This is a genomic window from Thermoleptolyngbya sp. C42_A2020_037, from assembly GCF_015272455.1.
Taxonomy (GTDB): Bacteria; Cyanobacteriota; Cyanobacteriia; order Elainellales; family Elainellaceae; genus Thermoleptolyngbya.
Genome location: NZ_JACYLP010000045.1, coordinates 57,672 through 114,439, shown reverse-complemented (window position 1 = coordinate 114,439; position 56,768 = coordinate 57,672). Strand labels below are relative to the sequence as shown.

Here is a 56,768-nt window from a genome sequence, read left to right as displayed (position 1 = left end):
TTCTGAGGAATCTGCTGCTGGAGCGCCTGGAGTTGTTGCTCTAAACGCTGCATGTCTCGCTGCTGGGTTTGTTTCATGTCTTGGATTGCTGCATCCAATCGTGACTCCAGATTAGTGATTCGTTGATCCACATAGGCAGGAGGGGCAAGGGTAGGCGTTTGCGTGTCAGAACTGGGCACTGAAGGCAGAGACGGATGCAGCGCTCTAGATTGTTCAAATTGTTCAACCGCAGCGTCTGACATACCCTCTGGAACCACAAACGCATTAACCATCTCGGCTTCTCGAGGGTTGATTTCTCGTGCCCGAACAGCGGCATAATACTCGCGATCGCCCGCTAGCACTTCATAGCTTTCTGCCCCGGTTTGCTTCAGCAGAATGGGAGACAGCAACCCCCCCGCCGCCAAAATGCTCTTAGCCAGCGCTTCGATTTCATCCACAGCAAACTGAGAGCGGGGCACCTTCGAGATAATACTTTTGACATCCACCAGATAGTATTCGCTCATCCCTTAGGCCCCAATTTTTTGCATCACTTCGTAGGAAAGGTTCCTGAACTCCTTCACCGACTCGGAATCCGCATCAAATTCAAAAATAGACTTGGGATCTGGAATCTCCAAGTTTCCCATCGTCAAGGTGTTGTTTACACAGTTAGACAAGGCGATCCGCTCATAGATGACAGTATCCAGCAGCGGAAGCCCATACCGCTGAACCACCGCTTCCCGCTGCCGGGGAAAGACATGCTCCAGGTAACGGTTATTCGTTAACACTTTAGAAGGCAAAACCCCTAAGACATTGAGTGGCTGCTTGCCGATGCTAGACCGTGTTTCATTTACCTCACTGACGAAGTTCTTGACATTGCTCAAGCCTTGGTTTGCAAAGGGCTTCAAATCCGAAGGAATGATCAAATAATCAGCCGCAATTAGCGCAATTTCTGCATAGAGGTCACGGGAGGGTGGCGCATCAATAATCACAAGGTCGTAGTCGTCTTCTACTTGCTGGAGTTTCATGTTCAGGCGCAGGCGACTGGCGGCAATGCGAGTAAGGCGCTGTTGTTCATCGATTAGCGTAATGTGCGAAGGGATGACATCAATTTCTGGCGTGTTGAACCCTTTGGAGCGACGGACAATTTCTGGGATGAAGTTGAAATCTCCGGCACTGATGATGTGAAAAATATTGCGGTCTTTGAGGTCGTCCTCTTCTTCAAACTGAAACTTGATCAGGCCCGTCGCAAAGGTGGAGTTGGCCTGGGCATCAATATCCACCAGCAATACCTTCTTGCCCTTATTGGTAAAGGCAGCAGCCAGGTTAACAGCCGTAGTGGTTTTTCCGACTCCACCTTTGTTGTGGTATATAGCGATCGCTTGCATCAGGACTACATTCCGCTAAAAAATCTCTCGTTTATTCAAGCACAAGTATTCAAGCACAAGTATTACCATCAGGATTCTAAACAAATCATCCAGATCCACAGGAATCTAGTAAAGATTTAAGTCTTGTTCTACGGGGCACTTGCTTGATGCAGACAGATAAACTATCAGATACCTGCTTGCTGTTTCACCAATCGGGCTGATGTCCAGGGTGCTGCTGTAGGGAGGCGCTCATGCTTCTTCCGGATGCGCGATCGCCCTGGTGGAATTGGACGAATGTCTGAGTTCAACTTTCTCAACGTTTCCTGGATGAGCGTGATATGAAAAAAGCAATCTATTCCCTGACGATGATGGCTCCGGCGCTGGCCGTGGGGGCGCTGGGCGAGGCGGCAGAGGCGGCACAGTCGCCGGTCAACCTGCGGGCTGAGGAACTGTATCGCAATCTGCAACTGTCGGTGTGCAGCAACGACTGGAACGGGGCACTCAGGGCGATCGCCCCCCTCATTGCCTCGGCGGGCATTACGCCAGAGTCGCGTCAGCAGTTGGTCGAATATCGCCGCCAGCTTGAAGACTTGCGGGCCGTGCGGGCGGTCTACGCCAACCTGCCCAGTTGCCAGAGCAGCGCCCAGCCCATCTGGTCGGATCAGCCTGCTGAGCGCACCATCGTCTTTGCGCCCGAAGCCCAAGACATTAGCTTTGAGCAGCTCTATGCCGCGTTTCAGGGGTCGATTTGCAGCAACGACTGGGCCGAGGCACTGCGAGTGATTGGCCCGATGATTGGCTCTCCCAGCATTTCGCCAGAATATCGCGCCCAGTTGGTGCAATATCGCCGTCAGCTTGAGACATGGCGGGCTTCGCAGGCGGTGTTTTCCGGGATGCAGGGATGTGGTGGGGGCGGGGTGGTTTGGAGCTAAGGGGAAGAGGGAAGAAGGAAGAGGGAAGAACGAAGAACGAAGAGGGAAGAACGAAGAGGGAAGAGGGAAGAGGGAAGAAGGAAGGGGGAAGAAGGAAGGGGGATGATGCGATGATGGGAAGGGGAGGGTGAATTATTGCTGCCTCCGGTTGTTGTTTGCTTGTGCTTGAGTGTTCATGAATCAGTCTGCGCTGAACCTGATTGCGGTTACGGTCTTTGCGTTTACGATGCTGAGCCTGCTGGGGCCGGTGATTCATGTGTCGCCGCTGGTGACGGCGATCGCCGCTGGAGGGCTGCTGGGCGCGGCGACGCTGGATACGCTGAGCTGGCAGGGGCGCGGCGGGGCGCTGCTGCTGGACTGGGTGGCGGGCTTTTCGCCAGAACATCGGGCGCGGGTGCTACGGCACGAGGCGGGGCATTTTCTGGTAGCACACCACCTCGACATTCCCATCACGGGCTACACGCTGAGCGCCTGGGAAGCGTTGCGGCAGGGGCAATCTGGCGCGGGCGGCGTGAGCTTCGACACGACCCAGTTAGACGCAGAACTCTTGCAGGGTAAACTGTCGGCTCAGCAAATCGATCGCTACTGTACTGTCTGGATGGCGGGGATTGCGGCGGAAACGCTGGTCTATGGCAATGCCGAGGGCGGCGGCAACGATCGCCAGACGCTTTATGCGCTGTGGAATGCGTTGCGGCGATCGCCCGCCGAAGCTGCCCTCAAGGAACGTTGGGCTACGCTCCAGGCAAAGACGATTCTGGAAGCCAATCGTGCTGCTTACGATCGACTGGTGGCAGCAATGGAGCGCCGAGATAGCGTAGAAGCCTGTCGCGCCGTTTTAGATAGCCCACTCGATGCCACCTCGCCCTCCGCTGCATGAACTCACGGTGTCGCTGGTGGTCAGCGACTGGTCGGGGGGCGGGGCTGTGCGGGCGTTGTTGCTGGCGCAGGTGTTGCAAACCCTAGGCTGTGGCGTGCAGTTGGTTGGCTTCCAGTTTGGCGAGGCGCTGTATACGGAGCCACCTGGGGAGATGGAGGTGCTGGCGTTTCCGGGTGCAAGCTATCCCGCGATCTTGGGCACGGCGCGGCGGGTTTTGTCCCACCTGACGGGCGATGTCCTTTATGCCGTGAAGCCCAAGCCCACTAGCTTTGGACTGGGGCTGCTGCGACGGCTGCAAGTGCGGCGGCCGCTGCTGCTGGACATGGACGATTGGGAGCTAAGCTGGCACGGTGGCGACGACTGGCGCTATCGACCTGGCCCCCGGCAACTGGCGCGAGATCTGCTGAAACCAGGCGGAGCGTTGCGATCGCCCGATCATCCCCTTTACCTTCGCTGGCTAGAGCAGGCCGTGCCCTGGGCCGACGGACTGACGGTGGACACCACCTTTTTGCAGCGGCGGTTTGGCGGCACGTATCTGCCCAACGGCAAAGATACGTCGCTATTTGACCCAGCGCGGCAGGATGCAGCCGCCAGCCGCCAGCGGCTCGGACTGTCGGACGTTTGGGTGCTGATGTTTCCCGGTGCGCCGCGTCCACACAAAGGGCTAGAAGACCTGCTCTTGGCGCTGGATCATTTGAAACACCCTTCAGCGCGGCTGGTAATCGTGGGCGGCAACCCTTATGACGACTATGACGAGCAGTTGCGATCGCGCTGGGGTCGGTGGATTATCTCGCTACCCAAAACGCCTTTAGCAGAAATGCCCGCTGTGCTGGCGGCCGCCGATGTGGTCGTCGTGCCCCAGCGCGACACGGCGATCGCCCGCGCCCAGTTTCCGCTAAAGCTGACCGACGGCATGGCGATGGGCAAACCCGTCCTCGCGACCCGCGTTGGCGATATTCCTGCAATCCTGGACGACACCGGCTATCTAGCAGATCCGGACTCGCCCCCCCAGCTTGCTATTCAGCTTCGGCACATTCTTGACCATCCTGATGAGGCGCAACACAAAGGACGGCAGGCCCGCGAGCGCTGCGTGGCGCTGTATAGCCTTGACCGAATGGCGATCGCGCTGCGGGCAGTGCTGGAGCAAGTAACCGGGTGACAAGGCCTTGGGGTTAAAGTCCCTCTCCCGCTCTGGGAGAGGGGTTCAGGGTGAGGGCTACAAACGAGGGTGAGGGCTACAAACGAAGGATGCACGCCGTCCTCCAATCCTCGTTTAACCTACGGGCATCGCACGAAGTTGATCCCAATGCCACCTGTTCCGGTTTCAGCAACCCAGCCGAGGTTCGTCGTGCCGCGATAATAGACGCGCTGCCAGATGCGGCCATCAGCCGTCGTTTGACGCTGGACGGGATTGGTGCCGTAAATGCGCTCGCCACTCAATACGCTAGACAGAATCGTGCCGTAGGGAGCCGAGCGCACAATCAGTTCGGGCTGCGTCACCTGATAGCACTGGCCCACAGGGTCAACGGGGGGCCGCGCGTCGCAGTTGGTCAACAGCGTCGCCGAACGCACCCAGCCTACCGCAGGTTCACGAATCTGTGCGACCCCATCCCCCAGCACGCCCGTCAGCGTAATTCGGGTGTAGGGCTGAAGCTGTCGGACAACGGTGCTTTGGGCAGTGCTGGTATAAACGGCTAGCGTACTCGCGCCGCTGTTGCGACAGGTGTTGACGTAGCTCGGCCGCTCAAACACCTGGACATCGGTTGCCTGGGCGATCGGGGCTTGGGCTAGCAAATCTGCCGACTCGCGCAGACCAGAGGCATCGGCAGAGTCAGTTGATGGGGCGATCGCCCGAGCCGTCAGCGGAGACAGCACGCTTGCGCCCAACAGACCCGCGACCCCCGCCACCCATCCCCCATAGCTAAGAAACTTGTGAGTCCAGGTTGTTTGTTGCGTCATACCGTTCAACTCCTCAGATGCAAGAGGTTCCTTTCGCTGAGGAATTTAGCACATGGGACAAGGCTGAAAACTCGCTGTACACAATGTTTTCAGGTTTCCGTAATGCTTGCACACACGCGCCCCCAATTTGCCCAGGACTAGCCCCATCGGGGGAAGTTTCAGCTTGAGCATCCAGAAGAGAATGCAGCATTTCAGGTTGTTATCCGCCCACGAACCGCCAACCATGAACCGCGAAACGCAGAATGTAGCCTTGCTGGCGCTGTGTCAAGCCCTCGCCATGACCAGCATGACCGTGCTATTTACCGTAGCGGCACTGGTAGGTAAGGCGCTGGTGTCCGATGCCTCACTGGCAACCGTGCCACTGGCGGTGATGCAGGTGGCAGTGATGCTGGCGACAATTCCCGCATCGATGCTGATGCAGCGGCGGGGCAGGCGCTTTGGCTTTGCAATTGGCACGCTAATTGGCATCGTCGGGATTGGGTTGGCGGTGTCGGCAGTGCTGATCCGGAGCTTTCCGCTGTTTTGCGCGGGAACTGTCTTGATGGGCGTGTTTAGCGGGTTTTCGGGGTTCTACCGATTTGCGGCAGCAGAGGCCGCCAACGACTCGTTTCGGGCGCAGGCGATTTCGCTGGTGGTGGCAGGCGGCGTGGTTGCAGCGCTGCTGGGGCCCAACCTGGCCAGCATGGCAAAGGATGCGATCGCCCAGGCAGAATTCGCCGGATCGCTGCTGTCGATCGTGGGTCTGCAAGTCTTGATTTTGCTGCTGCTGATCGGCATCCGGCTGCCTGTCGTGCAGCGTTCTGTAATGCAAAAGGGCATTGCAGCAGCAGGGCGATCGCCCTCAAAGCCCGAATGCAGAAGCCTTTCACAGATTTTGCGACAGCCTGTGTTTATCGTTGCAGCCCTGGGCAGCAGCGTCGGCTATGGCGTGATGGCGCTGCTGATGACCGCCACACCGCTCGCCATGACGGGGATGAACCATCCGTTCCATTCAGCGGCCTCCGTCATTCGGTGGCACGTCCTGGGCATGTTCGCACCGTCGTTCTTCACCGGATTCCTAATCGCGAGATTTGGCGTTCTCAATATTATCCTTGCAGGAGTCGTGCTGAATCTCGCTAGCGTGGCGATCGCCCTCTCCGGCGTGACGCTCCCCCATTTCCTAATTGCGCTCACGGTGCTGGGGCTGGGCTGGAATTTCATGTTTGTTGGCTCTACCACGCTGCTCACCGAAACCTACACGCCCGCCGAAAAAGCAAAAACGCAAGCCACCCACGATTTCCTGATGTTTGGCGCGGTGGCAGGCTTTACGTTTCTGTCAGGGCACCTGCTCAATGACTTTGGCTGGACTGTGGTGAATTATGCTGCACTGCCGCTGCTGCTGGTGACGCTGGGTGCGGTGCTGTGGCTAAAGCTGAGGGACAAAGAGGGTGTGGGAAAGCGGGGAATCGTGGGCTGATGGAGCGACCCTCCAGCATTCCGTCACTTCCCAAACCGTGCTACAGCGTTTTTGAAGCTAGTGAGGCACACGGATGGTCAATAAGCCCTTGCCTCGTGAGGACAGCATGTGCCTCACGAGGCAAGAAAATGCTGTAGGAGCGATCGCAGCCTGGGGCCGCGCTGGTGGGGATAGAGCCATCGGGCGGGCAGCAGTCGGCGCAGCGCTACGGCCAGCCGCAAGTCCTGATGGGAGCGGACTGGCAGCATACCGCCCAATAGCCGCAGCGGTTCCTCAATCAGGGCTGCCTGACTTGAAAACTGCACCAGCGGGGCGATCGCCCGAAACAGGTCATATTCTGCCGCCTCCAGGGTTGCATCGAGTAAGAAATGAAGGCTCTGCTGGCAATGGGGGAGTAAATCGGGATGGCGATCGCCCACCCAGCGAAATAGCGCTGCGTAGGACTGCCTTAGTATCCTGGCGTTTTGCGTCAGGTTTGCCCCATGCTGTCGATAAAACGCCGCCACCATCGGCACGTACACCAACCGCACCCCGCCTCGCAGCAGCGCCAGCCCAAAGGCTCTATCCTCGCAGGCCCGCAGGGTTTCGTCAAACGAGAACTGAGCCAGCACCGACCGATGCAGCAGCATGGCCTGTTGCAGCAGCGGAAAGGGGCTGTTGGCCAGGCGATCGGGGCAAATCAGCAATCGCCGCGCTAGGGCTTCTGGAGGCTGTGAGCCAATTTCACAGCGCTGGCGCAGTCCCGATCGCTCCACCCGCTCATAGTCGGAGTAAATTACCAGCCGCTCGGGGTTCCTCCCGGCCACCGCCGCAAGCTGGCGTGATAGCTTATCCGGCGCAAGCCAGTCGTCCCCATCCAAAAACTGCACCCACTCGCCACGGGCACACCGTGCCCCCAGGTTGCGAGCCGCCGACACGCCGCCGTTGGGCTGCGACTGGTAATGAACTCGCCCATCTTGCTGCATCAGCCGTTGGGCGATCGCCTCTGTATCATCAGTCGAGCCGTCGTTGATAATCCAGCACTCGATATTCTCATAATCCTGCCGCAGCACGCTGTTCACGGCATCTTCCAGAAACCGCGCCTGGTCAAAGGCAGTGACGACGACCGAAACCAGCGGAGGCATGAGAAAGAAAAATAAGATAACCTACCGAGTTGAACCGTTGACCCTGAAATGGTTGTCTAGACAAGTTTGGCAAGTTTAAGTTTGATAAGTTTGGTAAGTTTGGGTTTGCCCCGTTTGAGTCTGACCCGTTTGAGTTTGACCCGTTTGATCTGTTCGCGACACGCTCGCGTCTGGCTTGGCGGCTGATAGGCCCTCTGACGGGAAGTTCGCCCGCAGCACCCAGCCCTCGATCGCCATTCGCAGCCAGCCAGGACAGCGGCGATCGCCACACAGCGTCAACAACTGCTCTTCCAAACTCCCCTCCTGCACCGACAGCCGCGCTGGAATCTGCCGATTCTTGATCACCCACCGCCAGATCGACCAAATGCTAGGATCATCCGCCGCCAGTCCCCACTTCCGCACCGCATGGGCAAAGTTTCGCGCCGTGTAGCCCTCGCTCCACTTGAATCGATAAAACGGCAGATCCGTTTTGTCAAACTGGGGCACTAGCTCCGGGTTCAAAAAAATCACGCGGGCAGACGGCTCTAAGATGTGCTTGCCGCCCAGCCCTGCCACCTGAAACGATAAATCTGTGTGACTGGCGAGGCTGTCAAACTGGTCGTCAAGTTGCACCCGTTTCAGGACATCCCAGCGCACCATCAGACAGTGAAACTCGGCCGAGTCTACCGCTTGTCTTCGCAGGTTAGGTTCTGCCTGAGAGAGGGGCACGCCCGCCATGAGCTGCTTTTGCTCAAACCAGCGCTTGCCCTGCCGACGAGTATGAAAGCGGGTGGCAATGCCTGCAACGTGAATCTCTAGCGCCTCGGCATGGGGATCGCCCTGCAAAATCAGCGGCGCAGTAACGGCGGCCTGTTCTGCTTCGGCCGCCAAAACGAGCGATCGCAACCATCCCGGCTGCACCACCACGTCGTTATCCAAAAACACAACGTATTCTGGACGCTCCACCCACGGCAGCGCCAGATTTCGCGCCTCGTTCGACCGCAGATAGCGCTCCTGACGAATCAGCGTCATCCAGGAGTAGGTCGCGGCCTGGCGCTCCAGATAGTGGCGCACCGAGGCAGGCGAGTTACCGTCTACATAAATCAGCCGAAACGGGTAATCGCCATAGCTGGCTATCAGGCTCTCCAGCGACACCTGGCTGGGGCTAAATCGCTCACGCTGCGTCACGATGAGGGTGACTGGTGGCATGGGGACGGATGATGCGTAGGGCACAGCGCCAAAACCCTCGGAATGACGGAAACAATAAACCTACACCCAGAGCTTAGCAGAAGCAACCCGTTGGCCTGCTGCCGATCCGCCACAGGGCGGTCTGGAACGGGGGATAACTTGCGTTGGGCGATCGCCCAATCCAGCCTGTAACTCAATCCTCAATCCAGTCCCCAATCCAGCCCAAAACTCAGTCCCCAATCCAATTCCTATCCAGTCCCTATCCAGATCTGATTTAGCGCCTAATCGACCAGCATCACGCGGCCGGCTTGCAACTCGTCAAACACGCGGCTAATGTGATAGCGCTCCGCTTGGGTCAACCGCTGATCGGACAGGATCGTGGCGGCAAGCTGGAGATGCTCTTTGCGGGTCATTTGCCCCGAAGACAAAATTCGATCGACCAGCGCTTGCGTGGAGACGCTGGCGCGACCAGGAAGCGCCCAAACCATGTAGTGAACCTCTGCTAGTGAACCTTTGTTGCTAAACTCTGACCAGATCCTTATGACAGGAACGGTTTCCCTAGCCTTAGTAAACCCAGGTTCCGCCCCTATAACTCGATCATCTGGCGAAACCAGGAGATCGGGGGCAAAGCTTCTGTAATGGCAGGTGTCAGGACTGTGAAGATTCTGCGTAGCAGCGGAGTTGGGCGCAGCGCTTGGGGGTCAGGAAAGACCGTCGATTTCCGCCAAGATGCGAGTGGCTTCGGCGCAGAGGGCTTCGTGGCAGCAACCGTTGGAGGCCATCAGCCCGCCCCACTGGTTGACATCGCCCGTGTTATACCGCAGGGGTTCGCCGCTGAAGTGGGTGAATTTGCCGCCTGCCTCGGTGAGGATGAGTTCGGGGGCGGCCATGTCCCAATCCTTGGGGGCAGACTTGCCGGAGAGCGAGATGTAGAGGTCGGCCCGGCGATCGACCAGGGCGGCGATTTTGCCACCCACGCTGCCAACGGAGAGCTGGTTTTGGCAGGGCAGCTTTTGCAGCAGGGCATTCAGCCGTCCGTCGCGGTGGGTGCGGCTGACCACCACGACCAGATCGGCAGGGCGATCGCACGCCGACACCTGCAATCGCTCCACCTTGCCAGCGGGCGTTTCCACAAATGCCCCACTGCCTAGCATGGCGAAATATTGCCGCTCTAGTTCTGGGCAGGTGACCACCGATAGCACCGGGCGACCGCGATAGGCCAGCGCCAGGTGAAAGGCATATTCCCCCGTTTTGTCAATGAAATCTCGCGTGCCGTCGAGCGGATCGAGAATCCACACCCAGTCTTGGGGGAACGGCGCGGCGGAAGCTTGGGACTTGTAGGTTTCTTCGCTGAGATAGCCGAACTGCTCATCCCCCAGCAAATCGTGCAGTCTGCCGAGTACGAAGCTGTTCACTGCCAGATCGGCTGCGGTCACCGGGCCGTCTTTTTCGTTCTGGATATCGAGATTGCGGGCCGTGCCATCCTGAAACGGTTCGCCCCGATAATAAGCCCGCAGAATTTTCGCTGCACCCCAGCCCAAAGCACGGGCGATCGCCAATAGGTCTTCCAGGGGATGACCATCTATCGATTCCGCAGGGTTTGCCTGGATCACAACGTCTCCTTTCGCGTTTTTTGGGCATGGGCGAGCGTCTTTGCCGCTACTGCAAGCCGCTACTGCAAGCCGCTACTGCAAGCCGCTACTGCAAATCGCTACGGCATCAGCATAGAACGGCTCGTCAATTATAGGGCACGGGTTTGCCCAATTCTGAACTAAAGCTTAAGCAGGCGTTATCAGACATAAAGCAAGGCTATATATAAAACCTCTTTTCATGAATTGAGTTTATATCTAGTCTGGGAAATAGACGCGATGGCGATCGGTGTTGTCTGCGTCTGCCACTGCTCTTTTGCCACTCTTTTGCTAAAGGTAACTGCAATGAAGAAGCTGCCAGATCAAGTGACAGATGGAGGATGGTCGGTTCAAGTGTACAGTGGCGATCGCCGCCTGCTGTGTTCGCTAGATCCATCTCATATATGGATGCTGATGCTGGGAATCTTTTTGGGTCTGGTAATGGGCATCTCCTGGGTGCGGGTGTCGCCGCCTATTGAAACGAAATGGGAAGAACCCACCGCACCGCCGGTCTTAAATGTGGACTAATCTCAGGCAGCTTTCTCCCCCTATCCTTCGTTAGAAAAACCGGGATTGTCTAGGTGGGGTGGCGCGTCCATCCAGCGGCGCGGGCCAAAGAATTGACAGGCGCGGGCAGCGACTTGGGCTGCCTGGGCGATCGCCGCCTCAAATCCTGTTTGCAAAATGAAGTAGCAAAACGCACCATGAAAGATATCGCCTGCGCCTAGGGTGTCTACTGGGGAAATGGTGGGAACCGCTATTTGCCCTGCTTGTTCGCGATTGAGATATTCCACGGGCTGGGAACCGTGCGTCCGGGCGACTTGGGCAATGCCGAGCGATCGCAGGTAGGGCAGCACATCCGCCGAGTCGCACCCCGGCGGCAAAAAGTTGGCCGAGCAAATGGCATAGTCCGTGTGGGGCAAGACCGCCCCAAAGCCGGGTTTCCAACTGCCGCCATCGACCACCACGGGAATGCCCAGGGCTTTTGCCTGCTGGGCGATCGCCTCGCTCGTGGCCATCTGGTGTCCGTCGAGCAGCACCACGTCAAACCTGCGCTCTTTCAGGGCTTGTATCAGGTCGGCTGGAAGGCGATCGCCCGCCACCTGTGCCCCCACGGCATTCCGCGACACCACCGCGCGATCGCCCGTCGCCGCCGTCACCAAAATGGACGATACCGCTGGCGAGGTCTGCTGCTCTGGGTCAAGGTCGCGGTGCTGCACCCCCCAGGTTGCCAAGTCTGCCCGAATTAGCCCTGCGATTGGGTGCTGTCCCAAACTGCTCAGCAGCAGCGCGTCTCCGCCCAAGTGGGCAAAGGTTACGGCTGCGTTGGTTGCGGGGCCCCCAGCGGCGATCGCCACATCCTGGGCCACCACTTTCTGATTGCTGGTAGGCACTGCCTCGACCTGGTAAATCAGATCGAGGGTTGTCAGGCCAACAAATAGCCCACGCCCTCTTGAAGGCTCTCCCATGTTCATTGCTTTTGGATTTCTGGATTTTGGATTTTCGATTGCCGTTTGGAACCGTGCATTGGGAACGCGCAGGGTTCCGGTCAGATTCAGTGCCCTCTCGCCCTGGGAAGCCCTTCCCACTCGTCCCCTTGTGGTTTATAGTGCTTTACCGGAGCCAGTGTTCAGTCTATCGGGATGCCGCGACTATCCCGCCATTGGCTGATGTATTCTGGGGTAATCCGTTGGCAAATATTGGGCAAGCAATAGAGTGAGATCTATGAAAAAGTGGTATCGAAGCGTCCTCAGTTTGGTGTTGGTGGCGATCGCCGTCCTGTCCATTGGCTGTAGCAGCGCCCCCGTTGCCAAAGGGCCACTTTATTCACCCGAACAACTGGCGCAAATTGAAAAATACGTGAGCGATGTGGACGCACTGCGGGTGCGGATGCAGGAAATTCCGCCGCTGGTGCAAAATAAGCAGTGGGTAGATGTGCAGTCCTTTATCCACGGGCCGCTGGGTGAACTACGGGCTAAGATGACCCGTCTGGCGCGACTGCTAGAACCCAAGAAGGCTCAGCCCGCTGCGCTGGATGCTGCCAAGGCCGTGTTTGGGCATCTAATCGCCATCGACGAGGCGACTCAGACGGGTGATTCTCAAAAAGCCCTGCTGAACTATAACGAGGCCCTGCGCGATTTTCAGGTGTTTCTGGATCTCATGCCGACAACGCAAAACGGTTAGCGTAACGAAGCGCTCAGAGGCGAGTAGAATTGTGCCAACCGACGTCGGTCGTGTGGTGATTGTGGGTTGCGGCGTGGTGGGAGCGGCGATCGCCTACGAGCTAAGCCAGGTGAATGGTCTGGCGATTACTGTTGTCGATCGCCAGCCCTCGGCCCGCGCCTCGACGGGGGCCGCGCTGGGTGTGCTGATGGGCGCGATCAGCCAGAAAACCAGGGGACGCGCCTGGAACCTGCGACAAACAAGCCTCCGCCGTTATCAGCAGTGGCTCCCTGAGCTAGAGGAATTGACCGGGCAGCGAGTGCCCGTGAATCGGCAGGGCATTTTGCTCCTGTCCTACGAAGCCGACTTATCGAAATGGGACGCGCTGATCCGCCTCCGCCAAGAGCAGGGCTGGACGCTGGAGCATTGGGCCCCGGCTCAGGTGGGCGATCGCTGTCCCCAGGTTTCTCTGAATGCAGTCACAGCGGGCATCTACTCGCCACAGGACTGCCAGATTGATCCGACGGCCTTGACCCGTGCGCTGGTGGCAGGGGCCGCACAGCGCGGCGTGCAGTTTGATTTTTCGAGTCCGGTTGCATCGCTAGAATTTGCCGATGCGACGGGGCAGCGCTGCGTGGGCGTGCGAACCGTGCAGGGCGATCGCCTCTTGGCCGATTGGGTAGTGATCGCCTCCGGGCTAGGCACAACGCCGCTGCTAGACGCGCTGCCCCTCCCCAAAATCGACATCCGCCCCGTTTTGGGACAGGCGATGCGGGTGAAACTGGGAGAACCAATGGGCGATCGCACGTTTCAGCCTGTGATTACGGGCAACGATATTCACGTCGTGCCGCTGGGCCAGGGAGAATACTGGATCGGCGCAACGGTCGAGTTTCCAGAATTTGCAGAGGGGGAGTCTGCGTCGAGTTTTAGTCAGGCAAATGGTTTAGGGGCGATCGCCGCCAGCCCTGCCGCGTTAGAAACGGTCTGGGAGGGGGCGATCGCCCTCTGTCCTGCCCTTGCCCAAGCCAAAGTACAACACACCTGGTCGGGTCTGCGCCCCCGCCCCGCAAATCGCCCCGCGCCCCTGCTGGAGCGGCTGAGCGCCTACCCAAACGTCATTCTGGCAACGGGGCACTACCGCAACGGCGTGCTGCTGGCTCCTGCGACCGCTGCGTGGGTGCGGGGAGAGATCGAAGAAGCGGAGGAAGGCTCTAGCTAAAGGCTAAATGCCGGTATTTCCAGATCCGCTGAAGTTAGACAGGTCGCCAGCCAAGTTATTTGGCGTATTCAGGGGCGAGTTATTAAAGATTGAATTATTCACCGCCAAAACGCCACCTGATGCGATGAAAATCCCGCCGCCGCCCATACCAATATTGCTCGCCTGATTGCCAACAAAATTGGCGAAGTTGATATTGGATGTTCCAGCGTTGTACAAGCCGCCGCCCGACGAATTCTGGGCAACATTACCAGAAAATAGAATTCGCTGACTTGCGGTTCCCGTTACATTCAGGGTGCCACCAGAATCGTTGGAAACCCCGCCGCCAATGCTAGCCGCTGTGTTGTTCACAATTTGGCTACTGCCTTGGATGTTAACTATACCGCTCTGGTTGCTGATGCCGCCGCCCGCGCCGCTCGTCCCACTGCCAGCAGTATTATTCCTTACGATTGTGTTCAACAGCGTCGTTGTACCGCCTTGATTAAAGATGCCGCCGCCGAGCTGCGCCTGGTTATTCTCAACAATCAGGTTTTCCAGGTTCAGCGTACCGCCCAAGTTGGCAATCCCCCCCCCATTCGTTGTGCCTGCGCTCCCACCAGAAACCTTTAGTCCTTCAATCGTCGCCGTTATGCCCGCCTGAAGCGTAAAGATTCTAAAGTTGGTTGTCGAGTTTCGCGAAATAGTCAGCGTACCAGCACCAGGGCCGTCGATGGTCATGTTTCGCAATAGGTCAGGCAGCGCTGAGGTAAGCTGAATTGTGCCGCTCACTGATGGCGCAAAAGTGATCGTCGGGTTGGCAATGGAGTTGTTATTGTTCGCGGCAATAATCGCCTGGCGCAGCGACCCTGGCCCAGAGTCGTTCGTGTTAGTGACAATGCCATCATCGTTGAGAATCGTGCTGACCTGCGGGGTGACCGTGCCAGAGGTATAGCCCGGCCCGTTGACCAGCGTCAGGCTAATAGTTTCATTTGGCTCAATCGTGTCCAGATCTGCAACGGGCTTAATCCGCAAAACCGCCGTAGTCGCCCCAGGCGCAAACGTAATCGTACCCGCAGTGGGGTTAAAGCTGGCTGCGCCCTCGACAGTATAGTCATTACCCGCCGCGCCAAATACTGCCGTCCCGCCGACCGTGAAGCTCACCGTCAGTTCACGGCTCGTTGCGCCTACTCGCGTAAAAGTGTAGACAATTTCCTGTCCGCTGTCTTCCAAAACATTGTCGGGCGACACCGTTAGCGTCACGATTGCGTCGTCGTCTTCGATGATGCCGGAGACTGGTGTCGTGCTGACGGGTGTGTAGCCTGTCCCCGGTTGCAGGGTCAGCGTCACCAGTTCATTCGGCTCCAGATTGGAATCTGCAACGGGCTTCACGAGGATGGTCTTGGTCGATTCGCCTGCCGCAAACTGCACCGTTCCCCCCAGCGCCGTGTAGGTAAAGGTCGTGCCGACGGGCGCAGACACCGTGTAGTCGGTGCTGAAGGTGGCTGTGCCGCCCACGCCGAAGTTGACCGTAATCGGGCGATCGAGGAACGCTGTACGGGTGAAGGTAAAGACTAAATCATTGCCGCTATCTTCTAGCACGCTGCTGGGCGATACCGAAAGCTGGACGCTAGAATCATCGTTTTGAATCGTGCCCGTGGCTGTGCCCTGCGCCCCGACGATGTATCCGGTGCCAGCCGCAACCCCAACCACAACGGTTTCATTCGGCTCCACAACGTTGTCGCTGGTGGGGGTGACGGTGATCGTCTTGGTGGTTTCCCCGGCTGCGAAGCTGATGGTGCCTGTGCCGCCCGTGACCGTTGCGCCGGTAATCGTATAGTCCGAATTTGGCCCGCCCAAGGTTGCCGTGCCGCCGACCGTAAAGTTTACGGTGATTGCGTTGCCTGTGAATCCGGTGCGGGTGAAGGTGTAGACCATGCCTGTGCCGCTGTCTTCTAGCACAGTGTTTGGCACAACCGCGACGCTCACAGAACTGTCATCATTTAGGATGGTTCCCACCACGGGAGCCGTTGTGACTGGGGCATAGCCTGCGCCAGTGCGGAGCGTTAGGGCCACGGTTTCGTCAGGTTCCACCACGGTATCTGGATTGGGGCGAATGCGTAGAACCTTAGTGCTTTCCCCTGCCGCAAAGGTGATCGTGCCTGCCGATGCGCCATAGGTAAACGTAGTCCCTGGCGGCGCGTTCACGGTGTAGTCGCTCGTCGTACCGAAGCCCGCGGTGCCGCCCACTCCAAAGCTCACCGTGATGCTGCGGTTCAGGAACCCTGTCCGAGTGAAGGTGTAGACGATCTCGTTACCACTGTTTTCCAAGACGCTGGCAGGAGCGACAGACAGTGTGATTTGGCTTTCATCGTCGATGATGGTGCCCGTGGCGCTGTTGGCAGGAGCCAGACTATAGCCTGCACCAGGAGCCAGCGCCACGATGACCGTTTCGTTTGGCTCAACCAGGTTGTCGGCAATGGGGGTGACTCGGATCGTGGCGGTGCTGGCATTGGGGGCGAAGGTAATTGTGCCCGTATTGCCCGTGATGCTGGCTCCCGCTACGTTATAGTCACTGCCGCGCGTAGCAGTGCCGCCCAGGGTGAAGTTGACGGTCAGGGCGTTGCGGATGTAGGTGGTGCGGGTGAAGGTGTAGACCAAGGTGCCGCCGGTGTCCTCGACTACGTTGGCAGGTGAGACAGCAACGCTGACGGGCACGATGGGAATGGGCACGCTGACATTGAAACTGCCGAGCGTCGCCGGAGGGGCTGCGTTGCCGCTGGTGTCGAAGATTTGTCCGGCTTGCAGCGAAACCTGGTAGGTACCGTTGTCGTTGGCATCCCAAGTGCCGCCGGGGGCGGTGATTTGATAGGTCACGGTGCGGGAGGTGCCATTGCCGACGGGTGTAAAGCCGACCAACTGCGCCCCCTGGACAAAACCGTTGGGGCCCGTGACGAGCAGGTTGCCATTGCGGAAGCTGAGGCTATTGAGCTGAACTGCGTCGGCGTATTGAATGGTGAAGGTCTGGGTAGTTCCCCCCGCAACAGTGATATTGGGATTGGCGATGACTAGGTTGGCAGCGCTGGGCGGCGTGGTGTCGCGGGGGGGCAGCGGGAAGGCGACGACGTTGGTGCGGGTGAGGCGGCTGACGTTCACATTGCGAACAATAGCCAGAAATTCACCCGTCTGACGATTGCGAATGATGACGTTGTTGCGGTTGTTGCCTGTGCCCTGGACGATGCTGAGGTCGTTGAAGCGCAGTCCGCCTGCCAAACCGATGCGGTCTTGATTGGGGTTGAAATCCGTGATGACGTTGGCATTGTTTCGGCGACTACCGCCTGTGCCGCTGGCCAGGACAAACACGTCGCGACCGGCACCACCCGTCATCACATCGCGCCCGCCAGTGCCCGCGACCAGCGTATCGGCTCCTTGTCCACCATTTAGCCGATTGAGGCCGCTGTCGGCATAGATCAGGTCGTCGCCTTCGCCGCCGTTGAGAGTGTCATTGCCGATGCCGCCGGAGAGGGTGTCGTTGCCAGCGCCGCCGTCTATCAGGTCGTTGCCTGCATTGCCCTGGAGCAGGTCGTTACCGTTGCCACCGTTAATTTGGTCGTTGCCAGCAGCGCCAAGGAGGTAATCATCTCCATCCTCGCCAAAAATGAGATCAGCATCGGGAGTGCCAAGCAAAAAGTCCGGGCCGGGGGTTCCAATCAGAGTAGCCATTAACTGTTTTCCTAACGAACTTGAACAGCGGGAGGAAGTACGGAGGGGGAAAAGGGATTCTGTGTTGCCAGATTGGGAATTTCGGAGTTTTTTCGGAGTTCTATTTCATGCTTCTGAGAGCATTTCTGAGAACTCCTGGGAAGGCCGAGAAAGGGAGTCGGGACATGACCTTGCTAGAAGGCTGAACCCGATATCTCCTGATATCTAACGTCTGAAACAAAAGTGATAAAGCAAGGTTGCCCAATCTGGAGCGCTGAAATTAACATCTCAATCGATTAATTCGACCGATTAATTCGACTAACCCAGTGTCCTTTTTGACATAAAACTGAATCCGTAGGCGATCGCCCTATAATTTGCCCTCAGAGAAAGCGTAAAGGCGGCTTTAGAGCCGGAGTTTGGCGTGTGGATAAGTCATCTGAAAAACCGTGCTGTGTCCGCACAAGTCGCGCTGAAGCCTGCTTTTCAGAGCGCTGCAAAAATTGCTCTGAAAAACGGCTTAATGATAGCAACCCCTGTTTCAGTCAGGACAATTTTTTTTGAGCCTGAAGCTGGGATTGGAACTTAATGCGTCTCCCTCTCAAATAGGGGCTTCAAGCTCAAAGGTGGGCTGGGGTGTGGTTTTGCCTTTGAGAAACAAATCACCGATGGGCGTGCAGGGATAGTGGGGGGCGATCGCCCGATACACCGATTCCGTCAGCAAAATTTGTCCACTGCTGGCAAGGGTCATCAGGCGGGCAGCCGTGTTCACGGGGTCCCCCAGGATATTAAACTCGCGGCGGGCACGGGGCGAGCCGATTTCGGCGGCAAACACTGGGCCCTGGTCGAGGCCGATGCGACAGGCGATATCCACAGGCTGACTCGCAGACCGTGGTGGTGCAAGCTGGCGGACGATTTGGCGAACCTCCAGAGCCATATCTGCTGCCCGCAGCGCATCTTCGGGGTGGCTGCCCAGCGCTCCGAAGTAGACCAGCATGTCGGAACCGAGGGAATGATAGGTCACCTTTTGCAAAATGCCGCCGCGCGATCGCACGCTGGCATGGATCAGCGCAAACGCCTGCGAATAGCGGCGCACCAGCAGATCCACTTCGTCAGGCGAGGCTAGGTCTACGGCTTCCGGCAGCCCCATCAGGTTGATAAAGACCACCGTTGGAGTTGGGAAGGCCGGCGGGATCTGACGCTGAGCAGCGCATTCCACCAGCAGGTTCAAAATCGGCGCGGGCAAGTAGCTGACCAGCGGCTCTACCAGACCTACCGACTTCTGAATTTCCTCACTCAGGCCGGAGATGCTGCGATCCATCAGCATTGATGAAGCCATGCGGCGACGGGGCAGCGTGATGTCATATTCTCCCAGTTCCTCCGGGCTGAGCTGGTCAATCACCAGGCTGTGCTGGGCATCCAGCGGCTGGAGCGGAAATTCATTCCCCAGGCGATCGCCCACTTCCCGACTCACGCACACCCGCCCCACAGCGCTAGCCGACTCTGCCCGCTTCGCCTGCTGCACCGTCTTTCCCAGCAGCACCCGCCCCATTCGCTCCGGCGTGCCAATATCCGCCGTCAGAAACCGTCCAGAGTGGATGCCCACCCGCATCTCCAGCGAAAACTGACCCTGGGGCATGTCCAGCGCGGTGAATTGAGCCATCGCCCGCTGCATTCGCAGGCCTGCCCGCACCGCCTGCGCCGCATCGCTGCCATCTCGCCCTGGCAAAAACTGCACCAGCATGGCATCGCCCGTAAACTCCAGCAGGTCGCCCCCCGACTTGCTGATAATTTCAATCATGCTGGAGAAATACTGGTTAATCAGCGTCAACAGCGCCGCCGCGCCCTCCTGACCTGCATCCGCATTTGCCTCTAGCAGGGGCGTGAAGCCCGCCAAATCGGTAAACAGCAGCGTCCCCTCCTGCCAGCCATAGCGCAGTTCTCCGGGCAGGGGCGGCGCTTCGGACACCTGGCGGGGCATGTAGTCATGCAACACCTGCTGCATCGTGCGTAGGTGCTGAAACACCTGCATCAGCGTGTCGGCAGTGGGATCGACCCACAGCGCGGCATAGAGGCTGGCAGGCAGAAGCGGGCGCATTCGCTGCTCTAGGTCAACCAGCGGCTTTGGGAGTGAGTCGGGCGAAGAAGGAGACAGCATCAGCGGCTAACGAAATAGGCCCAACCTAGACGAGGCGCACCCCTTGAGAGGACGCAACAATGAGAGGCGTAAAACTTGAGGGATGCAAAAATTTTCTAACCCTGAGAAAAACATAGGCGAAATTGGCGAGAAATTGGTGGCAAATTTGCAGCGCGTGGCTTGGACGATTGCGCGATTTTGGAGTACAGTTAAAGACTGTGAGTAAGTCAGCAGTGATCCCTCATGCTGATTTGCCCGTTCCCCCCACGCGGATGTGGCGGAATTGGTATACGCGCACGTTTGAGGGGCGTGTGGCTTTGCCTTGCGAGTTCGAGTCTCGCCATCCGCATTGAGTCTAGTGTATTGCTCCATTCATCCTTCTACGCTAGGTCGAGGGCAACCTCAGGCTAGTTTGAGGGGGAAGACTGTGAGTGGATGTCGTGCTGAGCAATGTTCGCGGGCGATCGCCCAATACACGACCGCACAGTTGTAGTAAGAAGCAGCTTTTTCGTAGGTCATGCCGAGTTTTTGCATGACGCGCTGCGAAGCCAGGTTTTCGGGACGGGCGATCGCCACAATCCGCTCTAGCCCTAAGGTATCAAACCCAAACTGGAGGCAGACCCGCGCCGCCTCGGTGGCCAACCCACATCCCCAAAAGGAGCAATCCAGCACATACCCCACTTCGATTTCCGGCGTGCTGTCTAGATGAATCAGCCCCGCTCGTCCGACAAAAGCACCCGTCTCCTTTTCCACCAGCTTCCACATGCCAAAGCCGTGCGCCTGCCAATGCGCTATCATGCGGTGCAGCCCGGTTTCCGTTTCCTTTCGCGTGCGAACGCCGTGCCCGACGTAGCGCATCACGTCTGGATTGGCACATAGCGCCGCCAGCACGTCGAGGTCGCCGGGCTGAAACGGTCGCAGATAGAGGCGCTTGGTTTCCAGGTGGGGTGCGATGTGAAACATGGGTGTTAATCGGGTTGCTGGTTCGGGTTGCTAGGAACGTCATAGCCCAACAGTGGTATGAATCAGCGTTTGCAGGCAGGCTCCAGCCCTATTTGCAATGGATTCACTCTGGCAGCCGGGAGCCGCGCCCGCTGCATCTGGCGCTCGATCGCCAGGTGTTTCGCGCTAATGAGCTGCCGATTCATCCGCCAGAGGGCTACGGCTGTCGCTGTCGCACCATTTCCCTGACGGAGCGGCAGCTCCAACAGCGCGGGCTGACGGTGAGTGAGCTGAAGCGCGGCGACACTGCCGAGGTGGAAATTGACGGGCAAACCTATCGCCCGGTGATTGTGCCTAGCGAGGGCTGGAGTGCTGACCCGCCAGGGCAGGGCGGCGCGGCACGGCGGGAGGAGATTTTGCAGCGGATTATCGACCGTAGCCCGGAGCCAATTGCAACCCAAATCAGGGCAGAGGCAGAGCGGATTAATCAGCGGTTTGCAGAGCGAGAAGCAGGGACTCTAAGAACGGGCGCAGGTGGAAGCTGGCGAGTCTTTGATGAGCGGGCAGATCGCGCCGTTCCAAAGCAGTTCAACGACAACGCCTGTGCTGCTGCCTGTGGTGAAATGCTCTTAGCCGATCGCGGCATTTCTCGGAGCCAGAGGGCGATCGCCGAACTGGTTGGAGGTGTGCCGATTACCGACGCAGACCTTGGCTTTGTGCTTGACCAGCTTGACCAGAGCAGGCAGTGGAGCGGTGGAGAAGTGCGCCTGCCCGATGGAGCAACCACCCAGCAGCTCGTTGAGACGCTCAACAGTACCGGAAGCTGGGCTGCAATTTTGTGGGAGCCTGGCAGCTCAATCGGGCATATGGTGATCGTTGATGGATTCGACCCGGATGGGAGACTGCTGATTCGAGATCCGTGGGGGCGAAGTGCCAGGGCTAGAGCTGGCAGCCGCTATAAAATGGAAGTATCAGAGTTCGAGCGAGTTTGGACAGAAAGGGCGGTGCTAGGCAGATGATTGAGCTTCTATCTGTAACCCCAAATGAGAGCGGCTTTGAAGCCCTGATTTCAGACGGCGGGACTCAAAATTCCTACCAGTTCTCTGTGGAAGAAATCGACCTGAACGGTCAGGCCCTGCAACTCATCCGCTCCGACAAATCCCTTTTTGAGAAGTACAAGTTTGAGCAAGGCCCATACTTTCGCGCTGGGCAAGCTGTAAAACGAGTCATCGCAGGCGAAGAGGTGACTTTCCCGGTGAAGCTGGATGGCTAACCTCGAAGTCAACCTCGATCGCCTCACCAGCGACACCATCCTCAGAGCAGCAGCCCTGCGGCTCGATCGCCCTGCCAAAACCACCATCTATCGCGCCTGGGCAAACTACCTCGAAGGCGAAATCGTCAGCGCCTTTGCCGCAGAGCGCGCCCCCAACGGGCAACCCTGGGCAGCACTCAAGCCCGCCACCGTGGCCCGCAAGCGCAACCGCAAGACCAGCCCCCGCAGCAAAAACAAAATCCTGCAAGACACGGGCACGCTCGTTGCTAGTTCGGATTGATAGGAACGTTACAGCGCAGCCGTGGTGTGGATTAGCGTTTGCAGGCAGGCGGCGGCAGTGGTGCGAACTGGTGTTGCCGAGGCAGGCTGCCACCAGCCCATCGCGGTGTGGGGCGATCGCCACAGATCCAGATGCGCCACGGCGGGTTCTGCATAAAAGCGGCTTCCCCTGGCGCTCACCGCTGGCCCATCTAGCAAGGCCGAACTCCAGTCGGTAAAGCGATCGTGGCTGAGTCGATGGATGGGGAAAGGTCCGCTCAGGGGCACACCCCAGCCGTCTAGCGCAATCAGCCCCAGCACGGTTCCGCCGAGCGCTTTCCAGAGGGGGGCGATCGCCGCCAACCCTACCACACCCGCGCTAAAGCCGAGAAACAAGACTGGCGGGGCGGCCCAGGGTGCGCCCAGCCGATGCTGCAACACCCTCAGCCCGTGCAGCGGCGAATAAACTGGCTGGCGATCGCCCGGTATGATGCAAATTTGCACCGTGTTCGCTCGATCCAGGGCCACTGCCGTCAGAAAACATTCTGTAAGCTGGGGCGAATGCACCCCCGGACACACCACCAGTACCGTCGCCAAGTCTCTGCCCTCTATACTTTTCAGGACTTACGCACTTGCAATAACTTGCAATCAGTTGGATTTTGGAGAATTTCTTGTGGACTGCGCCCGCGAGAAGTCTTGCAACTGCATCAGTCCTCCGTTCGTGTCCCAGCTTGAGGGCATCGCCTCTAATTCCAATCATAGGGCGGGCATTGCGACCCTAGAGTTCGGTTCTAGAGCTAGGCTCTCTGGAGGTTTGTCGATATCGTCTTATATAGGAGCATAAGGTGATAGGTGATAAGGCGCGATCGCCGTGCATTAGCCAGGACTGTGCCAGGTAAATGTGCCAGGGCTGAATGCCTGTGGGTATACTGCCTCTGTAGAACCTCTCTAAGGGCAATGGCAGCCGCGTTTTACCTCACTGCTCTGCACTCATCGATATTGGAACCGTTTGTTTCCAGGACGCGCAGCCGTGCATAAGTGGTATCTACCCACCCTCAGTGAAGTCGTTGCCCAGGCAGAAAGCCCGGTGCGGCAGCCTGGCCCTGTGGCCCGGCAGCAGCTTAAGGCTGAGCGTGAATGGTGGGGGGCGATCGCCGCGCTGAACCATCTGCTCCTGGAAACACTGCCCACCGACCCCAAGCCTCGCTCCCTTAAAGCAAAAGCCCAGGCTTTGGTGCTATCGGGGCCGCTGCCCGTGCTAGAAGCGCCCGATGTGGTCGCACGAGTTGCCACCTGGAATTTCACGGTAAATGCGCTAGAAACTGCGTCATGGCTGCCGTTTCGGCTGTTGCCCGCGGCCCAGCACAACGCCCCGCACGGCTCTACGGCCGCCACGGTGCCCCTCATGCCCAATGATCCGCTGGCGGCGGAGCAGTTTTGTCTGGTGCTAACGCCGACCTTTGGGCTGGTCATGGTGCTGGGGGAAGATCTGGAAGGCACGCCTGCGTTTATGCTGTCCTTTGACCCGGTGGTGGTACGGGCGGCGTGGCAGGCGCTGCGGGCGCGGCTGCTGTTTGCAGGGGCGGGGATCTTGGGACAGATCGAGCCACTGGTTATCCAGTTCATGCCGCTTGATCCCAATCGTCCCGACGATCGCCCCACCGCATTGCCCGACTATCGACTGGTTTCCCGGTTCAATCGGCTGATGCTCGACTTTTTGCCAGAGCCGCTGGAGTGGGAAGCCCATCCCAACTCGCTGCCGACTGTGGGCGATCGCCCCAGCGTCCCAGAAGAAGCGGCCGAGGCCGTTGAGGTGTCGCCCTTGCACTGGCTCCACGATGGCGAGGCGATCGCCCTGGGCTTGCAGCAGTCAAGCTCGACCAATGGCAACAACGCCAGCCGCAAGGGCCAGGCAGAGGCAGATGATCTGCTGAGCGCCAAGAGCGAACACCTGGATATGGAACTCTTGCAGGCGATCGCCCACGAAGTCCGCACCCCGCTAACCACCATCCGCACCCTGACGCGGCTCCTGCTCAAGCGCAAAGACCTCAGCCCCGACGTGCTAAAGCGCCTGCAAGTCATCGACCAGGAATGCACCGAACAAATCGATCGGTTTAACCTGATTTTCCGAGCCGCAGAACTGGAGACGGCTCCGGTCAAGCATCCGCTGATGCCGCTGGCCCCGGTGTCTCTGGCGCAGGTGTTCGAGCAAAACGTGTCTCGGTGGAAGCAACTGGCCAGCCAGCGCAGTTTAGAACTCAAGGTCGAACTGCCGCAAAAACTGCCGAACGTCGTCACCGACCCCAACCTGTTTGATCAGGTGTTGACAGGGCTGATCGACCGACTCACGCAGACCCTTGCGCCAGGGAGCGAAATTCGCCTCCAAGTGGAGCTAGCCGGACACCAGCTCAAGCTCCAATTTGAGGCAGAACAGCCAGCGGCTGACCCAACCGGAACCAATCTGGGCTTTGTGCCACCGCTAAAATCGCTGGGGCAACTGCTGATGTTCCAGCCCGAAACCGGCAGCCTCAGCCTCAGTTTGGCAGTAACTAAAAATCTGTTTCAGGCGCTAGGCGGCAAGCTGATTGTGAAACAAAGACCCCAGCGAGGCGAAGTGCTGACGGTGTTTCTGCCGCTGGAGTCGAGGTAGCCAAAAGCCCGGAATAGCTAAAAGCTCGATAAAGCCGTGGATTTACAATCCAAAATCGGCAATCTAAAATCCACAATCGCCATAATCCAGCGAACCCCATGAGAGGTTGGCAATAAAGAGGTTGGCAACAAAAAGAGGGACGCGCCGTTGGCACATCCCCTCAGGGAGTCAAGATATATATCCACAGTATTTAACTTGATCCAGGGGTGTCCTCTGTCTCAGGAGGTAAATATGAGGAGCCGCTTTCCAGGAGCCTGCTTTCTAAATTGAAAACAGGGGCTAAAGCCGGATGTGCTTTAGTCCACTGCGGGGGTCAAACGTGCGGATATTGCGGATTTTTTCGTAGTATTCGCGCTCAGTGGGGCTGAGATCTTTGGGCGGCACAATGACAATTTTTACCAATTGATCGCCGCGACCACCCTTGGGATTCACCCAGCCTTTGCCGCGCAGCCGCAGCGTTTGTCCGGAGCGGATTCCGGCGGGCACATTCATGGTCACAAGTCCATCAGGCGTGGGCACGTCGATAGCGGTTCCCAGCACAGCTTCATCAGGGGCGATCGCCACTTCGCACACCAAGTTGTCCTCTTCAAATCGGAAAAACGGATGGGGCTGAATATCAATCTTGAGATACAAATCCCCCCGCTGACGGGTATAGGGATTCATCTGTCCTTTGCCGCGCACGCGAATCTTGCTGCCCGGTTTGGCTCCGGCTGGAATCCGCACCTCAATTTCTTCGTTGCCCAAAATTAGGCGCTTTTGCACACCCTTAAACGCTTCCGAAAGGGTCATGCTGAGGTTGGCTTCTAGATCGCCGCCCGCGCTGGTCGGAGGTTCGCCAAAGCCACCAAAACCACCGAACCCACCTGGGGGAGTCCCCGGACGATAACCATAGCTGCGATCGCCACCTGGAACGCCGCCCGCAAACCGGCCCAGCAGCTCATTGATAAAGTCATCGAAGCTGCCGTATTGGCTAAAGTCAAATCCGCCAAAGTCGCCCGGAGCGCCGCCGCCAAAGCCTTCTGCCTGTTTCCAATATTGCCCAAACTGGTCATATTTGCGGCGCTTGTCTGGGTCAGACAGCACTTCGTAGGCTTCGTTGATTTCCTTAAAGCGAGCTTCTGCGGCCGCGTTGCCGGGATTCATGTCTGGGTGATATTGCCGCGCCAGTTTGCGATAGGCCTGCTTAAGCTCGTCGGCGCTGGCGCTTTTGCTGATTCCAAGGATGGCATAGTAGTCTTTGAAGTCCTGAGCAGCCATCGGGTCATCACCTACTCTGAATTGACTGAATTGCTTGAATTGACTGAATTACTTGAATTGCTTAAATGGCTCAGATTCCTCGAATCAATCGAGTTGCTTGAGTTAATGGGGTAGGGGTACTGATTTGGGTGGCCTACAGTACGCCTAATCCAACCCTACCAAAGCTTCAAGAGAATTGGGGGTGTGGTTTCCCAAACCGAGCCGAATCCCAGGTTGTGGGGTCTGGAGAAAAGTTCGGGGGCAGGTGAATCAGGGTATCGAAGCCGTCGCTGAGGCTGGGTGGGGCTGCGGAGAGGCGGCGATGCATCTGCTCGATGATGGCTTCAGGAACCTGGCGATCGCGCTGGCGGTTTCGCTCCAAACACAGGTTCAGCGGCACATCTAGCCATAGGCCCGTGATGTGTGAAAAGCCACAGCGCTGCCCCAGTTGCACGACCTCCCGCCGCTGCCGCCGTGCTGCATTGGTCGCGTCGTAGAGCGTATGAGAGATTTCGTGAGACGGGGTGTGCGTAAGCGGCTTTGCAGCGTCAGACCGTCGCTTCAGCACGATTTGATCTGGACGAACGCCCGTCGCCGCTCGAAAAGCCTGCTCGACTTCCTGCCAGATCAGCGGCCAGGGGCCCTGCGTCGCCTCGTCGCCAAACAGTTGTCCCCGAATCGTGTCTGTAGACACTAGCCGACAGCCATAGTTATTGACTAAAACCTTCGCCAGCGTGGACTTTCCGCTTCCCGGCAGACCAATCAGAACAATCAGATGGCAAACCGTTGGCGTTGGGGCAGCAGTGCGTTGATCCACAGCAGCAGACTCTTGCCCTCCAGAACCAAACCCTGTCCTCAGTTCTAAACCTTTAAATCACGTAAATCACGGTTCTAGATCACGGTTCCATCCGGAATCGTTGCCCCCTTGAGAACCACCACGATTCCGTTGCGGATATAGAAGCCGTATTCTTCGCGGGCGGCTTCTTCAATGTGATCCTTATTCAAAATCTTGACATCGCAGCCGATGCAGGCGTTCTTGTCAATAATCGCCCCACGAATCGTAGTGTTTGCGCCAATGCCGAGGGGCACTTTGCCGTCGTCGCAATTGTTCGAGCGCTCGGCCAGGGGTTGATAAAAGTCTGACCCCATGATCAGCGTGTCTTGCACCACGCACCCCGACTCGATGCGTGTGCGGATGCCCAGAACAGAGTGATGCACCTGACAGTTTTTCAGAATGCAGCCTTCGCCGATCATCGACTCGGTAATGGTGCAGTCGAGCAGCTTGCTGGGTGGGAGCGATCGCCCACGGGTATAGATAGGAGCCTTTTCGTCGTAGAAGCTAAACGGCGGCTGCGGCTGCTGCGTTAGCGCCAGGTTGGCATCGTAGAACGAGCGGATTGTCCCAATGTCTTCCCAGTAGCCGTTGAAGAGATAGGCTTGCAGGTTGTAATCCTTGGCAGAGGAGGGAATGATTTCTTTGCCAAAATCGGTCTGTTCGGGCGATCGCCGCAGTAGGTCAAACATCACCTGCTTTTCAAACACGTAGATGCCCATCGACGCAATGTAGGGCTTGAGCTTCGCCTCTTCGGGTGTCAGCCCCAACACAGTGGTATCCACCTGCATCTGCTTCAGAGCCTCGCCCTTGGGCTTCTCGTAAAAGTCAATGATGCGTCCATCCTCATTGATCTTCATCAGACCAAAGTCTGAGGCCCGCTCATTGTCCATCGGCAGCACCGAAATCGTGATGTCGGCCTTGGTTTCGCGGTGGCGCTCCACAAAATCGCTATAGTCCATGCGATAGAGGTGGTCGCCCGACAAGATTAAATACTGGTCTACATCGTAGTCCTGGAACATCCAGAGATATTGCCGCACCGCGTCAGCCGTGCCCTGAAACCAGTTGGGATTTTCAGGAGTTTGCTGTGCTGCCAGCACCTCCACAAACCCTTCGTGGAAGCCGGAAAAACTGTAGGTACGAGAGATGTGACGATTGAGCGACGCTGAATTGAATTGCGTCAGAACGAAGATCTTGTAGATATCGGAATTAATACAGTTGCTAACCGGAATATCAATCAAGCGATACTTGCCCGCCAGCGGCACGGCTGGCTTGGCTCTTAGCTTTGTGAGTGGATACAGGCGGGTGCCCGCGCCGCCGCCCAAAATAATCGCTAATACCCTTTTCACAATGACCTCTTAACCGCCGTTTAACGCCTGTTTGATCCCCACGTTTAGTGTGATGCGACATGTGATCCTTTGCAAGGGGATCGGGGTAAAGAATCGAGACTTTTTTATCCTCCAAAAGGCGGATGTTTGGGAAAAAATAGTGCCAAAAAAATAATTGACCTCAAATCTGTTCAGAGAGCCGCCGTGAGGGAACCTAGGTCAAATGACGGTTCTCAGCAAGAAGGGCAGGATCGCTTCATTCACCTTGTCGAACCAGTCGATTTGCGGATAGTGCCCCACGTCCGGCAGTTGGATCAGTTCTGCTTCGGGAGTGGCTTGCACAAATGCCTCGGCTAGGCTGAGGGGCAGCCAGCGATCGCGCATTCCCCAGCCCACCAAAACGGGCTTCGTCCAGGCTTGAAACCCCTGCTCAATCTCAGCGGTGGACTGAGCCAGGCGCAGGTTCTGCACGGCGGCAAACAGGGCCCGACCCGCATCCGAGCTTTTCAAAAAAGGGCGGCGATAGACATCCAAATCTTCGTCTTTGACCACGTAGCCGCCGCCGCCTTCGAGCGTCCGATCCACCAACAGCGGGTCTTGGGTGAACATTTCGCCCGCCAGCGGTAGCCCCAACTGCTGCATCTTCCAAGGGAGTTTGGCGCGACTCGTCACCGGAGCATTCAAGATAACCATCCGCTCGATCTGGTCGGGATGGCGCAGGGCATATTGCAGCCCCACGGAGCCGATAAAACCTTGCACAATCAGCGAGCATCGATCAATTCCCAGTTCAGCCAGAAACGTTTCTAGCGCGGTGATGTAAGCATCGGGCGTATACGCAAAGGTGCGGCGGTCAGGTTTTGCTGAGGAGCCAAAGCCAATCCAGTCGGGGGCGATCGCCCCAAATCCCCGCTCCTCCAGCGCCGACATCACGCCGCGCCAGCTATAGCCCGTCGCAGGCAGCCCGTGCAGCAGCACAACAGGCACCCGGTGGCTCGCTGCATCTCCTTCTACTGCTCGATAAAACCATTCGAGTTGCCCACAGGGGAGCGTTTTCTCCTGCACCGCCATGACGTTCTCCTTCGTTCCAGAACAGCAGGTGGGATGAGCTTACCGCTGCGGGGGATCAGAGGACAAGCGAAAGCCACAGGAGACCCAGAGCAAACGCATCCTATGGCGACCAAAGCCCTTGCCCGCTGGAACCAACAGTGGCTAGACGCCTATTCGGTATGGCTCCTGTTGCTGAGATAGGCTTTGCACTTGGAATTTGCGCTTGGGATTGGCGATTTTAGGCAGGCGACTGCCTTAGAGCAGCATAGAACAACTTCTACCTCTCTCCCCTCCTCGCATCCTGAGTAGGTGTTTGCCCTGCCCTATCACCCATTAGCATCTGGTCGTTTGCGAGAAGGATGTTAAACTGTAGACTGATGTAGCGCTAAAGGGTTGCAAGCCGTTGAAACTCCTTTCTGCTGGAAGTCGCCTCTGGCTTCTCTTCTGGTACTTGGGAATGAATCTACAGCGAATTCGGCTTTCCGATCCTGCATTGTCCTGGGCAGACCGCTGCGAAGGGCCTAGTATGCGCTGATCGACCTGCAACTTTAGGTTTGTTTTTATCCATCTGCCTGGAGCCTCCCAGATTGGGTTCGGCTTCTTACAGAAGGGTGAGCAAACTGGGTCGATCTGCACTCTACATCGAAGTTTTTGAACGGTTAATCGCTGGATTTCGCCAAACAGGCGATCGCGCTGCTTCTTCCACGAAGCAGTCGATCCACTTGCGGCAATGCGACAGGGTTTCAGGCGATCTGCTCAGGCAACGGGGGCATCCGGTTCTGAAAGGCTTATGCCAGTGCCGCTGACAGTGCCCCTGACGCGGTTGCAATCTGTTCGAGATTCCCTGTTTTGCGGAACCCTGAGGGGGTTCTCGCTGTCCTGCCGTGCCAATGGAGTCTTTGAGCCAAAATATCGCACCTGCCTAGCGTAACCGCCCCCCGTTCAACCCTCCCTTCTGATCCGACTGGTTTTCACGGGTTTTCTGCACTCTTTCTACATTCACGCCAGACTTTATTGGGAAAAAGCCATGACCAAACTGCTTAGTCGTCAAATTTCGCCCGCGCCGCTGTCTGCCAATATCGGCATCACCGACCTGATCGATACCTACTTCACGGCTTACAACTCAGCCCGTCTGCGCGAAGCCTGTCATCTGCTCAGCCGCGACATCATGCAACCGGGCGTGACGGTTGCCCTCAGCCTATCCGGTGCGCTCACGCCTGCGGGGTTGGGGGTATCCGTCCTGTCGCCGCTGATGCGCCACGGGTTTGTGGACTGGATCATCAGCACGGGCGCGAATCTGTATCACGACTTGCACTACGGGCTGGGGATGGAGCTTTATGCCAGCAACCCCTTTGTAGACGACGTGAAACTGCGCCAGGAAGGGCGAATTCGCATCTACGACATTGTGTTTGGCTATGACGTGCTGCTGGAAACGGATGCGTTTATTCGGGAACTGCTGCGCTCTGAGCCGTTCCAAAAGCGCATGGGCACGGCAGAATTTCACCACCTGTTGGGCAAATACATCAACGCGATGGAAAAACAGCTTGGTGTGAAAAATCCCTGCCTGCTGTCCACGGCCTATGAGTGTGGCGTGCCGATCTACACCTCTTCTCCAGGCGATAGCTCCATTGGCATGAACGTCGCAGCCCTGGCGCTGGAAGGCTCGAAGCTGGTGATCGACCCATCGCAGGATGTGAACGAAACAGCGGCGATCGCCTATGCAGCCCGCAACTCTGGCATTCCTGACGTAGAAGGCAAGAGTGCTGCACTCATCCTTGGCGGCGGCAGCCCCAAAAACTTCCTGCTGCAAACCCAGCCCCAACTGCACGAGGTGTTAGGTCTGGAAGAGCGCGGGCATGACTACTTCGTGCAAATTACCGACGCTCGTCCCGATACGGGTGGACTCTCTGGCGCAACCCCCAGCGAAGCCGTGAGCTGGGGCAAAGTTGACCCAGAAGAACTGCCCAGCACCATCGTTTGTTATACCGACAGCACCATCGCTCTGCCGCTGATGGGAGCCTATGTGATCAACCAGTGCGAACCGCGTCCGCTGAAGCGCCTCTATGATCGCCGCGAGGAAATGCTGGCGACACTGCAACGGGACTATCTGGCAGCCCGTGCGGAACGCACCGAGGAAAAGGTAGCCGCTGCAATTCCCAACGCTAAGCCTATGCCCAAGCCTGAGCGGGAGCCTGTGGCTACCTATCCCTGCGGCACGCCCATCCGCCGCTAGGCGGATTCAGGGCTGGCTGAAAGGGTATAGAAAAGGTTGGCTTTTCGGGCGTTTTGATCGCGAAAAGTCAACCTTCCACACAAAATCTAGTGGGCTGCGCTGCCTACAGGCTGATTTTCGGGATGGGGGGTGGAAAGCTGCCCCCCTGGTTCATGCTCGACTACGAACACGTTGGAGTAAAGGTTGGCAATGATTTGCTGCCCCTGCTGCGTCAGTGAAAGATACTTCAGACCATCTTTCACATAGGGATAGACTCCGTTCCAATAGAACTTGGGATAGTTTGCCCGCAGATCACCCGGATGGCGATAGCCCAGCGCCTTATTCACGCCTGTTTCTTCAAACTCGTAGTAGAGCGCCCCAATTTTTTTGAGATAGCGGGGATCGCTCAACTGACCAATTAAATCCGCAGCCCGCACTAGACCTGGATAATGCACCGTATCTTGGTGGTCGTCGTCATGGGGAACAGGAAAGCGAGTCAGCTCAATGTTGCGCTTTACGATTGCAGAGTCAATCTTTTGGTTGCCGCCAAACCGCTCATCAATAAACAGCTTGGCACGATCGACGTGATAGGGCGTGAGGGCTGCATCGGACGATCCTGGCGGTAGGCTAATCATTTCGCCGTTTTGCCCGGTGGCATACCAGCCTTCGCGATCGCCCCGACAGACCCCTTTTACGTAGCCAATATCGTGACACACCAGCGACACAATGAAATGGAGCCAATCATCCGGTGAAACGCCACCCTCTCGGATGTGCTTGCCACGCAGAATTTCCTGTCCTACCAGCGTCACCAGAATCGTGTGCTCAACGTTGTGATAGAGCGCGTCGCTGTTGGCAATGTTCTCCAGCGCCATTGCCCCGACCCAGCCAATAATATCTTCATAGCCAGCATTGAGACCGCCATAGGTATGGCGATATCCGTCTTTGAGCTTGGTCACAAAGTCGGAGATTAGGAGTTCAGTAGCGTTAAACATTGCGAGTCGCTCACAGCGCTACAACACAGAAGGAACAAGGACAACAGGGGCAAGAACAAGAGCAAACTAGCGATCTAGACCAATCTGGACAAGCAGAAACCTGGAAGCTTCTGATCAGAGTACCCACTTTCACGATATAGATACCGTAGCGTACCCGACGGCAGATCGGTGTGAGATAGAGCAACCGGAGCGATCGCCCGCATCACCTGCATTGTGATCTGAGATCACGCCGCGTGGATGAGAGGTTGCACCCCTTGCCCCGCGCCCGCTGAAATCCATCGGCTCTGTGTAGTGGGTTGCCAGCAAGTGCGAACTTTGTCCTATCTCTACATATCAACCCTTTATTCAAAATAGATGAATAAATCCAGGTAAGCGAGCAACTATCAGCCTATTTTTGATTGTTTTATAAAATCGAAGGAACTACTTTGAAAGATAACTGCAACCTGCTCTATTCAGACTGAATTTGTGATGATTTGTTGCATGGGCAATCGCCCATTTTGATATCACCCACTCTTACAAACTCATCTTTAAGCTGCTCCTGCTACAGCGTTTTTGAAGCTAGTGAGGCACACGGATGGTCAATAAGCCCTTGCCTCGTGAGGGCAGCATGTGCCTCACCCCGCAAGAAAATGCTGTATCGCGCGGTTTATACTCAAAATGCTATCCTAGAGTTCTCGAAATGCGGGTGTAGTTCAGTGGTAGAACGTCAGCTTCCCAAGCTGAATGTCGTGGGTTCGAGTCCCATCACCCGCTTTCAACGGCATCACCCAGTCCGCCTGCTCTATCCGACACTCTGCTGGGATGCGATAGATTAGGGAGTGGGCTACACTTCAGTACCCATCGCTTCCGAGAACCTCTACCTTTGTTATGAACCAAGCTGCTGAACAAGAGCTGCGTCCTGAGGCGATCGCGCTCCGCAATGAATACGCCGCTCTAGATGACAAGCTATCCAATCGCTACATTGAGCTAGATCCCCAGGGCTATTTCATTATTTATGTAGATCGGGATGCCAAGCTGATTTGTGCAGACCATTTTTCTAACGTCATCAACGACAAGGGGCTGGCCTGCGATCCGGAGACAGGTGAGCCATTGCCTTGTAACGGTTCCCTGAAGCGATCGCCCACTGCAACCTTTCGCGGGCGCACTGCCAAGGAACTCTGCATCGAAATTTTTGAAAAAGCGCAGCCCTGCCCCATCAGCTATCTTGACCATGCTGCTTATTTGGGGCGCGAATTTGTGCGGGCGGAGCTGGCGCTGCTGTCTGGGCAGGACTATGTGCAGGATTAGCTGATCAGATTCAGAGCAGGTCAATTGATCCCAATTGACTCCAGAGATTTGAGAATCCGGCAAGCTAACCCACCTGCTCCATCGCCAGCATCTTATCCAGGCTATCGGGCTTGTAGGAATTGGGCGGATAGCGATCAAGGTGGCGATACAGCGTCTTGGTTCCAGAAACCCGACAGGAGAATAGCTCCACGGCTGCGTGTCCATCGGGATAGAGGCGCACCTTGGGCGACAGGTCTTTGGGGATTTCGGTTCGCCATTGCCAGTTATATTTGGCAGGGATGCCCTCAATGAGATGGTGGTAGGCCCAGTTGCGGCGATCGCCCAACACGCCCAATTCCTGAAGCTCTCGTCGCAAGATCGATGCCAGCACAAACGAAGCCGCCGAGCGATCGCCCTCAATGGCTTCCATGACATGGCTGAGCGCTCCTTCTGGCCGGGGGACTTGAGCAATATTGTGTTTCTCTCTCACGGCCTTTTCAAGCTGGGCCGTCGTGCCAAAGTCCTCTGGCACAGCCCATACCACCCCAACCCCACTGCCCTCTGCTGAGCGATACAAATAGCTCACCAGGCGAAACCCCGGCTTTAGCCACAGCCCCGGCATTTTGATCAGCGGGGCGGCGGGGTTTACCGTGCTGATAAACCACTGTTCTTGTAGAATCGGCGAAAGGGTTGTGACGATAGGCGTTCCCGAAGAAAATAGCCCGCTTAGGTCATCGATGGATTCCGGCTCTGGCAAGTCGTCTAGCGTTTCTACCACCTTTGCCTGTTGCTCGGCATCAGGCAACGCCAGGGTCGTCTGCATATATCGCCTGATTTTGAGGAGCGTGGCTAGAGGGAATTTTTGAATCGACATGATCCAGGGGCACCATTCCAAAGAGAGCAGGGGTGACCTGTTAGGCGGCTGAAGCTGTACCTGACCCATCATAATCAACCCAAATCGACATCTAACTCCGGGCAAATCGGTAGACGCAGGGATTCAGCGTAACCCGGATTGATAATCTCCGTAAAAACTAGCACCCTTAAACAGCCCTTGAACTTGGCTCCCCTCGTGGCAGCGCGATCGCCCTCTAGCCGATTCCAGGGCTACCACCCCGGAGGGGCGACAGATGTCTGACTCGGCACAGCGACCGGAGCCTGAGCAGGGGCAGGATAAGACACTACATTGCCTGTAGAAGCGTCTGGCTGGCTAGGAGCAAGCGGGGTGACGGGCGTTGTGTCTGGCGGCGTGACGGGCAAAACAGAGTTAGCTGGGTTTGCTGCGCCGGTAGGAACAGGGGCGACGCTAGGGGCGATCGCCGCGTCTGGAGCAGGCTTTACCCAGACGACCGGACGTTGGCCAATGCCAATGCGGCCGGTTTCTTCCTGCATGACGCTGCGGGCTTGCCCTGCATCAAACTGGCGAGCAAAAGTCTCCTGGAGTCGATCCACGCGCTGCTCTAGCATAGCCACGTCGGACTGGAGCGTGTTGAGCTTCTGCTGCTGGCTGATGTTTTGGGGCAGCAGCCGGACAATTGAGGCGATCGCCACCATCCCCACCACCACATTCACGGCTAACCGAAGGCTGGCTTCAACCGCAACCGACTGATGGGGATTGCGCCGCTGCCGGAGTCTGCGTTTTGGGCGGGGAGGCTGCTTGCGAACTGGCTCGACAGGGTAAAGCGGCGGGCCGGAGGGTTGAATCGCATTCATGCTAGCAGTTCATATAAAAAACGGGGCGATTTGACCGGTAGCCCGGAATCTACCCCAATATAATCGCTATGCAAAGCTCTGGCACCCCTCGCGCCAAAACTTAAGACCTAAATTTGGCAATTTAAATCTGGCGACCTAAATTTGGCAACCCAAACTTGGCGATCTGGCGATCTGGCGATCTGATCTAGGCGATCTATTAAGCCAGAAATCTGCAAGTCTGAGATCCAGGCAGGCTCGAGTAAGGGGGTTGAGAGAAACCTGAGAGGGCTGAGTCGCCGCGCAGCAGTGCCCAGTAGAGACTCAGCCCCAACAGACTGATGACTTACTTATACAGCTCGGTCGAAAGCCGAAATGCCAGCACCGCAGGCAGCAGAGCAATCACCAGCGCTGTAAGAACTTGAGTATCTGACAAAGCCATTTTGTAACACTCCTAATAACAAACGACACGCCAATAAACGTGCTACTGTCCAACACTTTCGGCTAAATCGGGAGCATCGGGAACATCTTGTCACACAGTTTAATAATCTGTGATGCCATTTTCGGTAGTCACCTAGGAGATTGGGGCGATCGCCCATTCACCGTCTTGCCCAGCCGTTCGCTGCCATCAGTAGATTGTTTGTATTACCTCCGTACACGTCCTCAGTACGTGTCCTCCGTACACGTCCTCATCAGGGACTTGCGAGCAGCCCATCCACAGGATGCGTAATCAGGGTGCGTGATCCAGATATCCAGATCCGGACAACGTTGTTCCTAATCAAACACATCGTTTCTTAAAATTTTGCCTCAACTCCTTAATAGAGCGTTTACAAAAAGCTTCACGAAGACTTTAAAAACATGGGCTACTTTCGGGCTTCTGCAAAGATTCCGTAAAGACGTTTCTGCTGAACCTTTGATCCATAAGCGCTTGCTATATATTCCTGCACGAAAGGGTTTTTACGTATTTATGCGGTCATCTTCCAACAGGGTTGTTACTTCAAAAAGGGTTACTACTAATGTCTCGCTATGCATCTCCAGATTCGCTCCAAGACTCACTTAGCTCCGTTTCAATAGCGCCCACTCCGCACATACAAAAGCCCGATCGCCTGACCCCCCACCCCTCCGTAGGTCACTGGTTCAAGCGATCGCTCGATATTCTTGGCAGCCTGGTTGGGTTACTGGTCTTAGCAATTATCTTTTTGCCCGTGGCGATCGCCATCCGGCTCGATAGCCCCGGCCCCATCTTTTATAGTCAGCAGCGCTGTGGTCTGTTGGGTCGCTATTTCACGATTTACAAGTTCCGCACGATGGTTCAGGGGGCTGATCAAATGCAGGAACAGCCGGATAGCGCCTCCGATGCGGCAAAAGGAATGCCCTTCAATTTCAAGCGCGGCCGCGATCCACGGGTGACTCGCGTCGGCTGGTTTCTCAGAAAAACGAGCATCGACGAGTTTCCTCAGTTTCTCAACGTCCTCAAAGGCGAGATGAGTTTAGTGGGCACTCGCCCGCCCACTCTGGATGAGGTCGCCAACTACGCCGACCATCACTGGCTGCGGCTAAATGTGAAGCCGGGGATTACAGGCGAGTGGCAGGTGAGCGGACGGTCAAAAATCGATGATTTTGAGGAAATTGTCAAGCTCGATCTTCGCTATCAGGCACTCTGGCACCCACTCTACGACCTGTCGCTGATTCTGAAAACCATCCGCGCCGTGCTGTTTGGCGTGGGCGCAATGTAGGGCAGGGGCGATCGCCCGTTTGCCCGCTCCCCTTACGGTCGATAGACTGGGAGCGTAAAGTGGAAGCAGCTTCCGGCTCCCAGTTCTGAATCGACCCAGATTTGACCGTAGTGCGCCCGCACGATGCGCTGACAAACCGCAAGCCCAATCCCATAGCCGTCTTGCTGTGTATCGCGCTCCAGCCGATAGCTGTCTTCAAAGATGCGATCGCGATTTTCAGCCGGGATACCTGGCCCATCGTCGCAAATGCTCACCTGCACCTTTTGCGTCGTGCGATGCAAGGCCGAAACTTGGATATGGCTGCCATTGGGCGTGTATTTCACAGCGTTGTCCAGCAGATTTACCAAAACTTGCCGCACCCGATCGGGGTCAGCATACACCGCAGGCAAATCGCTGGGGATATCGGTAGAAATGCTCTGCGCCTTAATTTGCAGCTTGGTCTGAAAATCGTCTACTAGACTAAGGCACAGATTGCCCAGGTCAAACTTGCGAGGCTGCACGTTGAGCTTGCCGCCAGTGCTGTTGGCAGCGTGGAGCGTGTCAGTAATCAGGCGGTCAATCGTCTTCGCTTGTGTTCGGGCATGTTTGATGAGCTGACTCATGGTCTCTGGGGTCAGCCGCGACTCGGTGTAGATTTCTCGCATACTGCTGCCCAGTTCCAGCGTTTCCAGCGCAATAGAAACCGCCGTGAGAGGATTTCGCAGGTCGTGGGCCAGCATTGCTATGAGTCGGTCTTTGAATCGAAGCTGTTCCTGGAGTTCCTCCTTTTCCTGATTCAGCCGAAAAATCTCATCCGACAGGCGAATTAGCTCAGCCGAATAGGTGACGGAATTGGGAACTGGCAGCGACTCTATCCCCACTGGCAAGGGCGGCGTGGAACCGAGGCTAATCCGGTTTTCCTGGGCAGACTGTTTCCAGCGCGACCACCAGCTATCGATCTGGGCGATCAGGTTGCTGCCAGCCAGGGTTTGGCGCGGCTCTGGGTAAATTTTGATAATGGCTGGCGTGGCAATCAGGCGAAAATGCTCGGCCAGATGCGGCTGCTCCCCCACGTCTACCACTTGCAGGTCGAATGGATAGTCTGCCTCTAGCTCTTTGAGGCGACTGCGAATCTGCCGAATCTTTTCGACGGAGCTAGGGCGCTTGTCTACAAACAATAGCAGTTGCAGAGACGGTTCGGCGCGGTTAGGTGGAGTGGATAGGGCCTCCATATCGGCTACATCACCACGGATGGGATCGGGCGAGCAAACGGAACGTCGGTAGCGCTGTGTTTCAAGTAGGCTGGCTGGAGTTTGAAGACGGCAGTCGTGAAATGAGTACCGGATAGAGTGACTTTGGGGGCGATCGCCAGAATAGCCTTCTAGCGCAGTTCACAGCTTAGGCATGACTAAGAATTGTCTGGCGGAGGAAACGCCACAAATGCAGCCCGCACGCCTTGTGCAATGCAGCATACACCAAATTACTAAATATTTTAACCTTTTGCAGGGTGGCTCAGGGATTGATTTTCAGCTAACTGTTCGTGCAAACTCTTGCGGAACAGGACATTTCGACGCTTTACTGAGTGAGGTTTCTTGAATGGCGACTTGATTTTTAGCTGGCACAGGTCATGGGAACAGAAATTGCGAATCGAGGATATCTGGCACTGCCGCCGGGCGGCTCTGGGCTAGGGGTGGTGGTGCTGCAAGAGTGGTGGGGATTGGTTCCCCATATCAAAACAGTGACAGATCGCTTTGCCGAAGCGGGGTTTGTGGCGATCGCCCCCGATCTGTACGACGGCGAAACGACCACCTCACCCGACGAGGCAGGGCGGCTATTTATGGCGCTAAACATTGAGCAAACGGCTCGTAAGCTCGAAGAGACCCTCCAATATTTGCAGAGTCACCCGGCAGTAACGGGCGATCGCCTGGGCGTGGTGGGCTTTTGCATGGGCGGCCAGTTGGCGCTGCTGGCGGCGACGCTGAGCCAGCGCGTGGGCGCAGTGGTGGATTTCTACGGCATCCATCCCAACGTGCAGCCCGATTTCTCGAAGTTACGTGCGCCCGTGCTGGGCATTTTTGGGGAAAACGACGGGTTTGTGACTCCAGAGGTCGTGCGATCGCTGGAGGCAGCCATTCAACAGGCGGGTGGCTCCATCGAAACCCACACCTACTCCGGAGCCGATCACGCCTTTTTCAACGACACCCGCCCGGAGGTCTATCAACCCAATGCTGCTGCCGATGCCTGGGACAAGACGCTGAGCTTCTTGCGCCGAGAACTGGCGACAACATAGCAGAGAGCAAGGGTTCGTCTGGAAAAGCGCATTAAAAAAGCCGAGTCCTACAGGGCTTAGCCTGAGCTGCTCGGCTCTTTGCTCGGTTCAGGTCGTGTCAAAAGACGTACTAGGACACAGAGACAGCGATCGCCACGAGACCGCCGATTAATGCCAGTGCGCCAATGCCAGCAACGAGATAAATCGTCTGCTGCTTTTTGCTGGGTGGCTCAGCGGTATACATTTTTGGCTCAACTGCAAAGTTGTTCAGGCGACCGCCGTCTTCTGTGGTGTAGCGCATGCACTCAATCCTTTTTCTAGATATTTGTTAATTTTAGCAACTAGTTATGTCCATACTCCGGCATTCCTTTAAGGAAGTTTAAACATTGGATGGAGTTTAATAAGCTTAAAAAGCGCCACAAGAGATATCCTGCGGCGCTTTGACTGGAGTTTTGAACGGACGGGGTGGGGGCGATCGCCCGCTGCCAACCATCTCCCACTTGGGGAAAAAACTAAAACTACATTTCCGTCACCCGGATGGGCTGAGGAATCACCTTGGTCAGCACAGCGTAGAGAATCGCCGCCGAAATGATGCCATTCAGCGGGCCAATGCCGATGCCTGCCGTGCCTGTGAAATAGGCGATCAGCGCTGCGGCAACGTAGGCAATCACGCCAGCCCAGTTGAACGCGGGCAGGGGAGTATCCAGCGAAGGAAACTGACCCCGGTGGCGCAGCCAAAAGTCGGTCATGATGATGCCCCCAATTGGCGGGATCAGCGTGCCCAGCAGCAGCAAGTAAGTGATCAGGTTTTCATAGATGCCCGTCAGCGCTAGCAGCAGCGCAAACAGCGCTCCGCCAATGACAAAGGCATGTCGCTTGGTGGTACGGAAAAAGTTGGTTCCCGCAACAGAGAAGGCGTAGATCGTGTTGTCCTGTGTCGTCCACACATTGAGGATCAGCAGAACCAGGCTACCCAGCAGCAGGCCTTGCTTGGCCATCGCCGCGATCAGGTCTTCGCTGCCATAGACCAGGGTGGTAAAGGCTCCCGTAAACACCAGCAGCCCGTTGATAAAGAAAAACGCCAGAAACGTACTCCAGATGGCGTTTTTGGGCGTATCCGCAAAGCGGCTCCAGTTGGTAGATTGGGTGCCGCCGGAGATAAAGGTAGACATCACCGTGGCGATCGCCGCGCCAAGACCCATCTGCTGAGAAGGCTGCAAGCTAGCTAGGTCGCCCGCATCGCCAAATCCTCGAATCAGGCTAATCGCAATCAAGACGAGCATGGCGGGCACAGCGAGGCGGCTGAGCCAGTCCATCGCCGTGTAGCCGATGTAGGCAGTGACGCAAAAGGCGAAGGTAAAGAACACCGTTAGGAAGACTTTCATCCCGTCCGACAGCCCAAACTGTTTGGTGAGCGCGTCGGCGATAAAGGCGTTGGTCACGGCGTACCAGCCGATTTGTGTAAAGCCCAGCACAAAATCGACCCAGCGAGAGCCGACATTGCCAAAGCTGAAGCGCGACATGAGAACGGTTGTCAGCCCACTCCGCTGAGCAATGTAGCCCATCGCGGCGCAGTAGGTTCCCAAGAGCAGGTTGCCAATTAGCACAATGGTCAGCATGGTGGAAAAGGGAAATGCTGAGCCAACCAGCCCCCCCGCAAACAGCGTCGTTGAGGTAAGCGCAAATCCCATGAGCAGCGGCGCTAGCGACCAAATAGGCTTGCGGGACTCAAACGGCACCGCCGAAAGCGGGTAGTCTTCTCCCGCCTGACTGCGATCCACGTATTGTGAATCTGACGAAATACTCATACGACTTCAATTCCTCACTTAGACTCTATATTTATAAAGCTTTTATGCCGGTATTCTCGGTTCTGTGTTCAGGAAGAGAGGTATTGTAGGTTACAAATCCACTTCCAAGGCGATCGCACCCATGACTCCTGGCGACATTACGACGCTTTTGATGACCCTGTTTGGCCCTGCGGTGCAGGCTGCCGAGCCAGAATCCTGGCAAGTCGAGATCGGTAACTTGCGCCTGCTGGTGCTGCTTTCGGAAGACCAAAGCTGGCTGCGATTGCTCGTTTCGATTGATTCGGCGCAGGCGGCTGCCCCCTATCTTGCCCAACTTCTGGAGGCGAATTTCGATGAAACCCAGGAAGTTCGCTATGCCCTCCATCAGGGTGTGCTGTGGGGGGTCTATCAACATGCCCTGGCCAGCCTGACGGTGGAAGATTTTCGAGCGGCGATCGCTCGCCTGGTGTCTCTGCAAGAGCGCGGGCTAAACCCCAGCTTCGACCGTCTAGCCGAAGCCCAAATTCGCCAGATCATTCGCGCTGCCAAGCAGCAAGGGCAGTCGATGGAAGCCACGCTGCAAACCCTAGAACGCTTCTATGCTGAAGGCATAATGGGCAGCCTAGAGGCGGGGTCTGCCGAACGCGACCAAACGTTGGGTGCGTGGCGCTATCAGCTAGAGCGGCTGTGGGACGAAGAATAGCGGAAAGCACCTGGGGCAATGAGTGCCAGCATGGTTCGTAATGTGTCGTATTGTTAAGGAGTAATCACTGACGCAACCGTGACTCACACCAGGGGCGCAACCAACGATGGGACAGCTTGAACGCCTGCTGCTGATGGCAGAAGATGAACTAACACAATACAGCACCGATGCCCGCAAGATGGAAAAGCTGCGGCAAAAGATTGCCCTGTCGGTGTCGCGGGCTGAGCAGCAGCAGATTAAGGAGACCCTGCTGGCAGAAATGCCCACAAGCGGCCTTGCCAAGCTTGTGGAAACTCAGCGTCAGGCCGTAGCGCTGCCGCTGTGGGGCATTGCAGGGCTGGGCCTGCTGTTGGGCATTTCGTTTATGCAGCCTGTCGATTTTTTGGCAACGATTGTGGGCGGGGCGGGGGCGATCGCCGTTCAAAAGTGGGGCTGGTCGCTGCAAGCCAGGCGACTGCTAATCGACACGCTGGAAGAGTTGGAGCAGCGGATGAAGGGCGGTTAGGGGGCTAGGGCAGGGGGAGATGCTGAGGTTTGGATTTTAGATCTGGCGAAGGGGGCGATCGCATCGGGAATTGCCCCGGATGCTGCTGTAGTTAAGCGTACTGACGAAACTGCTTTCGTGAATAAGGTACTGGAAAGACTGGTCTAGTGAACGGATCGGTGTTTTAACTCACCAATGTTTAACTAGCCAATGTTTAACTGACCAATGTTTACCTGGCCAATGTTTAACTGACCAATGACTAACCAGGGTGCTTGGGCAACACGGGCTGCAAGCGCAGAGTAGCCAAGTGTGGCGATCGCTCTCCTGCTCGGTTGTTGGCTGCCAAATTGGCCGCGTCAGTCAGGGATCGCATCATACCCCGCCAGAGTGGAGTGAACGCTGTTCTGGCAAGCTCGACTGACGAACCCAATTGTTTTTATAAAAATTCGACCCAAACGCCGCGTCGCCGCTCGGTGACGGAGCCACGCAACGATTTGAAACTGGAATCGAGCCTGAGCCGAGTCCAGTCCTCAGAGCGTCGTGGAGGCGGTGGGAATCGATGAATAGTTTGTGCCACCCGGAGCCACCAAAGCTCTGGTGAAGCCAGTGTTTATCGCTCCTGCTAGCCCTTCGTGTCAGCGTTGCAAGGCAATTCCCCGCATCGGACGAACGCGCAAAGGGTCTTTATTCTCCCTGGTGGAGAGGAGAAATGATCATGCAAAATTCAGCTTCATCGGAACGCTATCCCCAGCTTTTCGCAGGTTTAGTGGCCCTCTCGCTGGCCCTGGTGGGCAGCACGTTTATCGGCGCAACGGCCCTGCGCGACGTGAAATCTAGCAATGATGTGATGGTGGTGACGGGGTCTGCCAAGCGGCCCATCCGCTCCGACTACATCATCTGGCGACTGTCCGTATCCAGCCAGCAGCCAACGGCTCAGGCTGCCTATCAAGATTTGAAGCGGCAGACGGAGCGAGTGCAGGCTTATCTGCGCGAAAACCAGGTGCCTGCCGAAGCCGTTACCCTCAGCGCGATCGAATCTTACTCGATTCCGGAGGTGTCGCCCAACGGACGCGAAACGGGACAAACCCTCGCCTATCGCCTGACGCAGCGATTTGAGGTACGCTCAACGGAGGTCGATCGCTACACCACGCTGTCGCAGCAATCGACCGATTTGATTAATGACGGAATCAACCTGATCTCTGAGTCACCGCAGTATCTCTACACCGAGCTGAGTAAGCTGCGGATCGAGATGGTGGCGGAAGCAACGAAGGATGCCAAGGCACGGGCCGAGGCGATCGCCCAGAGCGCAGGCAACCAGGTCGGCGCAGTCCGCAGTGCCGAAACGGGCGTGTTTCAGATTACCTCGCGCAACTCGACGGAGGTGAGCGACTACGGCATGTATGACACCTCTTCGATCGAGAAGGACATTACAGCCGTGGTTTCGGTGACCTTTGGGATTGAGTAGGTCGGCTTGTGAATCAGGAATCGCGCTAATCAGGGGCATCTGCCAAATCAGGGGCATCTGCCAGCACCCGGAGGATAGCAAAAACGATGCGCGTGCCCAAGTCGAGGTCGTGGCGATCGCGGTTGGCCAGTGCCACTACCGTCGTTGGCTGCCCCCGCGCATTCGACAGGTAAAACGCGCCCGTGACATAGCCTGGCCCCGCGCCGTTGTGCCCTGCGACCGTGCCGTAGGGCGACTCCAACCCCAGACACAGCCCCAAACCATAGCCAATTTTGCCGATCTGGGGATGCTCGAAATCGAACACCTGGATCGGCTCTAGCATTTGGCGCAGGCGTTCTGGCGCAAGCAGCGTGCCCGAAAACAGCGCGTCTATGATTTTGCCCAGTTCCGCAGCCGTGGAGACAACGACCCCATGCGACACCCAGCCCGGATGATAGAGCGGCACGACGTTTTGCAACTCGTCTCCCGTAAAGAACTGGCTGTAACCAGGGGTTAATCCTTGCGCCTGCTCCAGCGTTTCGGGAACGAACGTGTGTTGCAGTCCCAGCGGGCGAAAGATCCACTCCGCCAGGTATTCCGACACCGACAGACCCGTTTCCTGGGTCAAGATCAGCCGCAGCAGCATATAGCCAATGTTGGAATAGGCCCAGCCCGTTCCAGGTAAGAAAAGCTGCCCCTGGTCTTGCGCCACCTGGAGAAACTTCTCCGTGGTCCAGGCTTGTTGGGGATGGGCCTGCAAATCTTGCACATAGGCGGTGCCATCGCCATAGCCAGGGATGCCGCCCGTGTGGCTCAGCAGTTGCCGCAAGGTCACGGGAGATTCGACGGCGTAGGGGATTTGGGCGAACTGCGGCGCTAGCGATGTGTCCAGATCTAGCCGCCCCGCTTGCACTAGATTCATCGCTACCGTTGCCAGCAGCGGTTTGGTAATACTGTAAATATAGAAGCGGGCATCGCTGGGCAGCGGGCACTGTTGCTGGAGGTCGGCGTATCCCACGCCAGCTTTCAGGATGGTTTTGCCGCTGCGGAGGAGGGCGATCGCCGCCCCCGGTGTCTCTGCCTCTTGCAGTTCCCTCTCTACGGCTGCTCTGACCCGCGTCTTAAGGTCTTGATTTGTCATTCAATACCCCACGTCCTCACTGCACTGAACCCCCCGACCTCTGCAATGCTAACTTCCACCGACTTTCGCGGACTGCTGGGCGATCGCTTTTACAAAAACTTCTTCCCGATTCCTGCTACGAACCAGTTTGTCACAGGCAGCCTTGCGCCGCCGTTTGAGCTGCTGGATGTGAAGGGCGATCGCAAGGTGCGCCTGTCAGACTACGCAGGCAGCCGCAAGCTCAATGAGCAGGCGTGGAACCGCCCCGTGCTGCTCTATTTCACGCGAATTTTTACGGAAAAGCAGTATTGCCCGCTCTGCTATCCGCACATTTTGGAGATGAACGAAAAGTACGAAGCGTTTACCCAGCGCGGCGCAGAGGTGCTGATGATCACCAGCACGGATGAGCGTCAGAGCAAAATCGTGCTGCAAGATCTGGGGCTAAAGATGCCGCTGCTGAGCGATCCCGAATGTCGCGTGTTTCGCCGCTACCAAACCGGGCAGGCATTGGGCGCACCGCTGCCCGCCCAGTTTTGGGTTGACCCCGCCGGAAAAATCCGCTTCCGCCACCTGTTCTCGTTTCTGGAGCCAAACGCCAGCGTCGAGCGGCTGCTGGTGGCGCTGGAGCGGCTGAAGGAGCCAGAACCCTAACGACTTTTGGCAGACAGCGCTCTAGATGAACTTGCTAGAAGCTTTTTAGATGCTTGGACTGGCAATCTAAAATCGCCAATCTAAAATCTAAAATCCAGAATCAATCTACCCCCCTGACCCTTAAAACCCTTGCCACATGGCTACTTCCGCAGTTCCGCTTTCGATTGGTGACCCGGCTCCTTGGGCAACCCTCCCTTCGACTGCCCATCCGCAACACTACGGCGACTATCTGAATGGCGATCGCACGGTGCTGTTTTTCTTGGGTAGTGCCAGCAGTCCAGAGACTTCGGCAGCGCTGATGGAATTTGTGTCCCTACAAGCCCAGTTGCAGGCGCTGGGGGCGTCGGTTCTGGGGGTGAGTATCGATCCCCAAGACCAGGCGCTGAGTGAACTGGTTGGGCGATCGCCCCATCTCGATCTGCTGTGGGATTTTGACGGACAGCTCAGCGCTCTCTACGGCGTGTGCCAGATTGATAGCAGCGGCGGCATTGCCTACGATCCCACGACCTTTGTGCTGGATGAAAATTTGCGGATCGTTGCCATCATCCCGCTCGATCGGCAGGTCAGTCATGGGGCGATGGTAATGGAGCAGTTGTCGCAATTGCCGCCGATCTCGCCGCCAACTCTGGTAACGGGACAGGCTCCGGTGCTGCTGGTGCCTCGCGTCCTAGAGCTAGCGTTTTGTCAATTGCTGATGGATCGCTACGAGTCGGAGGGCAGCGTCGATTCTGGCTTTATGCAGCAGGTTGGCGATCAGACAGTGGAAGTGCTGAACCCAGCCGTGAAGCAGCGGCGAGACTTGCGAATTACTGACCCTAGCCTGATTGGGCAAATTAATCAGCGCATCTGGCGGCGCATTGTCCCAGAAATTGAGAAGGCGTTCTATTACCGCGTGACCAATTTTGAACGTTATCTGGTGGGCTGCTACGACGACCAGGCGCAGGGTTTTTTTAAGCCGCACCGCGACAACGCGAATGTCGGCTCTTTGCATCGTCGCTTTGCCATGACGTTAAATCTTAACGAGGGCTATGAAGGGGGCTATCTCAGGTTTCCAGAATATGGCTCCCAACTTTATCGCCCGGCCCCCGGCGAAGCAGTGATCTTTTCCTGCTCGCTGCTGCATGAAGCAACGCCCGTGACGCAGGGACGACGATTTACGCTGCTGTCGTTTTTCTACAACCAGGACGATGCCAAGCTGCGGGAAGCCAACAAGCAGCATGTCGTTTTGCGATCGCCCACCGTTGGGGACGCTCAAGCTGCGTCTGCATCTAACAAACCAACTGGGTTTGGGACAATCAATCCGCGCAAAAAACGCTAGCATTTAATGCTAACGTCTAAACGCATCAGAACAGGTCAAGTCCCATAGGCTAAACCAGATTAAACCCCAGGAGATCAGGTAACAGGCTGCGGCTGCGGCTGGAACTGGAACAGCGAGTAGACGACGTTCCGGCGGATGTCAGTCATCATGTTGAGGAACAGTTCGTAGCCTTCGCTCTTGTATTCGATCAGCGGGTCTTTTTGCCCGTAGCCGCGCAGACCGATGGCTTCGCGCAGGGCTTCCATCTGTTGTAGGTGTTCGCGCCAGAGCGTGTCGATCTGCTGGAGGATGAAGAAGCGCTCGGCCTGGCGCATCAGCCCTGGAGAGGCGGCATCGACCTGGCCTTCTTTGATGTCGTAAGCGATACGGGCCTGTTCGTGCAGGAAGGTTTTGATTTCCCCGGCGGAAAGGTCTTCTAGCTGGCTCGGCTCCAGATCCGACAGCAGGTAGACGAATTCCTTCACCTTGCCCACCACCTTATCCAACTCCCACTCTTCGGGCGGCAGTTCGGGGTTGATGTAAGCATCCACGATGTCGTCCATTGTGAGTTCGGCGTATTTGATCACCTGCTCTTTCAGGTCTTGCCCTTCCAGCACGCGGCGACGCTCGGCGTAGATGGCGCGGCGCTGGTTGTTCATCACCTCGTCATACTCAAAGACCTGCTTGCGGATGTCGTAGTAGTAGGTTTCGACTTTCTTTTGTGCGCCTTCGAGCGATCGCGTCAACATGCCCGACTCGATCGGCATATCTTCTTCCACGCGGAACATATTCATCAGCCCTGCGACGCGCTCTCCGCCAAAGATCCGCAGCAGGTTGTCTTCCAAGCTGAGGAAAAACTTAGTAGAGCCGGGGTCGCCCTGCCGTCCAGCGCGGCCGCGGAGCTGGTTGTCAATCCGACGCGACTCATGGCGCTCCGTGCCAATGACGTGTAGCCCGCCCAGCTTCACCACTTCGTCATGCTCGGCGGAGGTGTGAGTTTCGTATTCGCGCTTCACCAGGTTATAGGCTTCTCGCAGCTTGAGGATCACCGGATCGCTGCTGGGCGCTTTTTCTGAGGCAGTGGCCAGCTTGTCTTCGGCCTCTAGCTCAGAGAGCGATCGCTCGCCATATTGCTGCACTGCAAAGTCCACCGCTTCCTTCAGCAATCGCTCGGCTTCCTTGGAGATCGGCACTGGGAATAGATCCGCCGCTACCTTCCAGGTTTTCTGCTTTTTGCCCGGGGCAAAGCCTTGCCCACCCGACCGACCACCGCCTGCCCCGGCTCCACTGATTGCAAAGGCGGCCTCATCTTCTGGCTGCACAATGCGCGGCATCAGGTATTCCCGCACCTTGAGCCGCGCCATATAGTCGGCATTGCCCCCCAGAATGATGTCCGTACCGCGTCCTGCCATGTTCGTGGCGATCGTCACAGTGCCCTTGCGACCTGCCTGGGCGATAATTTCTGACTCGCGCTCCACGTTTTCAGGCTTTGCATTCAGCAGGTTGTGGGGCACACTTAGCTGCGACAGATAGCTCGACAGTAGCTCCGATTTTTCCACGCTGGTCGTCCCCACCAGCACCGGGCGACCGATCTGGTGCATCTCGGCGCATTCCTGTGCCACGGCTCGCCATTTGGCGTTTTCGTTCTTGTACACCACATCCGACAGGTCAACCCGACCCGTAGGGCGATTGGTGGGCACGACCGTCACTTCTAGCTTGTAGATTTTCTCAAACTCGGCCTCTTCGGTCTTTGCTGTGCCCGTCATGCCCGCCAGCTTGGGATAGAGCAGAAAGAAGTTTTGGTAGGTAATCGTCGCTAGGGTTTGGGTTTCCGGCTGAATTTCCACGCCCTCTTTGGCCTCGATCGCCTGATGCAATCCATCGCTCCAACGGCGGCCCGGCATCACCCGTCCAGTAAACTCGTCCACAATTACGATTTCGCCATTGCGAACGATGTAGTTCACGTCACGAATAAAGAGTTCGTAGGACTTTAGCGCCCCGAAGATAAAGTGCGCCCAGGGATCTTTGGGGTCAAACAAGTCCTTCACGCCGAGGCGCTGTTCTACCACCTCAAAGCCTTCGTCGCTGAGCAGCACGTTGCGCTGCTTTTCGTCTACTTCGTAATAGCGATCGAGTTCTTCCTTGAGGCGATCGAGTTCGCGGTTAAGCTGGTTGGCTTCGGCTTTGTTGCCGTTTTGAATGGCAGTGGCGATCGCCTCCTCCACTTTCTCAATCTGCCGCTTCACGCCCTGGCGCACCTGCCACAGTTCTCGCGCCACCTCCGACGCACGGGTATATTTCTCATTGGGGCGATCGACCTGCCCAGAAATAATCAGTGGTGTCCGCGCCTCGTCAATCAGCACCGAGTCTACTTCGTCGATAATGCAGAAGTTAAACGGGCGCTGCACTACTTCTTGCATCGACGTGGCCATGTTATCGCGCAAATAGTCAAACCCCAGTTCGCTGTTGGTGCCGTAGGTAATGTCGCAGTCATAGCTGCGCTTACGCTCGATTGGGTTCATCCCCGACTGGATCAGCCCAACTGACAACCCCAAAAAGCGATGCACCTGCCCCATCCACTCTGCGTCCCGGCGGGCCAGGTAGTCGTTCACCGTGATTACATGAACGCCCTTGCCCGACAGCGCGTTGAGATACGCAGGCGACGTAGCCACCAGAGTCTTTCCTTCGCCCGTCTTCATCTCGGCAATCTGTCCGTCATGCAGCACCATGCCGCCGAGTAGCTGCACGTCAAAGTGGCGCATTCCCAGCACCCGCTTGGCTGCCTCGCGCACCACTGCAAAAGCCTCTGGCAGCAGGTCATCCAGGCTTTCTCCTTTTTCAATTCGCTGCTTAAATTCCGCCGTTTTGCCCCGCAGTTCCTCATCTGACAGCGCTTCCATGTCTGGCTCTAGGAGATTAATCTCCACCAGATCGGGCTGATACTTCTTGAGCTTACGGGCGTTGGGGTCTCCCAGCAGGGCTTTCAGCATGGTGTCAATGGGCGATAGTGAAGAAACTTAAGGTTCTAAGGCCTAACGTTCATTGTAGCGAACTAGGGAATGAGCGAGGTGTCTGGACGAGTGGCCTCCGCCGTGCGGGGTCTAGGTATCTAGATATCTAGATTCGGTATCCGGGGGTCAGTGCAGTGGTTCGGGATTAGGTTATAGAATGCGGACACCCGCCCCAAGGTTAACCCCCCTCACCTCATACGCCATACTGAACGATTTCCTGCTCATGACCTTTGATTTTGATCTGTTTAACCTCGATGCCTGGAATGCCCTGCTGCTGCAACTGCAATCCCTGGGCGTAGACTTTGGGCTGCGATTGCTGGGCGCGGCGATTATCCTGGTCGTGGGTCGCTGGCTGGCCAAGCAGCTCCGCCGCCTGATCAAGCGGCTGATGACCCCGACCACGATTGACCCCAACCTGATTGCGTTTACCAGCAATCTGGCCGAATACGGACTGACGGCCTTTGTGATTTTGGCAGCGCTGGGGCAACTGGGCATCCAAACCACGTCGCTGGTGGCGGTGCTGGGGGCGGCGGGTTTGGCGATTGGGCTGGCGCTGCAAGGGTCGCTGTCCAATTTTGCGGCGGGGCTGTTGATTGTCTTTTTTCATCCGTTTCGCGTCGGTGACTGGATCGAGGGCGGCGGTGAATCGGGCTTTGTGGAAGACATTCAGCTTTTTACAACGGTGCTGCGGCGGCTGGATAACAAGACGGTCATCATTCCCAATAACAGCCTTACTGGCGGCAATATCATTAACTATTCCACGAAGGGCATTTTGCGGGTGGATCTGGTGGTGGGCGTTGCCTACCACGAAGACATTGACCGGGTGAAGCGGGCGATCGCCGAAGCGCTAGCCCAAGATGAACGAATTCTCAGCGATCCGCCGCCGATGATTGGCGTTCTGGAACTGGCGGAAAGCAGCGTAGACTTTGCCGTGCGCCCCTGGACGAGGGCTGAATACTACTGGCCCGTCTATTTTGCCGCCTACGAAAACATTAAGAAAAAGCTGGATGCTGCTGGGATTACCATTCCCTTTCCTCAGCGCGATGTGCATCTCTACCCCGCACCCAAGGCCGAAGCCCTATGATCAGAGGCCCGTCCCCCATTGTCGCTGCGGAGCAAAAGCCCAAGCTCTCCACCCTGCGGCGATTTTTGCAATATTTCGCGCCCTATCGTCAGGAAGTTCCCATCGCGCTGCTGCTGGTAATGATTGGCGCAACCACGCAGTCCATTGGTCCGCTGTTGATTGGCTGGGCGATCGACAACCTGATTTTGCAGGGCAACTGGCCAGGGCTGGCAAGGCTGCTGGCGCTGCTGGTGGTGATTTACGTGCTGGGTGTGGTGGCGATTCGGGGACAAATCTGGCGCATTGGCAACATGATGCAGCGGGTGCTGGGGCAACTGCGGCAGGACTTGTTTACCAAGGTGCAGAGTCTTCCGGTCAGCTTTTTTGACCGCAGCGAGGCGGGCGACCTAATGAGCCGTCTGCTGAATGATGTGAACACGGTGAATCAGGCCTTTGGGCTGACGGTGCCGCAAATGCTGGGGCAGACGTTTAGCCTGATCGGCATCATCATCGCCATGCTGTCAATGAACCTGCAACTGGGGTTGCTGAGCAATCTGGTGGTGCCCGTGATGATTTTCACCACGGGCTTCTTTTCGCGCTGGGCGCGGCGGCGGTTTCGCGTGGCGCGGGAGACCATTGGCGAACTGTCGGCCAAGTTGGAGGAGGACATTAGCAGTGTGCGCGAGGCACAGGCTTTTAACCGGACGCAGCTGAATATTCAGGAATTTGATAGCCTGAACGAGGCCAATCGCCGGGCCAATGTGCAGGCTGTGGCCGTGACCTCTGCCTTTTTGCCGTCGATTGATTTTCTGAACACGCTGGCGACGGCGGGCGTGATGGCCTACGGCGGCTATCTGGCGGTGACGGGGGCGATGTCCGTGGGCGTGGTGACGGCGTTTTTGCTGTACGTGCAGCAGTTCTTTCGCCCGATCCAGATCCTCAGCCAGTTTTATACGCAGGCGCAGTCGGGGCTGGCAGGATTAGACCGGATCTTTTTGCTGCTGGATGAGCCAGCGACATTGCAGGATGCGCCCAATGCGATCGCCATGCCGCCGATTCGAGGAGAGGTGCGGTTCGAGTCGGTGTCCTTTGGCTACACGGAAAATCAGCGCGTGTTGCGAGACGTGAGCTTAGTAGCAGAACCGGGACAGATGGTGGCGCTGGTGGGGCCGACGGGCGCAGGCAAAAGCACAATTATTAATTTGATTCTGCGGTTTTATGATGTGACGGAGGGCGCGGTAAAAATCGACGGCATTGACGTGCGCCGCGTGACGCAAGCCAGCCTGCGCCGCCAGATTGGGATCGTGCTGCAAGATAACTTACTCTTTAGCGGCACGGTGGCGGAGAATATCGCCTTTGGTGCGCCCAATACCAGTCAGGCAGAGATTGAGGCGGCAGCGCAGACTGCAAATGTGCATGAATTTATCACCTCGTTGCCGCAGGGATATAGCACGCTGTTGGGTGAGCGGGGCGCACCGCTAAGCCAGGGGCAGCGGCAGTTGGTCAGCATTGCGCGGGCGGTGCTGATTGATCCCAAAATTTTGATCCTGGACGAGGCGACCAGCAGTATTGACACGCGCACTGAAGCATTGGTGCAAGAGGCGATCGCCCGGTTGCTCCAGAACCGCACCAGCTTTGTAATTGCCCATCGCCTCAGCACCGTGACCCAGGCAGATCAGGTACTCGTGGTTCAGCAGGGGCAGATCGCGGAACGGGGAACCCACGCTGAGCTGATTGCCCAAAAAGGCATCTACGCAAACCTGTATGCGCTGCAACTGGGCGCAAGTTAGCGCAGCAGGGCCCGCTGGCGAACGGGAATAGTCGGGCTGGCAGGTTGCTGGGCATTGTAGGCCTGCCAGAGTGAATCAGCCAGTTTCTTGGAGAACTGCTCTAGGTTGAAGCGCTGCTCGGCCAAAAGGCGGGCGCGGCGACCCATTTCGCGGGTTTCTTTGGGATTCTCCAACAGGTGGGCGATCGCCCTTTGCCAGCCATCCACATCGCCTTCCTCAACCCACAGCCCAATTCCTTCTCGCTCCAGATCCACACCCACATAGTCGCTGCGCGTCATGGCGATCGCCTTCCCCATTGCCATCGCCTCCGTCAACACCGTCAGACCAATCGCATTTTTGAACCTGGCTTTTTCCTCCACGACAGGAATTGCCACCGCGTATGCCTTCTCATAGAGACGAATAAAATCTCGCCAGTCAATCATGTCTTGCAGGATGGATACATTACTGGGCAAATGCGCCTCTTCACTACCGACCGCTCGCTGCTTTAGATGCTTGAGATCAATCTGACCAGCCCCACAAATCGTTAAGCCACAGTCCAAGTTTTCAAACGCTTTGACCAGGGTTGGATAGTCTCGATAAGACTTTCCAGGGCTGAGAATAAATCTCTCCCTGGCAGCCTGTTCAGCCGCTGATTCAGTCAAATTGTCAGGCTGATAAAATCTCAAATCTGCACCCCATTCAATCAAATCTAGCTTTTGCCTGGGAACTCCAAAATCTTCCAAATCCCTCAGCAAAGATTCACTCAAGCACAGAATCTTGTTATTGCCTTCAATAAACGTTTTCACAAACAGCTTCCAATGAAACGCTTTTGTGCGAGGAGCCTGATACCCAATCGCCACAATTGGCTTTTTCAGAAACCCCAGAATGCTCAGAAAAGAAAGAAGTGTTGTGGTTAAATAGTGTGCTGAGTAGATTACATCATAGCGATGACAGCTAACAAGCAATCTGAGCTGTTGATCTATATCTCCAAAAATCTTCAGCTTCCCGCTGATTTTTTTGAGGAAGGCATTTCCCTGAAAGGGGAGAATATCAACTCCAATATCATGACGGTTCAAAGCGTCGTAACCCCAAAGATGCTGAGACGGGGCGTTTCCATGCTCCTCTTGGAGCAAGTTCAATATTCCGAGCAGGTCATAATTATTGACTAAAATCGCCTTCATGATACTCTTGACAAGTGCTAGAAGCCTTGATTTGGGAACTCAGCAGGTTTACTAGGGATGGATTCAGCTAGATTAAATTCAGTTCAGGCAAAATATATAATCAATAAACCACTTTAAAGACGCTCTAATATGATGCTGCCCTGAACATGCAGTAAGACTTCTGAAATCCGAGAAACGATTCAATATAGACCTGAGAATCAGGGAATAATTTTTTCAATTGAGTTGACAGCAGAACACGAGTACTCTTCATCTGCTCTAGCAGGAAGTCATATCCAGTTCTTTGCCAACGGTCGAACCATAACTGCTTCAAGCTTTCAGGATAAAACCACCAAAACGGGAGATTACAGTGCGATTCGAGAGGGAACCAAATTGATGGCGTTTGAACCCAATAGCTTGGGGCAACGCGGCGAAGATTCTCAGCAAATTTCTCCTGCCTCTTCTCTCCGCCGACATGTTCTATGACGCTGTTGCTAAACGCAATGTCAAACTCGTAATCCCTGAAGGGCAAATCTTCGCTTACATCTGCTTCAACAAAGCGATACCTCCTACTTAAAGGAGTATCAGCTTTCGAGAAAGCTGAAGGCAGATTAACAAGGGTGACATCTAGCTCAAGTTCAAGCATTTCCCACAAATCAGGAAGTCCACCAAAGTCAATAATTCGACTTCCTTCCTTGAGGTTCATTTCCCTTACGAAGGCTGCCATACGCCTTCTCCGCCAGATATACTGCATTCTTGGTTTCAAGCCTTCCATAACGTACAGCCGATTCTCTACACAACTGATTTGAGAAACAACATACCTAGCTGAAATTTCTGGAACATCGTTCGATGTGAGAGGCAAGAGTTTGCACAAGTTGTTGAGCCAAACTTAGTGCAATTTACCATCTCAGTCCGAAGAGAACGGGCAGTCTCACTTTGCCAAAGGTCTTGTGCGCTAGAAGACTTAACATTTCCAATGGCAGGATAAAACCAGCACATAGTTACGTCTCCGTTCGGTTGAATGTGATAGTCTCGTAGTCCTACGCGGCACGGAGAAACTCCGTGATAGACCTTTTCTCCTCGAAAATGGGCGGCAAAGGATCTTAACTTTTCATTGCTAGTTTCAATAGGATATCCCTGCTGTTTCAAAGAAATTAAAGCCTCCACACTCTCCTCTAAAGCTTGAAGATCAAGCTCATCTCTGAGCCAAAGCTCTGATTCAATTTCAGGAAGCCCAAATGCAGGGCGGACGGGAGAAAAGTCGATTGTTGTTGCCCCAATTTCTCGACTCCACTTAGCTAAAGTAGGCAAGTTTTTGACGTTAAAGCAATGTACAGTTGGCTTAATGCGAATTGGGAACTTTAGATTTAGCCGATCTCGGGCATCTCGTAAGAGCTTAATCCCTGTCTCAATCTGCTTCAGAGATCCAGTGATACCACGAACCTTATCGTGTATCTCTTCAATGGAGCTATCAACAGAAATGTCAATATTGATTGGTTTTGCTTTTGCTGTTCTCCAGGCCTTTATTGGATCACAGAATGCAGAGCCATTAGTAATCACTCCCCAGTCAATTTTGTTTGTACAACAGAATTCTAGTAAATCTATAAATCCCCTTTTGATAAATGGCTCACCGCCAACAAATTGAATTGAATAGGAGCCAACAAATTCCTTAAGGCTTTGCAGCGCTGATTGCCATTCTGAAATAGTCATCTCATCCTGGTACTGTGACATCCGCCAAAATCCACAATACTTGCATCTATAATTGCATCGTTCGTTAACAAATCCTCGAATAGACAATGGACGAGTGTAGTCATGTCCAGTTGTCAAATAGAGAGTTTCAGGGATTTTGTGATAGAGATGTCGAGTCGCTAGCCTTGAAAGATGCTTTAGCTGCATGGAGAAACCTCCAAGAACTTCGATTAATACACTTTGGAAAATTTAATTTTTGAATAAGAGAAGACTTAACTCACATTTGAAAGCTGTCGCTGTCCTGACTGTGGAGTAGTCAAAGCTGGTTGAGTGATTCCAGCAAAAGCTAACGTCCACTCAAAACGTCGTTGCAACCATTCCTCTTGAGTATTTTGTTTTGCAAATTCAACCGCTTGGACTGCCATGTCCGCTAGCAAATCTCTATTCTTGCTGTAGTATGCAATCTTTTGAGACATTTCTTCGATGGACGGCCAGGCAACTGTATCAACCGCACCAGTGGATGAAAGATCCCTGTAGTAATAGGTATCGAATGCAAGGATTGGAATCCCTGCTGCCATTGCATCTAGGGCGCTGCGAGGAGTATCTTCATTGAGCGGTGCTGCTAACAGCAGGTGATATGAGTAAAGCTTCTCAAAAAAGTCCTGGTTAAATGGAAGTGCGCCGTGGAAAATGACTCTTTCGCTAATTCTCAGAGATTGTGCCAGGTGCCTCAGTTCTTCTAACTGTTCACCACTGCCAATGATGTGGAATACGACATCGCATCCGAACTGGTGATGGGCGATCGCCACTGCGTGAAGGCACCGATCAACCCCCTTATAGGGCGTTAACCGTCCGAAGTACACGACCTCTAGAGGATGAGTTTGATCTTCTAGATTCAATAACTTCTGAGCCAATCTATCTCTTCCAATAATGTGATGTTTGCTATGCGCCGCGTCTAAAAAGTTTTTCACGCTCGGCTTGTCTCTACCAAAATCACGGCAGAGCTTTTCGCCCTTCAGCAAAACCAGTGAGCAGAGCTTAGAGGCGCAGTAAATTTGCAGAACCCGGAAGCTGTCGTAAATATACTTGCAAAGTAGATAGCTTTTGAGCGACCAATTCCCTGTCTCATAGCTCATCTGAGCTGTATTCCTGAAGTCAATATCTACGACGTAAACTGTCGGCTTCTTAAGCACTCTGCCCAAAAGTGTCG

General features: G+C 56.1%; 51 protein-coding genes and 2 tRNA genes (2 of these 53 cut by a window edge). 24 read left to right on the top strand and 29 right to left on the bottom strand.

Going from position 1 to position 56,768, the window contains the following annotated elements; genetic code table 11:
* On the bottom strand, positions 1-503 hold the 5' portion of the coding sequence (locus IGS16_RS14445; protein ID WP_297086565.1) for a ParB N-terminal domain-containing protein. 226 nt of this gene lie to the left of the window's left edge; the window shows 503 of its 729 coding nt (coding positions 1-503); the start codon lies at positions 501-503; its stop codon lies beyond the left edge, outside the window.
* A 3-nt stretch (positions 504-506) separates the two neighbouring features.
* The gene (locus tag IGS16_RS14440) at positions 507-1,364 is read right to left on the bottom strand and encodes an AAA family ATPase (RefSeq protein ID WP_297086564.1); all 858 of its coding nucleotides are present in this window, start codon (positions 1,362-1,364) and stop codon (positions 507-509) included.
* 317 nt (positions 1,365-1,681) lie between these two features.
* Between IGS16_RS14440 and IGS16_RS14435 the strand changes: the two genes are divergently transcribed.
* The 3 genes from IGS16_RS14435 (at position 1,682) to IGS16_RS14425 (ending at position 4,311) form a co-directional block, all read left to right on the top strand.
* The gene (locus tag IGS16_RS14435; protein ID WP_297086562.1) at positions 1,682-2,275 is read left to right on the top strand and encodes a hypothetical protein; all 594 of its coding nucleotides are present in this window, start codon (positions 1,682-1,684) and stop codon (positions 2,273-2,275) included.
* A 175-nt stretch (positions 2,276-2,450) separates the two neighbouring features.
* Positions 2,451-3,152 carry an ATP-dependent Zn protease gene (locus IGS16_RS14430; protein WP_297086560.1) on the top strand — a complete coding sequence of 234 codons (702 nt, stop codon included), beginning with the start codon at positions 2,451-2,453 and terminating at the stop codon, positions 3,150-3,152.
* The gene (locus IGS16_RS14425; RefSeq protein WP_297086558.1) at positions 3,127-4,311 is read left to right on the top strand and encodes a glycosyltransferase family 4 protein; all 1,185 of its coding nucleotides are present in this window, start codon (positions 3,127-3,129) and stop codon (positions 4,309-4,311) included. The genes IGS16_RS14430 and IGS16_RS14425 overlap by 26 nt, the downstream gene beginning before the upstream one ends.
* A 119-nt stretch (positions 4,312-4,430) precedes the next feature.
* On the opposite strand, the gene IGS16_RS14420 is transcribed toward IGS16_RS14425, so the two are convergent.
* Positions 4,431-5,111: a hypothetical protein gene (locus IGS16_RS14420; RefSeq protein WP_297086556.1), complete on the bottom strand. Its 681-nt coding sequence runs from the start codon at positions 5,109-5,111 to the stop codon at positions 4,431-4,433.
* Between the two features lie 223 nt (positions 5,112-5,334).
* Here IGS16_RS14420 and IGS16_RS14415 point away from each other — a divergent pair, with 223 nt between their 5' ends.
* Complete coding sequence (locus tag IGS16_RS14415) at positions 5,335-6,567, top strand: MFS transporter (protein ID WP_297086554.1); 1,233 nt, start codon at positions 5,335-5,337, stop codon at positions 6,565-6,567.
* 113 nt (positions 6,568-6,680) lie between these two features.
* Here the strand turns inward: IGS16_RS14415 and IGS16_RS14410 are convergent, their stop codons facing one another.
* The 4 genes from IGS16_RS14410 to IGS16_RS14395 form a co-directional block, all read right to left on the bottom strand.
* Positions 6,681-7,691 (bottom strand): glycosyltransferase, encoded by a 1,011-nt coding sequence (locus IGS16_RS14410; RefSeq protein WP_297086552.1) that lies wholly within the window; start codon positions 7,689-7,691, stop codon positions 6,681-6,683.
* Between the two features lie 75 nt (positions 7,692-7,766).
* Complete coding sequence (locus tag IGS16_RS14405; protein WP_297086550.1) at positions 7,767-8,879, bottom strand: glycosyltransferase family 2 protein; 1,113 nt, start codon at positions 8,877-8,879, stop codon at positions 7,767-7,769.
* Between the two features lie 260 nt (positions 8,880-9,139).
* Positions 9,140-9,346 (bottom strand): hypothetical protein, encoded by a 207-nt coding sequence (locus IGS16_RS14400; protein WP_172358303.1) that lies wholly within the window; start codon positions 9,344-9,346, stop codon positions 9,140-9,142.
* Positions 9,347-9,559: 213 nt separating this feature from the next.
* Positions 9,560-10,471, bottom strand: coding sequence for an inositol monophosphatase family protein (locus tag IGS16_RS14395; protein WP_297086548.1), 912 nt, complete (start codon positions 10,469-10,471; stop codon positions 9,560-9,562).
* Positions 10,472-10,792: 321 nt separating this feature from the next.
* Between IGS16_RS14395 and IGS16_RS14390 the strand changes: the two genes are divergently transcribed.
* The gene (locus IGS16_RS14390; protein WP_297086546.1) at positions 10,793-11,014 is read left to right on the top strand and encodes a hypothetical protein; all 222 of its coding nucleotides are present in this window, start codon (positions 10,793-10,795) and stop codon (positions 11,012-11,014) included.
* Between the two features lie 20 nt (positions 11,015-11,034).
* Here IGS16_RS14390 and IGS16_RS14385 read toward each other — a convergent pair whose 3' ends face one another.
* The gene (locus tag IGS16_RS14385; protein ID WP_297086544.1) at positions 11,035-11,955 is read right to left on the bottom strand and encodes a PfkB family carbohydrate kinase; all 921 of its coding nucleotides are present in this window, start codon (positions 11,953-11,955) and stop codon (positions 11,035-11,037) included.
* Positions 11,956-12,211: 256 nt separating this feature from the next.
* Between IGS16_RS14385 and psbQ the strand changes: the two genes are divergently transcribed.
* Together psbQ and IGS16_RS14375 are read left to right on the top strand one after the other, a co-directional pair.
* Complete coding sequence (psbQ, locus tag IGS16_RS14380; RefSeq protein WP_297086542.1) at positions 12,212-12,670, top strand: photosystem II protein PsbQ; 459 nt, start codon at positions 12,212-12,214, stop codon at positions 12,668-12,670.
* A 31-nt stretch (positions 12,671-12,701) separates the two neighbouring features.
* Entirely contained in the window at positions 12,702-13,868 is a 1,167-nt protein-coding gene (locus IGS16_RS14375; RefSeq protein ID WP_297086540.1) for an FAD-binding oxidoreductase, read from the top strand.
* A gap of 3 nt (positions 13,869-13,871) precedes the next feature.
* Here the strand turns inward: IGS16_RS14375 and IGS16_RS14370 are convergent, their stop codons facing one another.
* The gene (locus IGS16_RS14370) at positions 13,872-17,564 is read right to left on the bottom strand and encodes a Calx-beta domain-containing protein (protein ID WP_297086539.1); all 3,693 of its coding nucleotides are present in this window, start codon (positions 17,562-17,564) and stop codon (positions 13,872-13,874) included.
* A gap of 577 nt (positions 17,565-18,141) precedes the next feature.
* Positions 18,142-19,698, bottom strand: a complete 1,557-nt coding sequence (locus IGS16_RS14365; RefSeq protein ID WP_297086537.1) for an adenylate/guanylate cyclase domain-containing protein — start codon at positions 19,696-19,698, stop codon at positions 18,142-18,144.
* A gap of 247 nt (positions 19,699-19,945) precedes the next feature.
* Here IGS16_RS14365 and IGS16_RS14360 point away from each other — a divergent pair.
* Positions 19,946-20,026: transfer RNA gene (locus IGS16_RS14360), tRNA-Leu, on the top strand.
* 53 nt (positions 20,027-20,079) lie between these two features.
* Here IGS16_RS14360 and IGS16_RS14355 read toward each other — a convergent pair.
* A complete protein-coding gene (locus IGS16_RS14355; RefSeq protein WP_297086535.1) occupies positions 20,080-20,640 on the bottom strand; it encodes a GNAT family N-acetyltransferase in 561 nt (186 codons plus the stop codon).
* 92 nt (positions 20,641-20,732) lie between these two features.
* On the opposite strand from IGS16_RS14355, the gene IGS16_RS14350 reads away from it, so the two are divergent.
* Genes IGS16_RS14350 through IGS16_RS14340 form a run of 3 tightly spaced genes read left to right on the top strand, consistent with a single transcriptional unit; the run spans position 20,733 to position 22,172 of the window.
* Positions 20,733-21,638 (top strand): papain-like cysteine protease family protein, encoded by a 906-nt coding sequence (locus IGS16_RS14350; protein ID WP_297086533.1) that lies wholly within the window; start codon positions 20,733-20,735, stop codon positions 21,636-21,638.
* Positions 21,635-21,892, top strand: a complete 258-nt coding sequence (locus IGS16_RS14345) for a hypothetical protein (protein ID WP_297086531.1) — start codon at positions 21,635-21,637, stop codon at positions 21,890-21,892. Before IGS16_RS14350 ends, IGS16_RS14345 begins: the two co-directional genes overlap by 4 nt.
* A complete protein-coding gene (locus IGS16_RS14340) occupies positions 21,885-22,172 on the top strand; it encodes a phage virion morphogenesis protein (protein WP_297086529.1) in 288 nt (95 codons plus the stop codon). Before IGS16_RS14345 ends, IGS16_RS14340 begins: the two co-directional genes overlap by 8 nt.
* A gap of 8 nt (positions 22,173-22,180) precedes the next feature.
* Here IGS16_RS14340 and IGS16_RS14335 read toward each other — a convergent pair whose 3' ends face one another.
* Entirely contained in the window at positions 22,181-22,747 is a 567-nt protein-coding gene (locus IGS16_RS14335) for a hypothetical protein (protein ID WP_297086527.1), read from the bottom strand.
* A 433-nt stretch (positions 22,748-23,180) separates the two neighbouring features.
* Between IGS16_RS14335 and IGS16_RS14330 the strand changes: the two genes are divergently transcribed.
* Entirely contained in the window at positions 23,181-24,800 is a 1,620-nt protein-coding gene (locus IGS16_RS14330; protein WP_297086524.1) for a HAMP domain-containing sensor histidine kinase, read from the top strand.
* Positions 24,801-25,079: 279 nt separating this feature from the next.
* Here IGS16_RS14330 and IGS16_RS14325 read toward each other — a convergent pair whose 3' ends face one another.
* The 4 genes from IGS16_RS14325 to IGS16_RS14310 form a co-directional block, all read right to left on the bottom strand.
* Positions 25,080-26,057 (bottom strand): DnaJ C-terminal domain-containing protein, encoded by a 978-nt coding sequence (locus IGS16_RS14325; RefSeq protein ID WP_297086522.1) that lies wholly within the window; start codon positions 26,055-26,057, stop codon positions 25,080-25,082.
* Between the two features lie 166 nt (positions 26,058-26,223).
* Complete coding sequence (locus IGS16_RS14320) at positions 26,224-26,853, bottom strand: AAA family ATPase (RefSeq protein ID WP_297086520.1); 630 nt, start codon at positions 26,851-26,853, stop codon at positions 26,224-26,226.
* Between the two features lie 74 nt (positions 26,854-26,927).
* Positions 26,928-28,217 (bottom strand): glucose-1-phosphate adenylyltransferase, encoded by a 1,290-nt coding sequence (locus tag IGS16_RS14315; protein ID WP_068514457.1) that lies wholly within the window; start codon positions 28,215-28,217, stop codon positions 26,928-26,930.
* Between the two features lie 198 nt (positions 28,218-28,415).
* Positions 28,416-29,264 carry an alpha/beta fold hydrolase gene (locus IGS16_RS14310; RefSeq protein ID WP_297086517.1) on the bottom strand — a complete coding sequence of 283 codons (849 nt, stop codon included), beginning with the start codon at positions 29,262-29,264 and terminating at the stop codon, positions 28,416-28,418.
* 1,006 nt (positions 29,265-30,270) lie between these two features.
* Here IGS16_RS14310 and speY point away from each other — a divergent pair.
* Complete coding sequence (gene speY, locus IGS16_RS14305; RefSeq protein WP_297086515.1) at positions 30,271-31,476, top strand: deoxyhypusine synthase; 1,206 nt, start codon at positions 30,271-30,273, stop codon at positions 31,474-31,476.
* A gap of 86 nt (positions 31,477-31,562) precedes the next feature.
* Here speY and IGS16_RS14300 read toward each other — a convergent pair whose 3' ends face one another.
* Positions 31,563-32,447 carry an Npun_R2479 family HD domain-containing metalloprotein gene (locus IGS16_RS14300; RefSeq protein ID WP_068514446.1) on the bottom strand — a complete coding sequence of 295 codons (885 nt, stop codon included), beginning with the start codon at positions 32,445-32,447 and terminating at the stop codon, positions 31,563-31,565.
* Positions 32,448-33,128: 681 nt separating this feature from the next.
* On the opposite strand from IGS16_RS14300, the gene IGS16_RS14295 reads away from it, so the two are divergent.
* A tRNA-Gly gene (locus tag IGS16_RS14295) sits at positions 33,129-33,200 on the top strand.
* A gap of 114 nt (positions 33,201-33,314) precedes the next feature.
* On the top strand, positions 33,315-33,734 hold the full coding sequence (locus IGS16_RS14290) for a DUF4346 domain-containing protein (RefSeq protein ID WP_297086512.1): 420 nt from the start codon (positions 33,315-33,317) through the stop codon (positions 33,732-33,734).
* Between the two features lie 64 nt (positions 33,735-33,798).
* Here the strand turns inward: IGS16_RS14290 and IGS16_RS14285 are convergent, their stop codons facing one another.
* The 3 genes from IGS16_RS14285 to psaM all read right to left on the bottom strand — a co-directional run bounded on the left by IGS16_RS14285 (position 33,799) and on the right by psaM (position 35,841).
* A complete protein-coding gene (locus IGS16_RS14285) occupies positions 33,799-34,536 on the bottom strand; it encodes a hypothetical protein (RefSeq protein WP_297086510.1) in 738 nt (245 codons plus the stop codon).
* 281 nt (positions 34,537-34,817) lie between these two features.
* Complete coding sequence (locus IGS16_RS14280) at positions 34,818-35,423, bottom strand: hypothetical protein (RefSeq protein WP_297086508.1); 606 nt, start codon at positions 35,421-35,423, stop codon at positions 34,818-34,820.
* Positions 35,424-35,745: 322 nt separating this feature from the next.
* A complete protein-coding gene (psaM, locus tag IGS16_RS14275; RefSeq protein WP_084782874.1) occupies positions 35,746-35,841 on the bottom strand; it encodes a photosystem I reaction center subunit XII in 96 nt (31 codons plus the stop codon).
* A gap of 574 nt (positions 35,842-36,415) precedes the next feature.
* On the opposite strand from psaM, the gene IGS16_RS14270 reads away from it, so the two are divergent.
* Complete coding sequence (locus IGS16_RS14270) at positions 36,416-37,135, top strand: sugar transferase (protein ID WP_297086506.1); 720 nt, start codon at positions 36,416-36,418, stop codon at positions 37,133-37,135.
* Positions 37,136-37,167: 32 nt separating this feature from the next.
* Here the strand turns inward: IGS16_RS14270 and IGS16_RS14265 are convergent, their stop codons facing one another.
* A complete protein-coding gene (locus IGS16_RS14265) occupies positions 37,168-38,346 on the bottom strand; it encodes a histidine kinase (protein WP_297086504.1) in 1,179 nt (392 codons plus the stop codon).
* A gap of 395 nt (positions 38,347-38,741) precedes the next feature.
* Between IGS16_RS14265 and IGS16_RS14260 the strand changes: the two genes are divergently transcribed.
* On the top strand, positions 38,742-39,404 hold the full coding sequence (locus IGS16_RS14260; protein WP_297086500.1) for an alpha/beta family hydrolase: 663 nt from the start codon (positions 38,742-38,744) through the stop codon (positions 39,402-39,404).
* A gap of 109 nt (positions 39,405-39,513) precedes the next feature.
* On the opposite strand, the gene IGS16_RS14255 is transcribed toward IGS16_RS14260, so the two are convergent.
* Both IGS16_RS14255 and codB read right to left on the bottom strand, forming a co-directional pair.
* Positions 39,514-39,684: a ssl1498 family light-harvesting-like protein gene (locus IGS16_RS14255; RefSeq protein ID WP_156435508.1), complete on the bottom strand. Its 171-nt coding sequence runs from the start codon at positions 39,682-39,684 to the stop codon at positions 39,514-39,516.
* A 217-nt stretch (positions 39,685-39,901) separates the two neighbouring features.
* Complete coding sequence (gene codB, locus IGS16_RS14250) at positions 39,902-41,191, bottom strand: cytosine permease (protein WP_297086498.1); 1,290 nt, start codon at positions 41,189-41,191, stop codon at positions 39,902-39,904.
* Positions 41,192-41,312: 121 nt separating this feature from the next.
* On the opposite strand from codB, the gene IGS16_RS14245 reads away from it, so the two are divergent.
* The 3 genes from IGS16_RS14245 (at position 41,313) to IGS16_RS14235 (ending at position 43,822) form a co-directional block, all read left to right on the top strand.
* A complete protein-coding gene (locus IGS16_RS14245) occupies positions 41,313-41,873 on the top strand; it encodes a CesT family type III secretion system chaperone (RefSeq protein ID WP_297086496.1) in 561 nt (186 codons plus the stop codon).
* 106 nt (positions 41,874-41,979) lie between these two features.
* Positions 41,980-42,378: a hypothetical protein gene (locus tag IGS16_RS14240; RefSeq protein ID WP_297086494.1), complete on the top strand. Its 399-nt coding sequence runs from the start codon at positions 41,980-41,982 to the stop codon at positions 42,376-42,378.
* A 694-nt stretch (positions 42,379-43,072) separates the two neighbouring features.
* Positions 43,073-43,822: an SIMPL domain-containing protein gene (locus tag IGS16_RS14235; protein WP_297086492.1), complete on the top strand. Its 750-nt coding sequence runs from the start codon at positions 43,073-43,075 to the stop codon at positions 43,820-43,822.
* Positions 43,823-43,847: 25 nt separating this feature from the next.
* Here the strand turns inward: IGS16_RS14235 and IGS16_RS14230 are convergent, their stop codons facing one another.
* On the bottom strand, positions 43,848-44,942 hold the full coding sequence (locus IGS16_RS14230) for a serine hydrolase (RefSeq protein WP_297086490.1): 1,095 nt from the start codon (positions 44,940-44,942) through the stop codon (positions 43,848-43,850).
* A 45-nt stretch (positions 44,943-44,987) separates the two neighbouring features.
* Here IGS16_RS14230 and IGS16_RS14225 point away from each other — a divergent pair, with 45 nt between their 5' ends.
* Both IGS16_RS14225 and IGS16_RS14220 read left to right on the top strand, forming a co-directional pair.
* Positions 44,988-45,572 (top strand): peroxiredoxin family protein, encoded by a 585-nt coding sequence (locus IGS16_RS14225; protein ID WP_297086489.1) that lies wholly within the window; start codon positions 44,988-44,990, stop codon positions 45,570-45,572.
* A 136-nt stretch (positions 45,573-45,708) separates the two neighbouring features.
* On the top strand, positions 45,709-46,890 hold the full coding sequence (locus IGS16_RS14220) for a redoxin domain-containing protein (protein ID WP_297086487.1): 1,182 nt from the start codon (positions 45,709-45,711) through the stop codon (positions 46,888-46,890).
* A gap of 74 nt (positions 46,891-46,964) precedes the next feature.
* Here IGS16_RS14220 and secA read toward each other — a convergent pair whose 3' ends face one another.
* On the bottom strand, positions 46,965-49,859 hold the full coding sequence (secA, locus tag IGS16_RS14215; protein WP_297086484.1) for a preprotein translocase subunit SecA: 2,895 nt from the start codon (positions 49,857-49,859) through the stop codon (positions 46,965-46,967).
* A gap of 244 nt (positions 49,860-50,103) precedes the next feature.
* Here secA and IGS16_RS14210 point away from each other — a divergent pair, with 244 nt between their 5' ends.
* Both IGS16_RS14210 and IGS16_RS14205 read left to right on the top strand, forming a co-directional pair.
* A complete protein-coding gene (locus IGS16_RS14210; RefSeq protein ID WP_297086482.1) occupies positions 50,104-50,964 on the top strand; it encodes a mechanosensitive ion channel domain-containing protein in 861 nt (286 codons plus the stop codon).
* Entirely contained in the window at positions 50,961-52,733 is a 1,773-nt protein-coding gene (locus IGS16_RS14205; RefSeq protein WP_297086480.1) for an ABC transporter ATP-binding protein, read from the top strand. Before IGS16_RS14210 ends, IGS16_RS14205 begins: the two co-directional genes overlap by 4 nt.
* Here IGS16_RS14205 and IGS16_RS14200 read toward each other — a convergent pair.
* The 4 genes from IGS16_RS14200 to IGS16_RS14185 all read right to left on the bottom strand — a co-directional run.
* The gene (locus tag IGS16_RS14200; RefSeq protein WP_297086478.1) at positions 52,730-53,374 is read right to left on the bottom strand and encodes a glycosyltransferase; all 645 of its coding nucleotides are present in this window, start codon (positions 53,372-53,374) and stop codon (positions 52,730-52,732) included. The genes IGS16_RS14205 and IGS16_RS14200 overlap by 4 nt on opposite strands.
* 643 nt (positions 53,375-54,017) lie before the next feature.
* Positions 54,018-54,596: a methyltransferase domain-containing protein gene (locus IGS16_RS14195; RefSeq protein WP_297086476.1), complete on the bottom strand. Its 579-nt coding sequence runs from the start codon at positions 54,594-54,596 to the stop codon at positions 54,018-54,020.
* Positions 54,597-54,661: 65 nt separating this feature from the next.
* Positions 54,662-55,765: a radical SAM protein gene (locus IGS16_RS14190; protein ID WP_297086475.1), complete on the bottom strand. Its 1,104-nt coding sequence runs from the start codon at positions 55,763-55,765 to the stop codon at positions 54,662-54,664.
* Between the two features lie 65 nt (positions 55,766-55,830).
* Positions 55,831-56,768, bottom strand: partial view of a glycosyltransferase family 4 protein gene (locus tag IGS16_RS14185; RefSeq protein ID WP_297086473.1) — the 3' portion only. The gene runs 394 nt beyond the window's last position; only the last 938 of its 1,332 coding nucleotides appear in the window; the start codon falls outside the window, past its right edge; it ends in the stop codon at positions 55,831-55,833.

Coding starts and splice junctions, on each gene's coding strand:
- IGS16_RS14440 (WP_297086564.1), bottom strand. CDS start 1,364: ATGCAAGCGATCGCTATATACCACAACAAAGGTGGAGTCGGAAAAACC.
- IGS16_RS14435 (WP_297086562.1), top strand. CDS start 1,682: ATGAAAAAAGCAATCTATTCCCTGACGATGATGGCTCCGGCGCTGGCC.
- IGS16_RS14430 (WP_297086560.1), top strand. CDS start 2,451: ATGAATCAGTCTGCGCTGAACCTGATTGCGGTTACGGTCTTTGCGTTT.
- IGS16_RS14425 (WP_297086558.1), top strand. CDS start 3,127: ATGCCACCTCGCCCTCCGCTGCATGAACTCACGGTGTCGCTGGTGGTC.
- IGS16_RS14420 (WP_297086556.1), bottom strand. CDS start 5,111: ATGACGCAACAAACAACCTGGACTCACAAGTTTCTTAGCTATGGGGGA.
- IGS16_RS14415 (WP_297086554.1), top strand. CDS start 5,335: ATGAACCGCGAAACGCAGAATGTAGCCTTGCTGGCGCTGTGTCAAGCC.
- IGS16_RS14410 (WP_297086552.1), bottom strand. CDS start 7,691: ATGCCTCCGCTGGTTTCGGTCGTCGTCACTGCCTTTGACCAGGCGCGG.
- IGS16_RS14405 (WP_297086550.1), bottom strand. CDS start 8,879: ATGCCACCAGTCACCCTCATCGTGACGCAGCGTGAGCGATTTAGCCCC.
- IGS16_RS14400 (WP_172358303.1), bottom strand. CDS start 9,346: ATGGTTTGGGCGCTTCCTGGTCGCGCCAGCGTCTCCACGCAAGCGCTG.
- IGS16_RS14390 (WP_297086546.1), top strand. CDS start 10,793: ATGAAGAAGCTGCCAGATCAAGTGACAGATGGAGGATGGTCGGTTCAA.
- IGS16_RS14385 (WP_297086544.1), bottom strand. CDS start 11,955: ATGGGAGAGCCTTCAAGAGGGCGTGGGCTATTTGTTGGCCTGACAACC.
- psbQ (WP_297086542.1), top strand. CDS start 12,212: ATGAAAAAGTGGTATCGAAGCGTCCTCAGTTTGGTGTTGGTGGCGATC.
- IGS16_RS14370 (WP_297086539.1), bottom strand. CDS start 17,564: ATGGCTACTCTGATTGGAACCCCCGGCCCGGACTTTTTGCTTGGCACT.
- IGS16_RS14365 (WP_297086537.1), bottom strand. CDS start 19,698: ATGCTGTCTCCTTCTTCGCCCGACTCACTCCCAAAGCCGCTGGTTGAC.
- IGS16_RS14355 (WP_297086535.1), bottom strand. CDS start 20,640: ATGTTTCACATCGCACCCCACCTGGAAACCAAGCGCCTCTATCTGCGA.
- IGS16_RS14345 (WP_297086531.1), top strand. CDS start 21,635: ATGATTGAGCTTCTATCTGTAACCCCAAATGAGAGCGGCTTTGAAGCC.
- IGS16_RS14340 (WP_297086529.1), top strand. CDS start 21,885: ATGGCTAACCTCGAAGTCAACCTCGATCGCCTCACCAGCGACACCATC.
- IGS16_RS14325 (WP_297086522.1), bottom strand. CDS start 26,057: ATGGCTGCTCAGGACTTCAAAGACTACTATGCCATCCTTGGAATCAGC.
- IGS16_RS14310 (WP_297086517.1), bottom strand. CDS start 29,264: ATGGCGGTGCAGGAGAAAACGCTCCCCTGTGGGCAACTCGAATGGTTT.
- speY (WP_297086515.1), top strand. CDS start 30,271: ATGACCAAACTGCTTAGTCGTCAAATTTCGCCCGCGCCGCTGTCTGCC.
- IGS16_RS14300 (WP_068514446.1), bottom strand. CDS start 32,447: ATGTTTAACGCTACTGAACTCCTAATCTCCGACTTTGTGACCAAGCTC.
- IGS16_RS14290 (WP_297086512.1), top strand. CDS start 33,315: ATGAACCAAGCTGCTGAACAAGAGCTGCGTCCTGAGGCGATCGCGCTC.
- IGS16_RS14285 (WP_297086510.1), bottom strand. CDS start 34,536: ATGCAGACGACCCTGGCGTTGCCTGATGCCGAGCAACAGGCAAAGGTG.
- IGS16_RS14280 (WP_297086508.1), bottom strand. CDS start 35,423: ATGAATGCGATTCAACCCTCCGGCCCGCCGCTTTACCCTGTCGAGCCA.
- psaM (WP_084782874.1), bottom strand. CDS start 35,841: ATGGCTTTGTCAGATACTCAAGTTCTTACAGCGCTGGTGATTGCTCTG.
- IGS16_RS14270 (WP_297086506.1), top strand. CDS start 36,416: ATGTCTCGCTATGCATCTCCAGATTCGCTCCAAGACTCACTTAGCTCC.
- IGS16_RS14265 (WP_297086504.1), bottom strand. CDS start 38,346: ATGGAGGCCCTATCCACTCCACCTAACCGCGCCGAACCGTCTCTGCAA.
- IGS16_RS14260 (WP_297086500.1), top strand. CDS start 38,742: ATGGGAACAGAAATTGCGAATCGAGGATATCTGGCACTGCCGCCGGGC.
- IGS16_RS14255 (WP_156435508.1), bottom strand. CDS start 39,684: ATGCGCTACACCACAGAAGACGGCGGTCGCCTGAACAACTTTGCAGTT.
- codB (WP_297086498.1), bottom strand. CDS start 41,191: ATGAGTATTTCGTCAGATTCACAATACGTGGATCGCAGTCAGGCGGGA.
- IGS16_RS14245 (WP_297086496.1), top strand. CDS start 41,313: ATGACTCCTGGCGACATTACGACGCTTTTGATGACCCTGTTTGGCCCT.
- IGS16_RS14240 (WP_297086494.1), top strand. CDS start 41,980: ATGGGACAGCTTGAACGCCTGCTGCTGATGGCAGAAGATGAACTAACA.
- IGS16_RS14235 (WP_297086492.1), top strand. CDS start 43,073: ATGCAAAATTCAGCTTCATCGGAACGCTATCCCCAGCTTTTCGCAGGT.
- IGS16_RS14230 (WP_297086490.1), bottom strand. CDS start 44,942: ATGACAAATCAAGACCTTAAGACGCGGGTCAGAGCAGCCGTAGAGAGG.
- IGS16_RS14225 (WP_297086489.1), top strand. CDS start 44,988: ATGCTAACTTCCACCGACTTTCGCGGACTGCTGGGCGATCGCTTTTAC.
- IGS16_RS14220 (WP_297086487.1), top strand. CDS start 45,709: ATGGCTACTTCCGCAGTTCCGCTTTCGATTGGTGACCCGGCTCCTTGG.
- secA (WP_297086484.1), bottom strand. CDS start 49,859: ATGCTGAAAGCCCTGCTGGGAGACCCCAACGCCCGTAAGCTCAAGAAG.
- IGS16_RS14210 (WP_297086482.1), top strand. CDS start 50,104: ATGACCTTTGATTTTGATCTGTTTAACCTCGATGCCTGGAATGCCCTG.
- IGS16_RS14205 (WP_297086480.1), top strand. CDS start 50,961: ATGATCAGAGGCCCGTCCCCCATTGTCGCTGCGGAGCAAAAGCCCAAG.
- IGS16_RS14195 (WP_297086476.1), bottom strand. CDS start 54,596: ATGGCAGCCTTCGTAAGGGAAATGAACCTCAAGGAAGGAAGTCGAATT.
- IGS16_RS14190 (WP_297086475.1), bottom strand. CDS start 55,765: ATGCAGCTAAAGCATCTTTCAAGGCTAGCGACTCGACATCTCTATCAC.